Raw genomic sequence first — 57671 nt, 5'->3', positions numbered from 1 at the left:
GTAGAGGCCAAAAGTTATGGGGTTCATGCGGTGAACACCGGCAGGAATGGAAATAAGGGAACGGATACCCGGGATAACACGCCCAATGAGGATAGAGGCTTTACCGTACTTGTCGAACCAGATAAGTGCACCATCGACGTCCTCCACTTTGACCAGCCACATCTTATCTGCGATACGGCGTAGGCGGTCAGCTCCGATTGCCGCCCCCAGGTAGTAGAGGAAGTAGGCTCCTGCCAGTGAACCGATGGTAGCCCAGATAAAAGCTGCAAAGATATTCATGGACCCCTGGGATGCAGTGAAACCGGCCAGCGGCAGAATCACCTCAGAGGGAATGGGCGGGAAGACGTTTTCAAGGAAGACGGCCAGGCCAACACCGGGTGAGCCGATGGCTTCCATGATAGAGATAACCCAGTCGATGATGTTCTGGAGCACAGGGGCCCTTTCTGATGGGGAACAGGTAGGGGCCGGGCCCCTGTGGACGTAATGCTCCTTATTCTCTCGTAATTTGCTGTATTTTCCTATGCGTTAGCTTGTAGGGAACTGAAGGCCCTCCCCCGAAAAGATCGCACGACCCCCTGAAAGACCTCCACAAAGAGCCAGATCCCTGGCAGAACCCCTAATCCCCGGTCATAATTTTTCACATCCGCTCACCCCGTCACAAACCGAAATCTTGGTCACACTTGTTTAACCATGTGTGTCTCAACCAGCATAGATACTGAAAACTTTTCATTCCCCATTTCTAAGGAGTACCTTCGGTGGCTGAGCATACCTTTGGTTTCCGCACCCGCGCCCTGCATGCCGGGGGCACCCCTGACGCTGAGCACGGCGCTCGCGCTGTCCCTATCTACCAGTCAACGTCCTTTGTTTTCAAAGATGCCGACGATGCCGCCAACCTTTTTGCCTTGCAAAAATACGGCAACATCTACTCCCGCCTGGGGAACCCCACGGTTGCGGCTCTTGAAGAACGCATTGCCTCCCTAGAGGGCGGTATTGGTGCTGTTGCTACCGCCTCGGGTATGGCCGCGGAGTTCATCACCTTTGCTGCTCTGTGTCAGGCGGGGGACCATATCGTGGCTTCCTCTAACCTTTACGGTGGGACGATTACCCAGCTCGATGTTTCCCTGCGCCGCTTCGGTATTGACACCACCTTTGTCGATGGCACCGACCCAGCCGACTTTGAGGCCGCTATCCGTCCGGAAACCAAGGCTCTTTACACCGAAATTGTGGCGAACCCGTCCGGCCAGATTGCTGACCTAGAGGGTCTAGCTGAGGTCGCCCACCGCAACGACATTCCCTTGGTCGTGGATGCAACCCTTTCTACCCCCTACCTAATTCGCCCCATTGAGCACGGGGCCGATATTGTCATTCACTCGGTCACCAAGTTCCTGGGTGGGCACGGCACTACCCTCGGCGGCGTAGTCGTGGAGTCAGGCCGCTTTAACTGGGGTAACGGCAAGTTCCCCACCATGACCGAGCCGGTGCCCTCCTATAACAACATTTCCTGGTGGGGCAACTTTGGTGAGTACGGGTTCTTGACCAAGCTCCGCTCAGAACAACTCCGCGACTTTGGCCCTTCGCTGTCTGCCCAGGCGGCCTTCAACCTCTTGCAGGGAGTGGAGACCCTACCTCAGCGTATGGATGCTCACCTGGCCAACGCTAAGGAGGTCGTGGCCTGGCTGGCCGAAGATGCCCGAATCTCCTACGTGAACTACGCGGAACTGCCCGAGCACCCTCACTATGAGCGCGCGCAAAAACTACTGCCCCTGGGCGTTGGCTCGGTCTTCTCCTTTGGGGTTGCCCCCACCGCGCAGGCTGGTGGCCGCGATGTGGGTGCCGAGTTCATCAAGAACCTGCAACTGGCTAGCCACCTGGCGAACATCGGTGATGCGCGCACCCTGGTACTGCATCCGGCATCAACCACCCACCAGCAGCTCACCGCCGAACAGCTTGCCGCCGGTGGTGTGGGCGAGGACCTAATCCGTATTTCGGTGGGCCTTGAAGACGCGGTCGATATCATCTGGGACCTTGATCAGGCACTCACGATTGCTTCGGGCCGTGACCACGCCGGTGAGGTGGTAGGTACCGCCAGCGCCGATGAGCTGGTAGCCCGCCGTCAGGCTGCAGAAGCAGAAGCTGAGGCCCAGAAGGCCGCCCTGGAAGCCGATGCCGCCGCCCACGCCGCAGAACGAGCAGAACGCGAAGCCGCGTCCTGCGCCCTACCCCAGCAGACCAAGGAGGCCTAGCCATGACCGAGAATCGAACCTGGGAAGGCCCCAGCGCCCCCGAACGCCTTAAAATTCTGCACGATACCCGTTCCATTGCGATTGTGGGTATGAGCGACAAGATTTCTCGCTCTTCTTACTTTGTGGCTACCTATTTGCAGTCGTCTAGCTCCTACACCCTCTACTTTGTGAACCCCATTCTGGCGGCCAAGGGTAAGGAGGTGCTGGGGCAGAAGGTATACGCTTCACTGGCTGACCTGCCCGAAGCTCCGGATCTGGTGGAGATTTTCCGCCGTAACGAGGACCTGCCCGGTGTAGTGCAGGAAGCCATCGACGCGGGTGCAAAGACCGTGTGGATGCAGCTGGGCTCCTGGAATGAGGAAGCCGCCCGCCTGGGTGAGGCCGCTGGCTTGAACGTGGTCATGGACCGTTGCGTCAAGATTGAGCATGCCCGCTTCCACGGCGGCCTGCATTTAGCCGGTTTTGTGACCGGCGTGATTTCCTCTAAACGGCAGGTGCTGGCCTAGACAAAGCTGGGGTTGGGCATGCTGAGACTTTCAAAACACACTTCAAAATCTCCCTCTATGAATCAATCTTTAAAAACAGCGGGGATAGAAATTATGTTCTTAGACAAGTTTTCCGTCAGCGCTCGACTGAGAGCAACCTAATCAGGCACTATAGTATATATGAAATCACTCAAGCATCAGATAACCAGAGAGGCTAACACCTCTATCAAAAAACCTCCTCTAATTTCCGCCGTAGATCTGTTCTGCGGAGCTGGAGGACTATCTTGGGGGCTCAAAGAGGCTGGCATTGAGGTCGTAGCAGGTGTTGACCTTGATGACAACTGTGCTTATCCATTTGAACAGAATATCGGCGGTAAATTCATCAAGGCAGATATCGCTAACATCAAGTCAAAAGACTTTGAAGACTTATGGGTTCCCGGTAGTAAAAGACTTTTAGCAGGGTGCGCTCCCTGTCAGCCCTTTTCATCTCATAGGCGTGGCCAAGATACTAGACATGAAAAAAACTGGCCGCTACTCAATGAGTTTAGTAGGTTGATAAAGGAAGTTCGGCCAGACTATGTAACTATGGAAAATGTTACAGGGCTTAGTAGGCAACCTGTATTTAAAATTTTTACAGAAGAGCTCATTAAGCTGGGATATAATATTGATTATAAAATTTTGTATGGCCCTGAATTTGGCCTTCCTCAAGCGCGGCGCAGATTAGTTCTTGTTGGAGCGTTAAGTCAAAATATTTTTGTACCTACAGGAACGTATTCTAATAGTAATTTTCGCACTGTTAGGGATGCTATAGGAGATTTACCAAAAATAAACCATGGGGAAGCATCAAATACTGACCCGTTACATGTTGCAAGAAAATTTACTGAAATAAATTTGAAGCGTATCCAGGCTTCTGTGCCAGGTGGGACATGGCTGGACTGGCCAGAAGATTTAAGGGCTAACTGTCATAAAAAAACTAGCGGTATGACTTTTAAATCATTTTATGGTCGGATGAGCTGGGATCTCCCATCACCTACAATTACAACTCAGTCATATAATTATGGAACAGGAAGATTCGGTCATCCCGAGCAAGACCGTAGTATCACGCTAAGAGAAGCAGCGATATTGCAAGGGTTCCCGCGTAATTATAAGTTCCATAATCCTGAAAAACGTATGAGTATTGAAAGGGTTGGAAAACTAATTGGGAATGCTGTGCCTCCTCCTTTTGGAAAAGCTGTAGGGAAAATTTTTCTAGATTCTGTTAAGAAAATCTAATACATTAGGGTTAATCATGTCAGAATATAATAAATATAGGTTTAGTGTTAGTCTTGCAGTCATCGAATCGCTAGGAGTAAATCTATACAGTAATGCGGCATCTGTCCTTTCGGAGCTTGTGGCAAATGCTTGGGATGCTGATGCTAATAATGTATACGTCAAATGGGAAGACCCAGGGCAAGCTGGACAGGTATCGATATTTGATGACGGTTGCGGGATGAATTCTGATGAAATAAATAATCGATTTTTACAGGTGGCATACCAGAAACGAGAAGATGTTGGTGATGTTTCTCCTATTTATGGAAGGCCTTATATGGGGCGTAAAGGGATTGGTAAACTTTCAGTATTTTCAATCGCAAACAATATCAAAGTCTTTTCATTAAAGAACGGTGAAAAGAATGGTTTCGAAATTAATGTTCCGGATTTAATGCAAGCTGTACGTTCTAATTCTAACTACTACCCCCTGCCTATTGCGGAAATAGAATTTCCAGAAGAATTGAAGAGTAGTGGGACGAAAATTATACTTTCTGATTTGAAATTGAAGCGAGTGGATATTACAAAAAAGGCGTTGAAAAAGCGGCTTGCCAGACGTTTTGACGTGCTAAATTTTGATGAATCCGATGAAGCAAAATTTTCAATATATGTGGATGGGGATAAAATAACCTATGAAGATAGGGATGACCTCCAAAAAGTAGAGTATATTTGGCACATTGGGCAGCGAACTATCCCTGATGGGGAAATACCTAAGACGGTTAAGAAGGAGTTCTTTTTTGATCAAAATATTATTGACTCAGAAAAAGATTGGAAAATTAATGGATGGATTGGAGCGTCTAAAAAGCCGGATGATTTAAAGCGTGAATCTGAACAAGAAGCATTGCGAAATATAATTGTTTTATCTCGCAGGAGACCGATTCAAGAAAAGATATTAGATGATCTTGGTTTTAATAAAATATTCTCGAGCTATGTAACTGGTCAAATTAATGCTGATTTTTTGGATGATACGAAGCTAGATGATATAGCTACTAGTGATAGACAAAGGCTTATGGAAGATGACCCCCGGGTAAGGGGAATCATTAAAAAATTGCGTGAAATCCTAAATCATGCTTCAGAAGAGTGGGCAAATCAGCGAAAGCAGGATAGGTATGAGGATCAAATTAATGAAATGCCCGTACTTAAAGATTGGGTAGATGGTCGGCCGAAATACCAACAGAAATCCGCTCAAAAAATGCTAAAGAATATCGCGTATCTTAACCTTGATAATAAGAGTAAAGGCCAACTATATAAGTCCTCTATTTTAGCATTTGAGCGAACTGCTATTAAGCAGGATATAAAAGAATTAGAAAAATTGGGTGATGCCATTGAATCTGAAAACCTGGTCGATATTTTTAATCGAAGTGAGACGTACAGGGATTCGCTTTATCTCCAAATAATTGAGAGTCGCTTGGAGACAATTGATTCAATTAAAAAAGATATCTCGGAAAATGTCTTAGAGAAGGTGCTTCAACAGAAGATATTTGATAATCTGTGGCTCTTAGATCCTAGCTGGGAGGGGGCAAGCGGAGAATCTTCAATCGAGCATCAACTTTCTAGTCTTTACAATGAACTATTTGACAGTACTGGGGAGCAGTCTGATATAAAACATAAAGGTAGAATAGATATTAAATACCGTTCTTCGGCTGGTAAACATGTAATAGTTGAGCTTAAAAGGTTCAATAGAGAAATATCAATTGAAGATTTAAAGTCTCAGGGCGGTAAATACTATGAAGCAGTCCGCGATGTTTTAAATAAATCTGAAAGATTTGGAGAACAAATCGAAGTTGTTTTTATCCTAGGGAAATCTCCTAAAGTAAGCCCTATAGGTAAAGAATCTGAAATTCCAGTTCCTGATTATATAGAAAAGCAGCTTGAGGCCATAAATGGTAGGGTTTTGTACTACAACCAGATTTATGATAATGCATTTAATAGTTATAAATCATTCTATGATAAGCGAAGGCAAGCTCTTTCTGTTGATTCAGTGATTGATGAGATAGACAAATTTTTCTTATTGGACGCTGAAGCTGAGTAAGTATTAAATCAATAGAGTGTCTTGAGTTTTCTTGTATCTTAATTTTTTTCCCGAAAGTAATTATTGGTTATATATGGAGAATATTGAAATTTAATGCTTTCTATTTTTCTATTTATACATATGAAGGTCTCAATGGTAAGTTCGGCAACCTTGAAGCGACCTCTCTCAAGGAATTTATCGATACCGTTGTCGAATGGATTCAGCAGTGAGCGACTCTATCTACATCCGGCTAGCTGGTCCCCTGCAGTCTTGGGCGGGGGCCGCCGTTACCGGCAACATCGTGCGGACGGAAGAAGTACCTTCCCCTCGCAGCCTGCGAGGTTTGCTGGCGGGTGCCCTGGGCTATAAACGTGATGAAGTCCCTGAATGGCTGGAACATATCCATTTCACAGTGCGGCAGGATCGCCGTGCGACTTTTGTTGATGACTTCCACACGATTAACCAGCGTACCGGTGAAGAAAAGTTCCGCCGCCGTCTGCTTCTAGCGCAGGGCATGAAGGCCGGTAACGCGAAAAACCTCGTGTTCACCCCTGACGCTCAGGGGGGTACATCCATTGTCAACCGCACCTACCTGGCTGATACTGAGTTCATCGTGAGGATTACTGCGGAAGGGCGCACAGAGGAAATTGACCGGGCTTTACGGAGCCCCCGGTTTTCAACCTACATGGGGCGTAAAGCGTTCCCTGCTGTCTTCCCTTTCTACCTGGGTGTAGGGAATTCTGAGCTGATCTACCAGATCCCGGCGATTTCCTCCCACGGTAACCAGGAAAAAGTACGGGTAACTATTCCTGAGTTCGTGCAGAACCAGCTCATGGCTCCTTACCTGAAGGAAGTGCCTACGGTTTCTGATCGAGAGGCTTGGCTTGATGCTGTAGGGGAGGCCCTCAAGCATCGGAAAACGGTAACTGCCTAACCCCGCAGCATAAAGACGGTGTGCATCAGTTGATGCGCACCGTCTTTGTGCTGTCTAAGCCAAACAAATCATGCTTATCTACTTATGCTGCCTGTGCCCTCATGGGCGGGAGACCCGAGGCCCCACATACCTCTTGACTAAGAGTAGGGCATACCCGCCCACCACGTAGCTGACGAAGATTCCCGCCGAATTCTGAGCCACCTGCACCCAGCCGTACTTAGTCACGTTAATAAAGAAGTAGGGGAAAGGTGAGTCGGGGGAGTGCGGCACGCTCAGCCCAAGAACCAACCCGTTCAGTACTCCAAAGACTGAGTAGGCGAGGGGAACCAGCGTCCACACCAACGGGTCAAACCACCTGTACTTCTTGCGGCTATCCCAAAAGAGGGTGTCCGCCAAAAAGCCAAGCGGCACAATATAGTGCACCAGAAAATTGCGGACATTCCAATACTGCTCAGCTGTTACCAGGGGAGAGAGCATGAAATGGTAGATGGTGAAGGTAATAAGAATGGCCATGGTTACCCCACCCTTGGCCCGCTCAATTCCCTGCCTGCCGGCAAGTTTCCCTTCCTTCGCCTCTTTATATACAAGGTAAAAGACGAACACCGTGACCAGCAGATTGGACAAGATTGTGTAGTAGAGGAGCATGCCCGGGCCGTCCCGTAGGATTTGCAGGGCAAGGCCTAGTAGCCCCAGAAAACCCAGGGCCAGTCGATATATCAGTGTTGTGGACACGCTTGTCTTTCTTGCCGTAGTTCGTGATTGTAGGGGGCATTCTATCGATACGGTTGTGAGCCCTACCCTGAGAGGAGTCCCGGTGCCGTGATGATTTTCTTCAATTTTTTAGATTCTGCGCAACACCGTTTCACTATGTGTCACAGATAAAGCACGCAAGTCGTGGTTCTCACACATCTCAGATAATATGCATCCGACATGCGAAAATATTGCTTATCGGGGGAACTCTTGGTGCTCACAGAAGGCTTTTCGGGGAGAAAAAAATCAAGTTTTTATAACGATATGGTATACATCGTTACCAAATCGTTATAAAATTATTCGGGTCCAATCAGCTTCCGAGGGAAGCATGGGAGCTCCGCTTAAGAAAGGCGGGCCGCCCAGCATGTAGCAGCAACCCGGCTGCGAAGATCTCCAGAAGAGACGAAAGGTACAAGATTGCGTCGTTCACTCTCCGTAGGTGCGGTAGGTGTCATCATGTCAGGTGCTGTTTTTGCAGCAGCTAACGCAACCAACAATGAAGCCCCGCAGACCACCGTAGACAACGGTGCAGTAGTTACCACCCCCCAGCTCAAGGCATTCGACCTTGCCGGCGAGACCAAAATTGGGCAGTGGGGTGTTCCCGAATACGTTGTGGCTCCCGAAAAGCCGGTTGAATCCACTCCCGCACTTGAAGAAGCACCCGTTATTGACGAGCAGGCTCCTACAGAGGCAGCACCTCTTGCAGAGGCTCCCGCTCTTGAAGAAGCAGCCGTCACTGTGCAGTCAGAAACTGTAGAGGTTCTTGAGGACGCGCCCGCACCTGTAGAAGAAACACCTGTACCGACAGCAGAAGAGCCTGCCCCCGTTCAGTCGGCCGCACCTGTTGAGGTCGCAGCTCCCGTTCAGGAGTCCGCACCTGCCCCCACCCTTGCTGTGGCTACTAACCAGGCAAAACGTGATGCCGTTGTTGCGGCGGCTCTGGCAGCCGCATCTGTCAACGCGCAGACCGACTGCACCGCGCTGGCCACCAACTCCCTGAGGGCCGCTGGCATTAACTTCCACGGTTGGCCCATGGATTACATGTCACTGGGTACCGTGACCTCCAACCCCCAGCCCGGTGACCTGGTTATCTACGCCTCCAATGGTTTTGGCCAGCAACACATCGCTGTTTACATTGGTAACGGCCAGGCTGTTCACGGCGGCTGGAACGGTATGGGCACCAGCGTCTTCTCTGTGAACCTGCCCAACGCATCAGCACCCATTTTCGTGTCCCCCGCAGGTTACAACAGCTAATACTTACCGGCTACCGAGCCAATAAATAAGTCCTGATAAACCCCACCCTTCTAGGGTGGAGTTTATGCCTTGTGGGTGATGATGTGACTGCCTCCCCTAGAAGTGCGTAATAAAGGCGTAACAATAATTCTTTGACTTGTTGCCAGCGGGTATAGGCTCAATGGGCGTAAGATCAAGCTCCTCGAAAGGAAAACCAACCCATGAAGGCCCTCACCCGCCGTAGCGCTCTGTCACTGACCGGTGCATCTTTGGTGACGCTTGCCCTGTCTGCCTGCGGCTCATCCTCTCAGGCCAGCTCAACTGATGCAGGAGATAAACTCCAGGCCATCAAAGATTCCGGGACTCTCCGTGTCGGCCTAGAAGGTACCTACGCGCCCTGGAACTACCACAATGAATCCGGCCAGCTGGTCGGTATGGAAAAGGATCTTGCCGACCTCATCGCCGCCGATCTGGGTGTCAAAGCAGAATACATCGAAACCCAGTGGGATTCGCTGATCGCCGGTGTGGACTCCAACCGCTACGACCTTGTCATCAATAATGTCTCCCCCACGGAAGAACGCAAGCAGAAGTACGATTTTTCTACCCCCTACCTTGCTTCTGAGGGCAGGGTCGCTGTTCTGGAGAGTTCTTCCCTACAGAAGATTGAGGATCTCAAGGGCGCGACTGCCGCATCGAGTGAAACCTCCAACTTCCGCACCCTACTAGAGGCTGCAGGCGCAAAGATGACCATTGTGACCGGCTTCGACGAGGCCATTGAGCAGGTACTCACCGGCCGTGTTGATGCCGTAGGCAACGATGCCGTCACCTTCGCCTACTACAAGGAACAGCACCCCGATGCCCCTATTCGCCTGCTTGACGGGTTGCTGGGGGAGGCATCCCAGCCGGCTATCCTCATGCCCAAGGGCGCGCTCAGCCTCCAGAAAGCCATCAACGACTCCATCACCAAGAACCTGGAAAATGGCAACCTTAAGGCTATCTACCAGAAGTATGTAGGTCTTGATCTCAGTCCTTCGGCTAAAGCCTAACCGGCCCCGCCCGGAGAAAGATCTCTAGGACATCATGGACCGCTACCTAGAACTGTGGGCAGAATCTCTGCCCTCCCTCTTGCTGGCTACCGTGCAGGTAACAGTACCTCTTACCCTGGTTGCTTTTGTGCTTGCGCTGGTGCTAGGTCTGCTGGCGACAGCCGCCCGCAACCTGAGCCGGTATAACCCCCTCAACTGGTTGGCTACCGCCTTTGTCTGGTTCTTCCGGGGTACACCACTTTTGGTGCAGTTGTTCCTGGTCTTCTACGGGCTACCCAGGCTGGGCATCACTCTTGATCCCTGGCCTGCTGCGATTATTGCCTTGAGCCTGAATACCGGGGCCTATGTGGCTGAGACTTTCCGCTCGGCTTACGCTTCTATACCGCGTGGCCAGTTTGAGGCCGCCCGTACCCTGAATCTGACCCGCAAGCAGACCCTGCGCCACGTGGTGATACCTCAGGCTACCCGCATCGCCCTGCCGCCCCTGGGAAACGACCTGATTGATCTGGTTAAGGGAACCTCACTGGTGTCGGTCATTTCTATGGTTGACCTCTTTCAGTCCGGTAAGCAGGTCGCTGCCCGTACTTTTGAGCCCCTGGCTATGTACCTTGAAGTTGCCCTTATCTACCTGGTGATTTTTACCGTCCTGTCGATTGCCCAGCAGGCCCTCGAAAAGCGCACCAGCCGCTACCTAAGGAGCTCCCATGCTTAGTGTGCAGAACCTGACCAAGAGCTTTGGTGAGCAAACTGTCTTGAACGGGGTTTCCCTAGAGCTCACCAGTGGTGAGACCACGGTGATTCTGGGCCCCTCAGGCTCCGGTAAATCAACACTTTTGCGTTGTTTCAACCTGCTAGAGGTACCGGAGGCTGGTGTACTGGATCTTGCGGGGGATTCGGTTGATTTTTCCAGCAAATTGACCGATGAGCAGGTGCGGAGCATCCGCAAACACTCGGCTATGGTCTTTCAGAGTTTCAACCTTTTCCCGCACCTGACCGCTGTTCAGAACGTGGCTCTTGCCCCGGTCCTGAATGGGAAGGTAGGCAAGGGCGCTGCCCATCAGTATGCCCTGGAGCTCTTGGACAAGGTGGGGCTGGGAGACAAGGCTAGTTCTTACCCAGATAGTCTTTCCGGTGGTCAGCAGCAGCGGGTGGCTATTGCCCGCGCCCTGGCGGTGTCCCCGGACTACCTACTCTTTGACGAACCTACCAGTGCCCTTGACCCGGAGCTAGAAGCCGAGGTCATCCGGGTTCTGATTGATCTAGCGCGAGAGAAGCGCTCCCTGGTGGTGGTCACTCACAACATGGCTTTCGCCCGCCGGGTTGCGGACCGCATCATCTTTTTGGACGGAGGGAAGGTGCTCTATAACGGTGCGCCCGAGCCTTTCTTCCAATCCACCAATGAGCGTATCGCCCGCTTCTTGCAAATCTTTGAGATGACGGACTACCGCATCTAGCTATTTTCGTCACCTAGCGCCCTATTGGGTCTGACCCTGGCTGGTTATGCGAACCTGCACAGGCCGATATGGCTAGCCGCTGGGTGAGTGCGCTTGGGTTAGAGTAGCTTGCTAATGCGTCAGCAGGGCCTTGAGTAGGGCCACTACTAGACCGAGGCTGGCGAAGAGGATTCCACCAAGTAAGGTCCGGAAGCTGGCTGCTTGCTGCTGGTAGCGCGCTACTACAAACCCCATGGAGGCCAGCCGTAAGAGTAGCACTGTGACCGCTAGGAACCAGGCTGTGGGGGGAGCGAGAAAACCCCAGGAACCTAGGGCAATAAAGAGAGCCGGTAGTAGTGTCGAGCTCATGATGGGCACTGCGTTGCGTAAGGCTTTTATGATGTCTTGACCTGTGAGTGCCTTGCCGTGCAAGAGGCGGTGCTCCTGGCTTTCTGCTAGAAAGTGAGCCAGGTAGGTGGTGAGCCCGGTTGCTAGCAGAACGGTGAGTGTGTGGCCCTGAGCAATCTGACCGGGTTTGGTGAGGATGAGTGCCCCTAGGGCTAGGATGTTGCCGTAAGTATAGGCCGAAACACGGTGGGCTACGTCTTGGGGTTTTAGTTTGCCCAGCTGGTCTAGCTGTGATTTTTTCTGCATAGTTTAATACTAAGGTGATTTTCTGGCGGTACAGTTGGCTGCTGTTCCCCAGACCTAGCGAGCGGCCCATATCGGTGAGGGGGCAAAATGTTTGATCTAGTGCTGGGGCTTGTCCCTGCCAGGGATGAGCTTGAGGAGCTTTACTCTTCGGTGGGCTGGTCCGCCTACACTGAAAAGCCTGAGAATCTGGTGGCCATGTGCAGAGGGTCGCACTATCTGGCCTGCGCGCGTGACTTTTCTGGCCGGTTGATTGGCTTGGTGAGAACGGTCGGGGACGGCGTGACGATTACCTACATCCAGGATCTATTGGTGCACCCGGACGCCCAGGGGCAGGGCGTGGGTAGCTCTCTTCTCGATGCCGCCCTGGAGGCCGTTGGTGGGGTGCGTCAGGTTTATATTTCTACAGATGCCCATGAGGGTAACAAGCATGTTATTGACCTCTACCTTTCCCGTGGTTTTAGGCCCGTGGGTGACTATAACTGCCTGACTCTGGCCTCCTTTAAGTAAAAACCGCTAGATTTCTTGGCTTTCATCAGGGGCTTGGCGCCTAAGAGTCAGGGTATTGAGCTGCATTTTGCAGCCACAAAGGAGACCTGCGACACATAATGCATACAAAGCCGCCGGGGTGCTGTAGAGTCAGAGACGTGCCCACCGGTTGGTGTAGTAAGAATTTAGAATTTTGTTTTTAGTTTTGCGTTTCATCTCCTTGGGAAAAGAGAGGGCACACCTTAAGCGTTCGAGGTTTGGACGCATTTTCCAGAAGGAATAAAACACATGGCTACTGGCACTGTAAAATGGTTTAACGCTGAAAAAGGCTACGGATTCATCCAGCCCGACGACGGCTCAGCAGATCTTTTCGCTCACTTCTCAGCGATTAACTCAAACGGCTACCGCTCACTCGAAGAAGGCGACTCAGTTGCTTACGATCCCGAGCAGAGCGATCGCGGCATGCAGGCCGCGAACATCAACGTTCTCAGCTAAGCATTGCGCTAACTGATAAAGGGTTCGGCCCCCGTCCACTATGGACGGGGGCCGAACCCTTTATATCCCCAAAGTTTTTACGGCTTCCGGTAGCTGTTCAATGGTGGGATATCTTCACCCGGTATTTAGCTGTGGATAATCCCGTTAAGTGCTGGATTTAAGGTCTTGAGTTGGTAGGATGAATCAGAGTGAGTGATTCTTAAGATTTACTCACTACCGTAATATGACTATTCGCTGCAGATGAAAAGCCTGGTTCCAGCCAGGGGAGTTTGCAGGCTAAAGAAAGGTAGCACCTTTAATGTCTATCAAGATTGATTATGCGGCCATGGAAGCCGAAGCGGCCAACCTGCAGTCTGCAGCAACGGATTTTGAAGTATCGCTGTCCAACCTGCTTAACCGCATCAACAACCTGACTTCACCCGAGGGTGGCTTCTCCACTGAGGTATCCAGTGGTGCTTTCGGGACTAACTACCAGGACTTCAATACCAAGGCTCACCAGCTCATTCCTGCCCTGCAGGCTTTCCAGCAGGATCTCAAGAGCACTATTGAGCGCTTCAAGGCAGCTGACGGCGCCTAATATCTTAGCGGGATATAACCCCATATCAGCGCCTATATAAGATGTTTGCCAAGTTGGCGGAGATAAGGATGAACTTATCTTCGCCAACTTTGTCTGTAGTTTTACTTTTCTTCGCGCTTCGAGGGCACCTCACCTATGAATAGTTTTTTGCTTGTGCCTGCCCCCTTGTACAAGCGGGCTCTTGCCTACTTTGTTGATCTTTTGATTGTGGCAGCTCCTGCTGGGTACGCAATGTGCTTTGCTATCAGTTTTTTGTTTGAACCGTCCCCATTAGTGGGCTGGTTAACCTGTTCAGCTCTAGCGCTTATTGTTCTTGCCTACACCTTGATCCTTGCCGCGCAGAACGCATCTTCCGGGCAGACTGCGGGTAAGCGCTTGATAGGTATCAGAACCCTTCGCGCTGAGTCACTTAGGCCGGGCGATTTCTCGGATGCTTATGCACGTGGTTTCTCTTTCTTGCTTGGGTTACTGGGGCTTGGTATCAGGCCCTTCCTGATGGCTTATAGGTTTAAGACCCAAGTTGAATCTGAGTCTTGGCCCCATAAAGCTGGTAATACTAGGGTTCTTGATGTGAGAGCTGGTAAAGACCCTCTGAATGTGGAGAAACGTTTTTTCCCTCTTTACCCTGAAGAGTGGTCTGGCAATACTGCAACACCTGTGGACCAGGTATTTCCACCTCGAGCTACGGGCCAGTCAGCAACCGCCGACATTTCCTCCGGGCAATCTGATTCTGGTGTGGCACGGGTGACTGTTTCAGACCACCTAGAAGTGGCTCGTAAAAGACGTCGGTCTGAGGGTTTTAGATCAGCTGGCCAGGGGCTTATAACCATTGGAGCAAGCTGTTTAACGGTTGCGGCGCTAGTCTTCGCTGCCAATGAACTTAACCCAGAGATGCCTAAACCCCAAGATCAACGAGAGGTCTTGGCGGCATCTCTGACGCAGAAGCTTCCTGTGGCTGGCTATAGCGGGCAGGGTTTTCCCGGTTATAAAGAAAAACCTGATTGGAGCGAGTCAGTAAGTCCCGATGCCAAAGTGTTCTCCACCGTGGCGAACGTTTTCTCTTTTGAAAGCCGTAGACTGACGGTCTTCTCGGTGGATACAGGTGAGCAAGTAGCTAACTTCCCACTTGACCAGGCTGTTGAGGTGTCTGCCCAGACAAGTTTTAGCGGCACCCCTGGAATTTACTGGTCAATCGGTGATACTGCTTTTGGTTGGAGCTCAGGTACGGGGGCAGATAAGCCTTTTAGCGCCAAAATTCCCGCTGGGGCACAGCCATATGCTGCGGGGAATGAGCTTCTCTTTGCGGCTGAGGACGAAAAGAACGGACAATACAAGGCCTGGCGTTTTAGCCCCGATGGCTTTCAAGAGATAAAGATTCCTTCGGGCTTCGTTCCGGGGTCTTTTTCCGGGCAAAATATGGTCAGCTATAGTCTGGGTGGAGAAATTAAGGTAACAGACAGTCAAGGCCAAGAAATTTCGGCCTATCCTCTTGCATCCCCCAAGGACTCTTTGCCTTTCGACAGTATCGTTTCTGTTGGACACCAAAGGATTGTGGCGACTTGGTCTCCTTACCCCGATAGTGTTGCTCCAACTACGCCGGTTACAGTGGCTTTTTACGATACCGAGTCGGGGAACCTCCTCTCCTATATTGAAACAACTCAGGAGCGTATCTCTGCATACCCAGATTTGTTATGGGGCCCCGATGGGCATTCCGCTCTTTATGCCGGCTACCTATTCGATGTCGAAAAAGGTAGAGCAGATGCTGATCTCATCGCGCAGGGTATTGAGCCGATCACCGTTATCGGTCAAGGTGCTCTGGGCAGCAGTAATCTAGGTAATGTTTACATGGAGCCTGACGAGGTACAGTCAATTTCAGGTATCACACCCTTGTTGGCTAACCAGGACATTGCCATAATCAGAACTCACAACAATAAGCTTGAAAAATACACCAAATAAAACACGCACTTGTAGAGGACAACATGAGAGCACAGAGGCCGAAGCAGCTGATATTTAACACTGGGACAGCTACGCTGGCACTTCTCCTGGCTTCAGGGATGCCAGCATCGAATGCTACGTCTCTTCCGGAGGCAACACCGTCTACTCTTTCGCATTCAGACTCACCGGCTGACCCCGCACCTGTCGCACCTACACTGAGTAAAACTGAGGTTGTCACACCGAGGGAGGTAGCTGAACCAGTTTTTGCAACTGACCCTGCAAAACAGGATGCTTCTGTTGCCAATGATTCTCCGGGAGGTACTACCGAGACACCTGTGCCCTCAACGACGGTAGATAACCAACCTGCGAGCCCATCTGAAACTACCCCCTCGCCGAGTGCGAGCCCATCTGAAACTACCCCATCGCCGAGTGCGAGCCCTACTGAAGCTCCCGCAGATCCTATTCACTTATTAGTTAAGGCTGATACATCCGAGCTTAAGCCTGGTGAGATTTATAAGGGGTCAGTAGAAGGCATCCCTGAAGGAACACACGTTAAAGCATCTCTAACTCCTGCCAAAGAACTTGAGACAGACCCCGTACAGTGCTCTGTTAGTGGGAAACCCCCTGCACAAGCTTTTGAGTGTCATGTTCCGGAGGACCAAAGGACCGGTAAGTACACCTTAGAAATTAGGCTTTTTGATGAGAAGGACCAACCGGTTCTTGCTGACGGTACCGAGATCCTTGATACCTCACAGAGTGTAGTCATTGCCGATGGCACAAGAGAATATAACCCTATGATTGTAGCCCGGTATCCGATTACTGCAGCTGGGTATGTCATGCCTATTGCGGGTGGCGGGTATGAGCCCAATTCTGAAGTTCAGGTGAGCGCTCTTGATGAAAACAACAACCCCATCCCGGGTATTACTTTTGCGACCTGGGCTGCAGAAAGCACACCTTCAGCCGGTGACCTTGATAATGCAGCAGGTACTCTCAAAGTCACTACCGATGCCGATGGCTTCTTCAGCGCCTACCTCATTACTAGCCCATACATGTCGAGCGCTAGCGTAAACCTTGTTGCGCAGGATGAGAAGACTCAGGTTTCAGCATCAGACCGGCTCGGTATTTTGGGTGAATCTGTGGCTAGGTTGGGTACCTCTGTAGGCAGTATTGTTGCTGGGGAAGATGTCACTGTTGAGATTTCAGGTGACCAGTTTGCTCCATCGTATAAGGATTACCCCGTGACCCTGCAACTTGTTCGTGGTGGGGAAGTCATTACACGTCAAGATATTGAACTGTCACGTCCCACCGGCGATAGTCTATGGAGCTCATTCCAGAAAGTGACTCTGGAGCAGACTGCTTCTCTTGAGGCAGGGGAGTACTCGATTCAGGCTATTGTGCCTACCCAAGATAATATTCCGGTAGATTTTCAGGGACGGTTGTTGGCCTCGAAGGCATTCAGCGTGGTGCCTGCTAAGACTGAGCCCCCAGTTATCACTGACCCAACTCTTCCCGCAGAACCGGTCCCGGGTGACCCCGCAGAACCGGTCCCGGGTGACCCCGTAGAACCTGATTTGCCTGCCGAACCTGATCCGGCAGAAACGGCAGAGCCCACAAGGGAAGCTGAAGAGAAACCGCTTCCTGACCCTTCGGAGGATGCAGAAACTGTTCCTGCCCCCAGCATCGTACCCGCTGAAGCGCAGGTGAGACCTGTTATCGAACAGGAGAAAGAACCTGAGCCTACGGAGACTCCTATCGACCAGAACCCCACGTGGATTCAGACCAGCTCAATTAAAGCTGAAGACCCACGCGTTGCACAGGAACCGAATAAGCAACTCAAATCAAGTGTCCTAAACGCTCAGGGAACCAAGAATGTTGAAGGTCGGATTAATCCTCGGTCAGGTGTAGCTGCCCCAGAGGGGACTAATGCCGCGGAGGGTGCAACTGCGGTGGTGAACCTGAACAAGTCGGCCCCTAAGTGGCCTGTGCTACTGCTCATTCTTGTAGCACTCGGCGTTGGGGCTTTCACTGGCGTATCCATCGCAAAAACTGCTAAAGCAACTGATAGTAAGAGATAATGACATCGATCCGTCTCTCCATGGAAAACGCTCAATCCGCAGTCTCACACCTGGTCGTTGACGCGGATCCTCAGTCACCTATTAGTTCAGTCGCGTCAGCCATTGAAACGACGGTGGGTGAGCCTGTTCCCCTCTTGGCCGAGAAGAGGGGAACATGGGGCGAACTTGAACTTACTGAGGGCGTAGTGCTAGGTGCTAAAGCCTTTGAAAGTAGCTCCCTAGAGGAGTCCCTTAAGGTTTCACCCTTCTTCTTGATTGAGCAGGTGAGTGGCCCTGGCGCGGGCACTATTCGCTCCTTGGCACCTGGGAAATACACTTTGGGCGCTGATCCCTGTTGCTCTATCGTTTTAGAAGGCGCTGGTCTTCCTCAAACAGCTGCTTTGCTCAGCTTCAATGAAGCCGGTCAGTGCACTGTTGAAAATACTACTGAGGAATCGGCTCTGCAACTTGAGGGGCAACTTGTCACAGAACCTCAAGAGTGGCTTCAGGGCCATTCCCTGCGGGTTGGTGGGTATGTTTTTGAGCTTCTTACGGAGGCTCCTTTGGTCGCTTCGGTAACACCCTCGGAGAGATTTGGGTTGCTGGATTTTAACCGGCCTCCCAGGCTGATGCCGAAAGATCGTGCAAAGGAGTTCAAATATCCGAGTGAACCCGAGATGGGTTCGCGTGGTGCCCTGCCGATTATTGCTATGTTGGCTCCCCTGTTGCTTGCTATAGTCATGGCTACTGTCATGAAGCGACCTTACTTCCTTATTTTTGGGTTTATGTCACCTGTGATGATGCTGGTGAGTTACCTGAGTAACCGTAAGAACGGTAAGGTGACCCACCGAGAAAAGAAAGCAAAATACCGTAAGGTGAGAGCGCAGATTGACGGGGATCTTCACCAGGCCGTCGTGGATTTTGCGAATGAGCAGCGTTTGTATAGTCCGGATCCTGCAACAGCCGGGCTCATTGCGAGTCTGCCCAGCCCTAGACTGTGGGAGCGTCGAAGAAGCGACCCCGACCATCTGAATATTCGCCTGGGTGTATCTGAAGTTGAGTCCGATGTGAGTATCTACCGGCCTGAAGAGGTCGATCACCGTCGTAATCAGCTGATGAAAGCTCAGGAGGTCCCGGTAACGGTTTCGCTTAAACAGTTTGGGGTTATCGGATTTTGCGGTGAGAAGACCGTGGTTCACCGAAACGTTGCCTGGGCGATTGCGCAATTAGCTGTATCTCAGAGCCCACGAGATCTTGGAGTTGTCGTGCTTACTGATGGGGCTTCTGCTCGGGAGTGGGAGTGGGTGCGGTGGCTTCCTCACGCAGCAAGTTCTAAGGGTTCTATCGCTACTATCGGTAATGACACCCGTACAGTGGGACAGCGCCTTAATGAGCTGTCCCAGATGATTGAGCAACGGCAGGAACAGGGAACTGAGAAGGACACCGATATCTTTCGCTCTATTGTCGTGGTCTTCGACGGTGCCCGGAAGCTCCGTCAATGGCCGGGTGCTTCACGAGTGCTGGCCGAAGGCCCCTCTGTGGGCATTTATTCTTTATGTATCGACAGCGAAGAACGATTCCTACCTGAAGAGTCACGGGCTGTTGTAACTGAGGCGGGTGGGGACTGGACCCTCAAACGGGACCGCGAGAACTCTCTCGGGCATATTACCCCTGATCTGCCTGAATGGGATTGGTTTGAAGGTATTGCCCGCCCGATGGCTCCTCTGCGAGATGCTACAGATGAGGACGATTCCGCGATTCCTACCAGTGCTCGTTTCTTGGATACCGTCATGATGCAGGACCCTGAGCCGGAACTCGTTATGCAACGGTGGGCACTTTCGCCTCGTTCCACGTCCGCTGTTATCGGTGAGTCCTTTGATGGGGCTTTTGAGATTGATATGAGGAAAGACGGCCCTCACGCTCTCATCGCGGGTACAACGGGCTCTGGTAAGTCGGAGCTCTTGCAGACCCTGATTGCATCGCTGGCTTTGCGTAACCGACCCGATGAGCTGTCTTTTGTGCTGATTGATTATAAGGGCGGTGCGGCGTTCAAGGATTTCGTTAATCTGCCACACACGGTTGGTATTGTTACTGACTTGGATAATCACCTGGTGCAGAGAGCTATGGACTCCTTGGCAGCCGAACTGCGCCGCCGTGAGCATCTGCTGGCTACCGTGGGCGCTAAAGATATTGAGGATTTTACCTCTGCCCGTGAGCGCGGTGAGACAGAGCTCTTGATGCCTCGCCTTGTCTTGGTGATTGATGAGTTTGCTGCTCTAAAAGCTGAGCTCCCTGACTTTGTGGCGGGTATCGTCAATATTGCTCAGCGTGGTCGCTCGTTGGGTATTCACCTGGTGATGGCGACCCAGCGCCCACAGGGTGCTATTACAGCCGATATTCTGGCTAACACTAACTTGCGTATTGCCTTGCGTATGGCTGATTCGGTGGAGAGCAAGGACGTCATTGGTACTGCTGATGCGGCTGAGATTTCTACCTCTACTCCCGGGCGTGCCTATGTGAAGTCCGGGTCAAGCCCCCTCTTGCCCTTCCAGTCTTCGCGTATTGGTGGTGCTCGGGTTGAGAGCACTGTGCAGGATATTCCTGACCCGGTGGTGCATGTGGTTCCTTGGCCTCAGGTAGGGTATGCCCTCCCGGTTCCTCCTAAACAGAAGCAGACCGAATCTGCTGTGACTGACTTGCAGGTGCTGGTTGGGGCGATGGAGCAGGCGGCTGAACAGCTCAAGATCCCTGCGCAGCCTAGCCCCTGGCTACCGTCTATGGGTGATGACGTGGTTCTTACCGATATTGTGGCCCAGGTGCCTTCTGATGCAGGGAGCGACATCCCTAAAATTCCTTTCGCCCTTCAAGATTTCCCTGCAGACCAGAGCCAGAGGCCTCTCTGCCTGGACTTCGAGGATTTTTCGCACCTGTTTATTGTTGGCTCACCGCGTACCGGTCGAACCCAGGCGCTACGAACTATTGCCGGTGCAATAGGTCAGAACAGCTCTCCTCGTGATATTCACCTGTACGGTGTTGATTTTGGCAACGGTGGTTTGCGCGGTATTTTGCAGCTTCCTCACTGCAATACGGTGATTTCTCGAACGCAAGGGACTCTGCTGACACGTTTTATTAATCGGATGGAAACCGAGATTAACCGCCGTCGTACGGTTCTTTCTCAAGCGGGTTTCACCTCTGTCGCCGAACAGCGTAGGAACTCTCCCGAGGACCAGAAGCTTGCGCATATTGTCATTTTGTTTGACCAGTGGGAGGGGTTCCTGAACGGTATTGGTGATAACTGCCAGAGTAGCGTGGGCCAGTCTGTCCTGGCTATTTTGCGCGAGGGCGCTTCGGCCGGGGTTCACCTGATTATTACCGGTGATCGTTCCCTGCTCTCAAGCCGCACAAACACTTTGGTTGAGCATAAGTTGATGCTTCGACTGGCTGACCGTACGGACTACACTATGGCGGGCTTGTCCCCTCGTGAGCTGCCCGAGAAAATAGGCCCGGGGCGGGCTTTTGCTTCTGGTACTTCGCGGGAAACCCAGATCGCTCTGCTCAATGCAGACACCTCATCGCAAGCCCAGGTCAAGGCGCTGGGTGCTATTGGTGAGCACGCTACTCAGCGTCATAGCGATATTCCGGAGTCGCAGCTTCCGCTGGCTCTGCGGGATCTGGCCGCTAAGGTGACCTACAGTAGCATGGTTGCGGCCGGTGCGCCGGCGCTCCCGTGGAAACCTCTGCTAGGTATCGGTGGCGACGAGGTACTTCCGGTTCCCGTTGATTTGGTTGAAATACCCACATTTGTGATTGGTGGTGCGAGCAGGAGCGGTAAATCCACCGGGCTTAGGGCACTGGCCCAATCGTCCTTGGACGCTGGTGTGCAGGTTGTCCTGTTGACGCCTCTCCGCTCTCCTGTAGGTGACCTTGCGGGGCATGAGAATGTTGTGGCTCATTATGCAGGTGCCGATATTACAGCCGAATCCGTGCGTGAAGTGTTGAAGATGCGAGACATCCTACTGGTGATTGACGATGCTTCTGCTATCTCTGACTTCACGGTTATTGATGAGCTGAAGAAGATTGGTTCTGCGATAAACAGCCAGGGGGTCCGTGCGGTGGTGGCTGACGGCCTTGATGAGCTGGACCGTGTAGGTGCTATGTCGTGGATGAATGAGCTGGTTAAGCGCCGCCACGGGGCCGTTCTTAATCCCGCCTCTATTTTTAGTGGTAAACCCGTAGGGCTGTCCTTAACCCAGGAAATTTTGGCGCAACCTCGCCCCGTTGGGCGGGCCTTAGTCAATCTTGGTGATGGCCGGATAACAAGTGTGCAGATCGCGTGTGAAGGATAAGCAGGAATGAAGAAAATAGCTCTTGTATGTATGTCTAGTATGGTAGTTCCTCTCTTTCTTGTTGGCTGTTCTTCTGAGGCCTCGCAGGAGGCATCTGCCGCAGATATTGAGCAGGCCGCTGTTGCCGCTGTGAGAGCAACCTACCAGCAGGAGTCCCAGGTGGACTGTGGGGGTAAGACCTTGTCGGTAGAGGCTGGGGCGAGCGTAGATTGCGCGATTACTTTAGCGGGTGAGCCGGTTAGCCGTTCAGCATTGGTGCAGGTTGCCTCTCTTACGGATGAAGGCTACACCGTTGATGTGGCTATTACCCCTGAAATCGAGGAGCCTTTGAGCGATATTTCTGCCGATGAGGTGCGGTCACAGGTGCTGCAGTCTTTGACAAACGAGGCTCAGGTTGAGCCGGCTGTAAATTGTTTGCAGGGGCTGGAACGTGTTGTGGGGGCGAGTGTGACCTGCTCGGCCCGGTTTACCGGTGAAGACCAGACGCGGTCCGCTCAGGTAACGGTGAAGAGCGTTACTGCCGCTGGTAGAGCAGAGCTGGGGACGACTCTTAGCCCCAGCATTAAGGAGAAAGCGCTTTCCGATTCACGTGATTCTGTAGCTGCAGTTGTTGCCTCAGCTTTGGAGGGGCAACTGGGAGCAAAACCTGATGTTTCGTGCGGTGATGGCTATATTGAGGTTAGGGGCGGCTCTGCTCTTACCTGTAGCGTTACCTCAGCTTCGGGTCAGGTTCTGGGGGATGCCCAGGTTAAGCTCCGTGATGTTTCTGGTGGTGCCTACGGTGTAGATGTCGCCTTAGAGCAGGCTAGCTCGTAGGGGAAGTGTGGAAGGAAAGCTGATTTTCTGATGGCAGACATTAGATTAAGTTATGAGCTATTGCAGGACCTCATCGATACCTTTAGGGAGGTCAAGGATTCTTTCACTACATATACCTCCTTTTTGATTGGTCTCCGCTGACTGGTGGGGGATCCTTGCCCTGAACCCCCTAGCGACTCCAGGGGATGTTGTGTGAGAGACAGCCTATACCCCGTCAGTGGTGGGAGAACCTTCCAGATAACTTTAAAGAAGCTTCGATTACTTACGCGCCTGGCCTGGTGAGCAATTTGAATGGGGTTCCCTATTAAGGAGCGTGACAAGGCGAGCCGCAAGTTGATTGATGATTTGTTGGCTGACTCCGATATTTCTCAGGAGCATTAGGATGACTTGCAGGAGATCAAAAAGACTGCTGCCACAGACAAAGAGTCCGGTGCGCAGAAGTATATCCTCTTCCTGAATATTTCCCATATGGAGGATAAGGGCGGTACAACGGAGAACGACTTTTTGACTGCAATCTCGGTGGGGGATACGGCTACGGCCACCACGGTTATGATACCCGGTAGGTATGGATAAATAACGTGGGTTCTAGTATCAACAGCTTGGTCGTTAACGCTCGAGACATGTATGTGACTCAGGAGCGTATGAAGAAGGGGGATAAGGAACTGGTTGCTGTTATCGCCTATCCTTGGCTAGGACACCCCCGGATCCTGGGGCTTCTATGAGATTAGTAGGGCCAAAGCAAGAGGCTGTCGACACGGCTAAGGCTGGGCTTTGGCCTATCGAGCGGCGGCAAAATTTCTGGTTCGTTCACTCACCTGATGACCTCTTAGCCCCAGCGGGTGTCTAAGACCTTTGATAGATAAGCCCTCTGGTGGGGGATGGCCGGCAAGCCCCACACAGGTCGCCCTCACCACCAAGGCTAAGAGCACAAAATCTGACTCTCCTCCTCACAAGCCCTAGAGCAGGGCACTCCACAAGCGGCAAAGATTCTCTGTCACCTTATGGCGCAATGGCCGGTAAATCCATTCGTCATAGCGTAACTTCTTACACACAGCGATATACTCGTGGGCCACCTGCTCCAACTCCTTGACCATATCCGAGCTAACAATGAAAGTTGAGACCTCAAAGTTCAAGGCAAAAGAGCGCGGGTCCATATTTGACGACCCAATGAAAGTGATCTCCTGGTCCACGATCATGAACTTGGAGTGCAGAACGGTTGGCCCAGGGTACTGCTGAATATTAACACCGGCCCGTAGCAGTTCCTCATAGTAGGAACGCTGGCCCATAATGGGCAGAAACTGGTCTCCCTTTTCGCAGACAATCAGGGTTACCTCGATACCGGAGAGCGCCATATTGGTGAGCGCCTGCAAAAGCGTTGACTCGGGCACAAAGTAGGGGGAGCAGATAATGATTCGCTCCTCCGCGTTGTAAATCAGGTGGTTAATCAGGCGCAGATTATTTTCGGTCTCATAGCCCGGCCCTGAGGGCACTATCTGCGCCAGGGGCGGTTGGGCGTCCAGGCCCGCATTATCCTGGGCCTCGATATCCGCATCAATCTCGTTGAGCAGTAGCTCCTTAGTTTCTGCGTACCAGTCAGAAACAAAAACAGCATTAAGCTCGTGCACAACGGGGCCGGTGCAGAAGAAGCACAGGTCTTTCCATTCCAGCCCCTTCTGCAGGTTCTTCTTGAGGTTATAGGTGCGGTCGATAGCGTTTTGGGAGCCGGAGAAAGCAAGCTGCCCATCAATCACCACAATCTTTCGGTGATTACGTAGGTCAGGGCGCTGCCACTGCCCCTTCCAGGGTTTCAAGGGCAACATCAGATGCCAAGGGACCCCCGCCTGAGTAAGCCGCTCTTGAAGCTCCCGCCAGCGCGGGTACTTGCGGGAACCAATATGATCAATGAGGATGTGGACGGCGACCCCCCGCTGGTGGGCCCTAATCAGCGCCTCCCAGAGAGGCTCAGTCGTGGCATCTAACCCGGCGATATAAAACTCTAGGTGAACGTAGGTCCGGGCTCTATCAATATGTTCAGCTAACTCCTGGATGGATTCATTGTTGTGGTGGCGTAGCTCAAAACTGTTGCCCCCAATCAGGGGAAGGGCCCCCAGCTTGTAGTTGAGCTTGGCAGCCACCCGAGCCGGCTCCGAAAGAGTAGCATGACCCAGGACCGCCTGATCGCCCTCAATAGCGTCCTTAATGATCCTGTTCATGGTGCGTTGCCGGCTCAGACGATGCTTAGGGACCAGGTTAGAACCAAAAATGAGGAAGGCAAGTAGCCCCACATAGGGTATGTAGAAAATAGCCATCAGCCAGCCCAGCGCGACCACCGGCTTACGGTTATAGGGCAACCAAAAGATGACGGTTAGGCGGATGATGAGATCAAAAACTACTAAGGACACCGAAAGCCAGTCCGGCAGGTTGGTGATATTGAGGAAGGGCAGACCAAGATTCACCCTCCCAGTCTACCGGCTAAGATACGGTGGCCAGCGGAATCACAGGCCGGAACCCTTGGGGTAGGCTCCGAGCGGGCCCTGCACTAGACTAAGGGGAGTGAACACCTCTGCGCAGGAAACAAGGCCAGCTCCCTCCGCCCGCCAAAGGCGGCGCCAACGCACCCACGCCGCCATACATGGAGCGGCTCTTGACCTGGTCGCTGATAAAGGCTTCAAAGCAGCCACCACCGACGAAATCGCCCAGAAAGCTGGCGTCAGCCCCCGCACCCTCTTCAACTATTTCGCGGCCAAGGAGGACGCCGTCCTGGGGCTACACCCACCGGTTCTGACCGACCAGATACTAGAACAGGACCAGACCAGGAGGGAACTCTACATTTTTGAGCGGATCGCTCACCTACTGGTTGACATACTGGTGACTTCCATAGACGGCCCCAGCTACCCCCAGCTGAGGCTACTCCTAGATACCTACCCGGAACTCCGCTTCCGCATGCGCACCCACCACCTAGCCTGCGAGAACGTTCTGGCTGACTTCCTGCGCTCAGTGGACTGGCAGGCTTTCTCCCAGCAGGGCCGCAAGGGCCCCTTCATCTACCGGCCCTGTGGTTCACCCACCCCGCTCAGGGAGCACAACGTTCAAGCTGCCCTCTGCATTACCTCCGCTCTGCTGCGCTACATTGACCTCACCCAAGGCATACCGGACGGCCCCCAACGAGATACCCTCATCAGAGAAGCCGTATCAACCTTCCGCCACCTACTGCGCGAAGACACACCAACAGACCCGCCCTCACAGGGCACCCCCTAACCCCGGATCAAAGGAGAACCTCATGAAAATACTTGCCCCCACTTCCATTCGCCTCAAGGAAGAGCTCCTAGGCCTGACCGCCCAGGACCAGCTCATCAGCTACGACCCCGCCGCAAATATCTCCCCCGAGAACCACGACGCCGACGTACTGATCGCCTGGGGCAACACCAACGACCAGCTCAAAGACGCGGCAACCAACCTCCACAAGGTAGAGCTGGTTCAGGCGCTCCTGGCTGGCCCCGACCAGGCCCGCGCCGCAGGTTTCCGCCCCGAAGCTGTCATTGCCTCCGGTAGCGGCCTGCACTCAAAAACCGTTGCTGAGCATACCCTAGCGCTGGCCCTCAACTTTGTGCGTTTCCTGCCCACCCTGGCTGAGCATCAGGCTCAGAAGCATTGGGCCGGTGAGCTGGGTGGCCCCCAGGAGCTACACCCTGCCCACCAGGTCACCACCTTACTCGGCGCCAACGTCACCATCTGGGGCTTTGGCTCCATCGGCACCGCAACCGCCCGTCTCTTCCAGGCCTTCGGTGCCAATGTCACCGGTGTAGCCCGTAGCGCAGGGGAACGCGAGGGCTTCCCGGTTCTTGCTACTGAAGACATCGACAGGGTTCTACCCAGCACCGACATCCTGGTCATGATTCTGCCGAACTCGGAAGAAACCCAGAAGGCTTTGGATGCCGCCCGCCTAGCTCAGCTGCCGGAACGTGCCTATGTGATCAATGTGGGCCGTGGCCCCACCCTGGACCAGGGCGCTCTCATTCAGGCCCTTAAAACCGGTTCTATTGCCGGTGCGGCCCTGGATGTTGTGGAAGAGGAGCCTCTTGATCCTGCCGATCCGCTCTGGGATGCCAAGAACCTGGTTATTACTCCTCACTCCGCTGGTGGTCGCCCCGTGGAACCGGAGCCTTTGATCGCTCAGAACCTGCAAGCTCTGCGCGACCAGCGAGCAGGCAAGACCGCTAACTGGCGCAACAAGATGAACTAGTTACCTGCCCTTCTCGCCCTCAGCGCCAGGCCTCCCAGCCCCTTTCGCCTGCTAAGGCTCACACCGCCTGCGGGCTGAGCCTTGCTCTCCAAAGCTCATAGAATAAGGCCGCTCCACCCGTCATGGGTGGAGCGGCCTTATCTCTGAACGTGTCTAAAGATCCGTTCTAGCTAACGACCGGCCCTGTTTCTTCCAGTAGCTTGGCGCGAAGCTCCCGGCGCTGGGCCTGAGCATCGGGATCAGGTAGGGGAACAGCAGCCAGCAGACGCTGAGTATAGGCCTGTTTGGGGTGGCGCAGGATCTGCTCACGCGTCCCCTGCTCTACAATCTCCCCTCGGCGCATGACCGCAATACGGTCGGCCAGAGCGTCAATAACAGCCAGGTCGTGGGTCACAAAGAGGCAGGCGAAGCCCATCTCCTGCTGAAGCTCCTGGAAGAGTTCCAGCACACGAGCCTGCACAGACACATCCAAGGCACTGGTCGGCTCATCGGCGATCAGGAGCTTAGGCTTGAGGGACAGCGCACGGGCAATACCCACACGCTGTTTCTGCCCGCCCGAGAGCTCATGCGGGTAACGGTTACGGTAAGAGCGGGGCAACTCAACCCGGTCGAGTAGCTCCTCAATCCGCTTCTGTAGAGCATCGCCCTTGGCCTCACCGGCCAGCATCATAGGCTCCCCAATAGATTCACCAATGGGCAGTCGGGGGTTCAAGGAAGAAGAAGGATCCTGGAAGACCATGCCAACATCCTTACGCACCTGGGCCAGGTCCTTACGGCTGGGTTTGCGCATATCAACACCACAAACGTTCAGCTCACCCTCGGCAACCTGCAAGAACCCCACGGTAGCGCGGCCAATGGTGGACTTACCGGAGCCGGACTCACCCACCAGACCCAGCACCTCACCGGCCCGGATCTGAAGGTTAGCGTCGGTAACCGCTCGGAAGGGACCAACCCGGCCCTGCTTGGGGTATTCCAGGGCAACGTTCTTAAGCTCCAGGATAACCTCACCATCTGCCTTGGGCGGGGGGAGTACCTGGTTGATGACAGCCGTTGGCGGGCGCTGGCCTTCAGCGGCATCGTCAATGGCTGCGTTCACATCAATCTCATCACCGCCCAGGTGGAGCACCGAGCCTAGCAGAGCCTTGGTGTACTCGTGCTGGGGGTTATTGAAGATATCGTGGATTTCACCGGTCTCCACAATCTCCCCTCGGCGCATAACCGCTACCCGGTCAGCCAGGTCAGCAACAACACCCATGTCGTGAGTAATCAGAATAATTGCTGAGTTGAGCTTCTTCTGCAAGTTACGCATGAGCTGAAGAATCTCAGCCTGCACGGTCACATCCAGTGCCGTAGTGGGCTCATCGGCAATCAGGAGCTTGGGGTTGGTGGACAGTGACTGGGCGATCATAGCGCGCTGGCGCTGCCCACCGGACATCTGGTGCGGGTAGGAATTAAAGGCCTTGACCGGGTCAGGCATCTCCACCAGCTCAAGCATTTTAAGAGCTTCGTCTTTAGCCTGAGCGGGTGAGATGTCCTTGTGAATGCGGAGGGTCTCAATAATCTGATCCCCCACGGTCATGACCGGGTTCATAGCGGTCATAGGTTCCTGGAAGATGACCGCGACCTCTTCACCGCGCACGCTGAGCAAGTCGGTATTAGAGAGCCCAATCAGTTCACGGCCGTTGAGCTTAACGGATCCAGTGACCCGGGCGTTCTTGGGGAGCAGGCCGATCATACCCATAGAGGAGACGGACTTACCGGAGCCTGATTCACCCACAATAGCGAGTACCTCACCGGCATGAACCTCGTAGCTGAGGTTAATGGCGGCGGGAACCCACTTGCGTTCGACACCGAAGTCGACGCTGAGGTCACGAACTTCAAGCACCGGGCTAGCGGTCTGCTGAGTTACTGGAGTATTCACTAGTTTTCCCAACTCTTAGGTTTGGTTAAGGAGTTTTATCTTGTAGAGCGGTTTTTATCTGAGAGAATCTAAAGACTATGAAGTCTCAGTATTTGCAGAACCCCCCGGTACGTTTTCGGACCAAGACAGCTGCCCTCTACACCTGGTGTGCGGGCCTTGTTGCTCTTAGCGTCCTGCTGGCTTTGGCCTACAGTGGCGGCCCCTTAGCCCTTCTCAAGCAGGGGTGGGGTGCACTGCTGATAGCCTACGCCATCTGGTACCTGCTGGGCCGCTCGGATGTCCTTGTTGACCAAGACGCAATTACCGTGCGCAACCCTTTTGTGAACCATACCGTTAACTACGCGGCCCTGATTGATATCTCAACCAGGTACCACCTGACCCTGGTGACAGCCACTAAGCGCTATCAGGCCTTCGGGGTGCCCGCCAGCGGTATGCTTGCCTCCCTCACGGCTCACCGTCAGGACTTACGCAATCTTCCCGCGATCACCTACGCTGTCGGCTCTGCTGTGCGGACTTCGGATTTACCGAACTCAGCGGCAGGCGCCCTGGCCCTGATGATTCGGGGCTACTGGCAGGAGCAGGTAGAAGACGGTGCCCTTGACGGTGTTGAGCCGGTTCAGATATCCGCCCTTGATCTGCGGGGGATCCTCACCTGCGGCGCCCTGGTCTTCTTGACTGTGGTAGGGCTCTTCCTTTAGCTAGGAGGGGTCTGCTTTTCTCTATAGGTTTATGGGCGGCGGTGGCTGCTTGTTCAGCCACCGCCACGGTTCTCAAAGCTACCGGGGCTGGCTACTGAGCCTCAGATTTTACCAGCACCGGGCGTACCGGAACCGGGAGCGTCGGGGCCGACGGTCTCCGAGGGGCCTGAGCCCTGCTGGGTGAGCTCAGCATCCAGGCTGGTCCGTGCTAGGCCTGCCTCAGCCGGGGCTGTCTGACCGCTTACCCCCACACCGTTCTCCGCTGAGTGGGCGGTACGCTCGGTGGCTTTCTTGGGGTTGAACTTCTTCTGGCGAGGATCAAAGGCATCTCGCAGACCATCACCCACAAAGTTGATAGCCAGTGAGATTACCAGGATGAAAAGCCCGGGGAACCAGAAGAGCCAGGGGCGGGTTGAGAAAGCTGACTGGTTATATGAGATTAGCGAGCCCAAGGACCAGTCCGGTGCCTTAATGCCGAAGCCCAGGTAGGAGAGGGCGGTTTCGGTCAGGATGGCCGTACTCATCATCAGGGACACATTCACGGTTACTACACCAATAGCGTTGGGCAGAATGTGCTTAAAGATGATCCGCAAATCAGAGGCACCCGCTAGACGGGCGGCATCAACGAATTCGCGTTCACGCAGGGAGAGGAACTCGGCGCGCACCAGACGGGCCAGGGAGGACCAGAAGAGCAAGCCCACCACTACACCGAACATGATGGTATTCCAAATACCGTTAAAGTAGCTACCGGCTAGCTTACCCAGTACGGCGGTCAGCAGGATCAGGGGGATGATGATCACCATGTCGGTAAAACGCATGATCAGGGTTTCAACCCAGCCCCGGTAGTAACCTGCCAGGCCCCCAAAGAGTACCCCCAGGAAGGCCGCGATGGCGGTAATGATGGTAACCACTAAGAAGGTATTTTGAACACCGCGCATGGTCATGGCAAAGAGGTCGCGGCCGGTAGCGTCCTGGCCGAACCAGTGCTGGGAATTCGGGGCGGCCCCGTTGACGGATGGGTTCATTTCGGTGTAATTGTAGCCCCACCAGCCGGGCACCGGGCCCACCCCAATGGAGGTGACAGCCAGTAACAGGATCAGCCCCAGGAGAACCAGGGAGATAACGGCACCGGTGTTCTGGCGGAAGCGCTTGCGGACAATCTGCCCCTGGGTTTTACCCACCGACTCCTGGGCCCGGATGTCCACGTTGGTCTCTAGGGCCCGCATAGCGGTGGTTTCGGTGGTGGGCTCTGCGACCGAGCTCTTGTTGGTGGTTTCGTTGGTGCTCATTATGCTTTCACCCTCACGCGCGGATCAAGTGCTGAGTAGAGAAGGTCAGCAACCAGGTTAAAGGTCAGTGCCATGATGCCTGTCAGCAAGAAGACACCCATGACGGGGTTGGGGTCCGTTTGGGCCAGCGCGTCCAAGAAGAGGGTACCCATACCCTTGAAAGCGAAGATGCGTTCGGTGATAGCTGCACCACCGATAATCGCCCCAATATCCATAGCGATAATGGTTGCCAGGGGGATCAGCGCGTTGCGGAAGGCGTGCTTCATGACCACGGAACGTTCGGAGACACCCTTGGCGCGAGCCGTGCGGATGTAGTCCTGGTTCATGATCTCCAACATAGAGGCACGTGAGTACCTGGAGTACGATGCCAAGGAAATCAGCGTCAGGGCGATAGTGGGCAGGAGGATATGGGTCATGGTGTCAATCCCATGGATCCAGAAGTCACCCTGCAAGTTAGGGGTGGAGGCGTTAGCCGTTGGGATAGGGCGACCCTTGATACGGCCGCTGTTGAGGTAGCTGGGCCAGGCCTGCATGAAGCGGTCTGCAATAATCAGCAGCGCCATAGCTAGGCCGGTGAGCATACCCACACGGGCCCCCTGGCCCTTGTCGTAGCCACCCCAGCCCAGGCCCAGAATGACACCCAGGGCCATAAAGGCTGCCGTGACGATGACGACCATCAGCAAGGTAGCTTGCGCCAGCAGACCTTGAATGGGGAAGTAGGCCACAAGACCGACTACCACCATGCTCAGGCCAGCTCCCAGGGCACGGCGGTTGCGCAGGCCGGAGACCAAAACGGTGAAGGTCAGGGCGGCAACCAGGCCCAGGGGAAGAATGAAGGGGATCCCCAGGAAGGGGGTCAGGAACCAGTGGGTGGCAGACACAAAGATGATGGCCCCAGCGGTTAGGGTGAAGCCCACCAGACCCATGAGGTAGCGGGTCTTTTGCTTGCCGAAGGAGGCCGCATACCAGAAGAGGCCGGCTAGGGCCGAGATCAGCAGGGTGGTGGGAATAGTTACCACGGGGTTTCGCAGGAAGTCGTTAAAACCAATGGCCAGGAATTCCTTGAGCAGAACTGCGATCCAGAAGGAGGGCAGGGAGAAGAAGAGAAAGCTGGCGAAAGTAACGGTGTAATCCAGCCCGGAGTACTGGCGCAGAGCCGAGACAATACCCAGGCAGACACCGATCAGGATAGCCAGAATTGTTGCGGCAAGCACCAGGGTCAGGGTCTGGTAGACGGCGTTAGAGAGCAACTGGGTGACCGGGGTACCAGCCAGGTTCTGCCCGAAGTCACACTTACCGGCAAAGCAACCCAGCACACCACCTAGCCACTTGAAGTAACGCAGAGGGGCTGGGGTGTCCAGGTCGAGGGCCGCAATGCGCTGGGCAATCAGGGCCTCTTTATTGGGGGAGGTGGAGACTCGTAGCTCTTCAAGGGGATCACCGGCAATAGCTACGAGGTTATAGATCAGAAAGGAGGCACCAAAGAGAATGAAAACCGCGGTAATCAAGCGCCTCACGGAGTACATGAGCATGATAGGTTCCTGGTGGGTTGGGGAGTTAGAGGTGCTGGGGTTGCCAGCCTAACTCAATAGCCAGAAGGCGCGGACGCTGCTTGAGCGTCCGCGCCGGGGAACAAGCTACAGGGCTAAGAAGTTCAGCCACTGTGGCGTGAGCTGAGCATTTGCTAGCTACTAGTTAGCAATATCCCATTCTTCAATGTTCCAGGTCAGGGGCTGCTGACCAGGCTTAGGCTTGACCCCGGTCAGGAAGTCGCTGTAGGAGGTAACAGCGATGGACTGGAAGAGGGGCAGACCGTAGCCGTCCTTGAAGGTTTCGGCATCGGCAGACATCTTGAGCTCGTTGATCTTAGCTTCATCGGTGGTCTTCATGATCTGATCAGCAGAAGCGTCCACGCTGGCGTTGGAGTATTGAGTGAAATTGGACGAAGAGCCGGTCTTGAAGATTTGCCCCAGAGCCACGTTATCGACACCGGATGAGACCCAGCCGAAGATGGAGGCCTCGTAGTCACCACCGGAAAGCAGGGTGCCCCACTGCTCGCTACCGGCGTCCTCTACCTTGAAGCCAGCCTTCTCCGCGGATTCCTTAATCATCTGGAAGGAGTTCACACGGTTGGAGTTCTTGGAGTTGTAGAGAATGCGGATGGTGGGGGTCTTACCGTCCAGCAGTTCCTTGGCCTTGGCGATATTGGCGTCCATATCATCCAGGGGGTACATGTCGGAGTTGTTGCTCTCCACAGTCTTCTTGTAGTTATCGGCATCCGAAACTAGGTAGAGCTGGGAGTTGAGAACCTCTGCCTTATCGTCCATGGGCTTAATGAGCTTGTTGACGATGTCCTGGCGGGGAACGGTCAGCAAGAAGGCCTTGCGCACGTTCTCATCGGCGAAGGGGGAGCCTTCCTTCATGTTCAGGTCCAGGTGATCGTAGGACTGGTCGGGCTGGGTCTTGGTGACAGCGTTCTCCAGGCTCTCTAGCTGGCTGACGGTGTCGATGGAGGCCTGGGGGGCAACAGCGTTGACGTCGCCGTTCTGCAGGGCCTGTACCTGGCCAGCGGCATCGGGCAGAACCTTGAGGATGACCTCGTTGATGGCGGGCTTGGTCTCGCCCTGGTATTCGGGGTTGGCGGTCAGGGTAACTGACTGGTTCTCCTGAACTCCGGTCACCAGGTAGGGGCCGTTGCCCACGGTCAGGGCCTTGTTGCTGGGCATGGTAGTGGTGTTGAAGCCAGTATTCCAGGCATCAGCGATCTTGCGGAGGTTTTCGTTCTCCTCTCCGGGGGTAGCGGTTTCCAGGGTCTGAACCAGGGTTTCTTCGTCCATGCCAGCCAGTTCAGCTACCACGTGAGCGGGAGTACCGTAACCATTGCCAGCTACGTCATAAGCGATCTCCCAGTCAGCAAAGGCCTGGGGGTAGTTGAAGGTAATGGATCGGCCGTCTTCGCTGAGGGTGGGCTTGCCGGCCGGGGCAAGGCCAGTGGTATCGCCTGCCCAATCGAAATAAGTGACTGCGTCTTCGCCCTCGCCGTTGAAGTACCCTGATTGAACAGCCCAAGCTAGGAGTAAATCGCCTTTGTCGATTTCGTTACCGTCGGACCACTTCTGGCCCTCGTTGACAGTGTACTCGACCTTGATGCCGTCGCCGTCATCCTTCTTCTCGTAGCTGCCGAACCAGTCATTATGATGGATATCAAATTTGTCCGTGATGGTGTAGAAGCCACGGCTGGTCATTTGTGTGATGATGCTATTGGTATCGGTGTTGCCTGATGCAGTGCCAGTGTTGAGGGACGAGAACACGTTAGTAATCGCAATGGATACAGACTTATCACCCGATGAACCTGAACCACCACCGGCGGTGTTTGATGATCCGGCGCAGGCCGAAAGGGCGAGTGCGGCAACGGCTGATAGGCCGAGCGCTGATGAGATACGGGTTGTACGCATTGGCGTCTCCTCGTGTGAAGGGGAAAAATTCGGTGGCTTGTGGCCCACACTTAGTCCGGCCTGAGCCGGTCTAGCACCAACCAGAGGGATGGGGTGTGGTGAGTCACAAAACCTGTACTCTATATATTAGGCTACTTCTTAGGGCACCCGCCACCTGAACCCTCCTTTGGCTGAAAAACTTTCATAAAAAGTCAAAAAAGTTTTGACAGCCCCCTGAAAACTAGAGGAAGAACCAATCATCTTTATGCAGGGCTCTACATGAAAATAAATTATTGGTAAGCTGTGGCGGCTGGCTTCTGACCCCCTCAGCATGCTGATATGTTGGCGCTGAGCTAGGCTCTCCCGGCGGGCCTAATCACCTAGCGAGCGGACCATCTGAATATGCTCGATCCCAGCTTCGAGGTAGGGGGAACCTACCTCTTTAAAGCCGGCTGGCCCGTAGTAACCATCTTTGAGGTAGGCCTGGGCGCTGATTACAACTCGTTCGGCCTCCGTATTCTCTTCTAGCCAGGTGAGGGCCTGAGCGAGGAGCTTTTTGCCCAGACCGGTGCCGCGGACGCGGGGGTGGACAGCAACCCGGCCAAGTGTCCAAGCAGTAGGGTCTGCGGGGTGGCTGCCATCGGAGTAGGTAGACAGGTCAAGCATACGCAGGTAGGCCAGTACTTCGCCTTCTTCTGTTGCCTGGTAGAGATGGAAGGCGTGACGGTCGGCGCGGTCGATCTCGTTTTCTTCGGTAATCTTTTGGCCGACCACAAAGACCAGCCCGCGGAGCAGGTAAATCTCGTTGAGCTCATCAAGAGTCAGCTCATAAAAGGGTTTCACGGTAAACATGCCCCTATTCTAAAACCCGTCCAGGGTGGGGCTATCACCGGTGGGTAACTGCGCCGGTAGCTTGTCTATTGAGTGGGGTCTGCCGGTGGGTGCTGATGGGCGGGGCTGGTCAGTGAGGGCGCCTTGGGGTTTTTAGCCCTATCAAGGGCAGAACCAGCCGAAAAAACTTCCGCCAGCTCGGGGGGGGGGGCACCAGCTGCGGGAAGCTAGGGCAAGCAAATCTGACACCCACCACAGAAAAGCCCCGCCCCTCTTAGAGAGGGGCGGGGCTTTCTAACAGCCAGTGGAGGACTACTTGGTAGTGACCTTCAGCAGTTCGCTACCGGGCTGAACGCTGCCGGTAGTTCCTTCAACCTCGGCAAAGCGGTTGGTGTTGGTGACCAGAATGGGAGTCACCAGTGAGTAACCGGCGTTCTGAATGACCTGCGGGTCAAAGGTCATCAGGATGTCGCCGGGAGCAACACGCTGGCCCTTTTCGACCTTGACATCGAAGCCTTCACCGTTGAGGTTAACGGTGTCGATACCAAGGTGAATGAGGAGCTCAATGCCGTTATCCAGCTTGAGGCCAACAGCATGGCCAGAAGGCATGGTAACGGATACCTTACCTGCGGCAGGAGCTATGACGGTGTTACCGCTGGGGATAATAGCGGCACCCTTACCCAGCTTCTCTGCGGCGAAGATAGGATCCGGGGTCTCGGACAGAGCCACAGCCTGACCTTCCAGGGGAGAAGCCAGGGTCAGGACGGTACCAGCGGCAGGAGCCTGAGCCTCTGCTTGGTCGTTGGACCAGGGGGTAGCAGCTGAGGCGCCGGTTGCAGCACCAGCAACGGCAGCTGCACCTGCGCTAGCGCCGGCAGTAGCAGGAGCGGCGGCTGAAGCCCGCTGCTCAGCCTTTTCCTCAGCGGAGGTTTCGCCGGCCTTGGGCTTGGACTCGTAACCGAAGACCAGTACGCCTGCCATAGCACCAAAGAAGGCAATAGCCAGACCGATAGCGTACAGGTGGGTGGGCTGCATAGCGGGCAGCGAGATCAGTGAGGTGAAAGCAAAAGCGTAGGACTTAACACCCAGCGCCGAGATGGTTGCGCCACCGATGATAGCGGGAACCAGGATGAGGGGGAAGACACGCTTGTAGCGCAGAACAACACCGTAGAGGGAAGGCTCAGAGATACCACCGAGCAGACCGGATACAGCGGCACCGGTCGCGGTCTGACGCAGTTCCCTATTGTGCTTGGCGCGGATAGCAACACCGGTAACCAGGCCGAAAACAGCGAAGTTGTAAGCACCCATGGGGGACTGGATGAAGTCGGTACCGGTGGTCTGCAGGTTATTAATCATGATGGCGTTCAGAGGCCAGTGCAGACCCAGGGGCACCATGAAGAGGTAGAGACCAGCAATCAGGCCACCAACCAACCAGGGAGCAATCTCGTTGACGTTACCGATGATATCGGAGATAGCAAGAGCGAACTTAATGCCGATGGGGCCAATCAGGAAGGCGGTCAGGGGGACCAGAACCATAACAGAAATCATGGGCACGAAGACCATGTGCAGCATGGTGGGGATAATCTTCTTGAGGAAGCGCTCTAGGGGTGCCAGCAGGGCTGCGGCGAAGAGCGGCGGGAAGATCTGGCCGGTGTAGTTCATAACGTAAAGGGGGAGGTCCAGGCCCAGGAAGGGGACGTTGACAACGCCATCAACGGCGATGTTGTTAAAGCCCTGGAAGGTGCCGGTCATGAGGGCGGCGGGGATAGCTGCACCAACCCACATGTTAGCGCCCAGGCGCTTAGCGGCGGTGGCGCCAATCATGATGGGCATGAACTGCAGAACCGACAGCGAGGCTGCCATGAGGATGAACCAGAAGGGGAAGGTTGCGCGCCATTCGTCTAGCATAGCGGCGGCGGCATCGGGGTCAGCCAGGCGGGGACCGTTAACAATATCAATGTTAACCATCTTGCCGGTGAGGTCAGTGTACTGGCCGAAGTAGCCGAACTGCTGGAGGAAGACGATCAGGGTCAAGATCATGGAGGTGCCCAGCAGAGCCCACAGGATGGGGCGGAAGGAGTCTGAGAGCACATCGAAGACGCGGGTCAGAACGCCGGCCTTCTTCTGGTTGGGGTCAGCCTCGCCCTTGCCCTCGCCAACGGTGCCCATGCCGGGGAGCTTGAGCATCTCGTTGTAGACAGACTCGACCTTATCGCCGAGCACGACCTGGGTCTGGCCGGACTGCTCAATGATGGAAAGAACACCGGGGATGTTCTCAATCTTGGTGCGGTCAATAGCGCTATTGGACTTGGGAGTCACGCGCAAGCGGGTAGCGCAGTGGGTAAAGTGCGAGATGTTCTCGGGGCCGCCCAGGCCTTCAAGAATTTTCTCACCCATTTGTGAATTATTCACGAGTGAACCTTACTGGTATGTGTGCGGTTTGCCCTGGCCCTTTAAGACAAAAAGACCCGAGTTGCCTATCTATACGGTCTTCCCCCAGAGGGCAGACTCATGCACTTAAAACCAATCCGGTGCCTAGACCGGACCTCATCTAAGAGCTGATAGCAACTCAGGTCTTGCCTGCTGAACCAGTAACAATCCTGATGATTGACTAAAATTGCGGGGACGAACCCCGTTACCCCTTCACCCTACTATTCCTTGCGGTAAGACGCAAGCGCCCCTGTTAGGAGCCTTCTTTTGAGATGGCCTGGCTTGCTTCGATGACCTCACGGTGGTGAGTTCTGAGCCATCTGTTGTGCAGTTGCAGATTGACTTCGATGAGCAGGCACCCCATGATTGCAGCACCTAGCGTGACCAGCAGGTAAGAGCCAGAGGGAAGGGTGAACTGGTGGTACCAGAGAGAGGGCGGCAGAACCAGAACCAGGGCAAGGCCCAGGTACATGCCCGCAACAATGAGGAGCCTGACCCCGCGAAGTGGCCTGGTGACGGTGGTGATGTTGTAGACACCCATGAGGACCAGGGCAATAAAGGTCGCGGTCTGAACCTCCGAGGTTGCTATACCCGCATGACTGTGCCCGTAGCCAATCACCAAGACCAGCACAGCAGTGATGACCAGGGCGCTGGGGATAGCGTAGTGCAGGGCCCTACTCAAGAAACCGCTGACATAGCGGCGCTTATTGGGCAGCATGGTCAAGAAGAAGGCCGGGCCACCTACAATCAGTAGGTCAGCGGTGGAGTACTGGCGAGGCAGGAAGGGGAACTGCCAGCAGAGGATGCCCAAAATCAGACCCAGGAAAATTGCAAAGGCCGTCTTGGTGAGGAAGAGGTTGGTCACCCGCTCGATGTTGGCGATAATCTTACGGCCTTCAGCAAGCACACTGGGGAGCCTATCAAAACGACCATCCAGCAGAACCAGACGGGAGACGGCCTTGGTTGCTGGTGCGGCGTTACCCATAGCAATGCCCAGATCAGCGTGTTTGAGGGCAAGAGCATCGTTAATACCGTCACCGGTCATAGCAACTACTCGACCCGCTTGGCGTAGACCCAGCACCATATTCTTCTTCTGCTCCGGGGAAACCCGGCCAAAGACACTGTGGGTCAGGGCAGCCTCAACCAGTTCGGGGCCTTGCTCAGGCAGGGTGGAGGCATCTACTGCGCCAGCTGAGGTATCCATGCCTGCGGCCTGGGCGGCGGCGGCCACCGTGCGGGGGTTATCACCGGAAAACACTTTCAGGTCGATACCCTGCTCCCGGAAGTAGGCTAGGGTGGCGGGTGCCTCGGAACGAACTTGTTCCCGGAAAATCACAAAGAACTGGGGGTCTAGACCCTGCGGAACCTGCTGGGCCACACGGCCCGAAGAATCACGGGTCAGGGCGGGAGCATGACCGAGAACCATCACCCGCAGGCCGGAGGCCGCAAGCTCACCTGCTCGGAGCGCGGGCGCTGAACCGGGAGAGAGTAAGACCTCGGGGGCACCCAGAATCCAGGCGCCACTACTGGCGAACTCCACCCCGCTAAAGCGCAGAGCCGACGAAAACGGCAGGAGCGCCTGAGCCTCTTCAAGGCCCTGCCCCTTGGTTAGCTGTGCAAAGGGTTCTTTCAGGGCGGCGGCGGTAGGGTTGGCGTTATCATCGGCACCGAACCAGGCTAAAGCGCCCTGCCAGCCGGGATTTTTACCCACGTCGTGGCCTTGGGCAAGCCGGAGCTCTTGTTGGCCCTCTGAACGGGCCAAGACTGTTCCATCGAGCAGACGGGCCGACTCAAAGCGCACCCCACCCTCGGTCAGGGTGCCGGTCTTATCGAAGCAAACCGTATCAACACGGGCTAGCACTTCAACCGCAGGCTGTTCCTGAATCAGCACCTCAGATTTGGCGAGCTTGACCGAAGCAACCGCAAAAGAGATGGTGGTCATCAGAGCCAGACCCTGAGGAATCATGGAAGCAACCGAGGAAACAGAGGTAATCAGGGCATCACGCCAGCTTCCGGTCTCCAAGGCCACCTGCCAGCCACCGGCCGCCTGCATCTGCCCGTTGAGGACCACCGCAATAATCGGTACCAGAGCCCAGGTAATCCAGGTAACTACCCGCTCCATACCCGCGCGCAGTTCGGAATGAATGGTGGTGAACTGGCGGGCCTCAGCGGTAATTTTTGCGGCACGAGATTTAGCACCCACCGCAGAGAGCCTTACCCTGCCGGAGCCGCCAATAACAGAGGAAGCAGAAAGTACCTGATCACCGGGCTTCTTACCCACCGGGTCGTTCTCACCGGTCAGCAGAGACTCATCCACATCAAGGCCGTCACTGGTCAGGACCACAGCATCGGCGGGAACCTGGTCACCACGTTTGAGCAGAACAACATCGTCCAGCACCAGCTCATCGAGCGGAACCCGAACGAGCTTGCCATCACGCAGGGCGCTCACCGGGTCACGCCGTAAGAGAGCGATTTTATCGAGCTGGCGTTTAGCGGAGAATTCCTGCGTAAAGCCAATGACAACGTTGGCGATAGCTGCCAAGAGAAAGAGCGTATCGAGCCAGCTTCCCAGCATAATTACCGCAAGACCGCATAGCCCAAGAACCAGGTTAAACATGGTAAACAGATGGGATCGGACGATGGCCGCTGTCGTTCGAGAGGTCGCGGTGTTCTGGGTATTGACGAACCCTGCCTGCTGACGCTCAGCCACCTCTTGCTCACTCAGGCCCTGCGAGGCCAGGACGCTATCGGGCTGGGTGCTCACAGCGACACGGTGGCGGGTACTTGCGGCACCAGACATGCAAAGGGCTCCTCGGATAGGTGATGGGCGTCCTTTCTAGTTTAGTTCAGCAAGTGCCCGCAGGACTCAGCCCAGGGTATGAAGTCTTGATCTCTGCACACCTTCATTCTGTACTCGGCTCCAGCTAGGGCGGGGCCCAGCCATATACAAAAGAGAGTTGAATTTTGTTGGTGGTCGGCTCTGGCTAGGGTTGGGTCCAGCAAAACCCCGGCGGGTCCACAAGATGATGGACCAAGCAGAAAAACTGGTGCCCGGTCTCTGGAGCTAGCGGACGCCTGCACTCACCAGCCTTTGCCCTAGGGTGATGGGCTGCTGCATGAGCTCACTCCACTGCGTCCTGACGATTTTCTAGCCCCAAGAACTCTTTTCAAGCCCCAAGAACTCTAAGCAGAATCTCCGCTGATCCAAGGAGGAAAAACAAACATCCGCCCCCTTGCTCCACAGAGGAGTCGGGGCGGATGCCTGATTCATCACAGCGGGAATCCCGAGGTGATGCTAAGAAGCGAAATAGCCGGGCAGCGTGCCTTCGTGGGCTTGACGTAGCTCATCGAGGTCAAGAGCTACCTGGCCCTGAATATCCAGGGTCTTGGAGACAGCATCCACGACACCGATACGGGCGAAGGGGTAGGAGCGGGCAGTGCACATGTCCTTGAAACGTACCTCTTCGGAGCGGGGTACCGAAACCAGTACACGGCCCAGGGACTCTGAGAAGAGCAGGGTGAAGATGTCCACGCCGTCACGCTCCGCCAGTTCACCCAGACCCACACGGGCACCGACGCCAAAGCGCAGGCAACCCTCTACCAGGGCGGCGGCCAGGCCACCGGAGGAAAGGTCGTGGGCGGCATCAATCATGCCGTCCCGGCTCATGTTCACCAGCATGTCACCGAGCAGGCGCTCAGCGGCCAGATCTACCTGGGGAGGCAGGCCGCCCAGGTGCCCCTTGTACCGGGCCCACTCGGAGCCATCCAGCTCATCGCGGGTAGTGCCCAGCAGGTAGAGGGCCTGGCCGTCATGCTCAGCAGACCAACCGGAGGGGGTCCGGCGGCTGACATCGTCCATGACACCCATCATGGCTACCACGGGGGTGGGGTTAATGGCCTTACCACCGGTCTGGTTGTAGAGGGAGACGTTACCGCCGGTCACGGGAACCCCCAGTTCCATACAGCCGTCCGCCAGGCCGCGCACAGCCTCGGCGAACTGCCACATGATGTCCGGGTCCTCGGGAGAACCAAAGTTCAGGCAGTCAGAAACAGCTACGGGGCGCGCACCCACGGTAGCCACGTTGCGGTAGGCCTCAGCCAGGGAAGCCCGAGCACCGGTGTAGGGGTCCAGCTTGGTGAAGCGGGGGTTGGCGTCGGTTGCTAGGGCCACACCCAGGCCGGTCTCTTCGTCCACACGGATGATGCCACCGTCATCGGGCATAGCCAGGGCGGTATTGCCCTGAACATAGCGGTCGTACTGGTTGGTGATGTAGCTCTTGGAGCACATGTTCGGGGAGGCCATGAAGTTCTTGATAGCCTCACCCAGCGCTTGACCGGTGGGGCGTTCATCATCTGCTGCCGAACCGGTGAAATGGTCAGCTTGCAGGGCGTCCTGCCAGTCGGGGCGACCGTAGGGGCGCTCGTAGGTGGGGCCTTCGTGGGCAACCGTCTTGGGGTCAACGTCCACAATGATTTCGCCCTGCCACTCAATTGTGAGGCGGCCAGAACCGGTGACCTCACCCAGAATGGAGTATTCCACATCCCACTTGTGCATAATCTCTTCAAAACGGGCCAGGTTCTTGGGGGTTACCACCGCCATCATGCGCTCCTGGGACTCCGACATGAGAATCTCGCCGGGGGTGAGGGTGGGGTCACGCAAGAGGACCTTGGTCAAATCAACGTGCATACCACCGTCCCCGTTGGAGGCTAGCTCGCTGGTGGCACAGGAGATGCCAGCAGCACCCAGGTCCTGAATGCCCTCAACCACCGATCCCTTGAAGAGCTCTAGGCAGCACTCAATGAGGACCTTCTCGGCAAAGGGGTCGCCCACCTGAACGGCGGGGCGCTTGGAGGGCTTGGTGTCATCAAAAGACTCAGAAGCTAGCACGGAGGCACCGCCAATACCGTCACCACCGGTGCGGGCACCAAAGAGGATGACCTTATTGCCAACACCGGAGGCATTCGCCAGGCGGATGTCTTCGTGGTGCATAATGCCTACAGCCAGGGCATTGACCAGCGGGTTTGCCTGGTAACACTCGTCAAATTCCACTTCGCCGCCAATATTAGGCAGGCCCAGGGAGTTGCCGTAGCCGCCCACACCGGAGACTACGCCGGGTAGGACGCGGGCGGTGTCGGGGTGGTCAATTGCCCCAAAACGCAGGGGGTCCATGACCGCTACGGGGCGCGCCCCCATGGAGATAATGTCACGCACGATACCGCCCACACCGGTTGCCGCCCCCTGATAGGGCTCAACGTAGGAGGGGTGGTTGTGGGACTCAATTTTGAAAGTGACAGCCCAGCCCTTGCCAATGTCGGTCACACCGGCGTTCTCGCCGATACCGACCAGCATGTCCTTCTTCATCTCTTCGGTCACCTTGGCGCCGAACTGCTTGAGGTGGACCTTAGAAGACTTGTAGGAACAGTGCTCAGACCACATGACCGAGTACATGGCTAGCTCGGCGGCGGTGGGGCGGCGGCCCAGGATCTTCTTAATGTCCTCGAACTCGTTTTCTTTCAAGCCCAGTTCGGCCCAGGGGAGTTCGGTGTCGGGGGTGGCGGCAGCGTGCTCGACGGTGTCGAGGTTAAACTTCTTGTCGTTCAATGGTGTGAATCCTTCGGTGGGGCCGGCTAGGCCTTGACCAGCTTCTTAAGAACAGAGGTGAAAACGCCCAGGCCATCAGCGCCCTGACGCAGGCCCACGGGGCCAAAACCAGAGGATGAGGGCCCAAAACCGGGTTCAACGGCGTGTTCGGGGTGAGGCATCAGGCCAACCACATTGCCTGCCTCATTACAGATACCTGCAATATCGTTGCGTGAGCCGTTGGGGTTATGGCCCACATAGCGGAAGACCACCCGGCCCTCAGCTTCAAGAGCGTCCAGGGTCTTGGTATCGGCTACATACTGGCCGTCCTGGTTCTTGAGAGGCACCACAATCTCCTGGCCCTGCTCAAAATCGCAGGTCCAGGCGGTCTGGCTGTTCTCGATGCGTAGAATCTGGTCACGGCAGATGAACTTACGGTGATCGTTCTTAATCATGGAGCCGGGGAGCAGGTGCGTCTCGGTCAGAATCTGGAAACCGTTGCAGATGCCCAGAACCGGCAGGGGGGAGGAGCCGGATGTACCCGCTGCGCTCGCCGCTTCAACGACCTGAGCCATCACCGGAGCCTTGGCGGCAATAGCCCCGGCGCGGAGGTAGTCACCGTATGAAAAACCGCCGGGAACAATGACTGCATCTACCTGGTGTAGGTTTGCGTCATTGTGCCACAGCGGTAGGGGGGTGCCACCGGCTAGACGTACGGCGCGGGCTGCGTCGCGGTCATCGAGGGTGCCGGGGAAGGTCACCACACCAACTCGGATACCCGCTAGAGCGGTATCGGGGCTGGCGGTGGAGAAATCGCCAACCAGGGGAACGTCGTGTGCTGCGAGAGATTCTGCCACCGTTTAGTCCTCCAGCGCCTGGACGTTGATGACGTCTTCGATGACCGGGTTAGACAGCAGTTCTTCTGCTGCCTGGCGGGCCTGGGCGAGGAGCTCATCGGTCAGGGGGCCATCAACGGTCAGCTCGAAACGCTTGCCCTGACGGACATCGGTGAAATTGGAGAGGCCGATGCGGGGAAGCTCATGGGCAATGGCCTTGCCCTGGGGGTCGAGGATCTCGGGCTTGAGCATAACGTCAACAACAATACGGGCCATGAAGGGGCACTCCTTGGGTGCTGGAATCTAATTAAAGCCAGCTCTCATTTTACACGGGGGTGGAGTGTCGCGGGGCACATTGGGGTACCTGTAGATGGGTTTCAGGAGCCGAAAAATAGCCCCTGGGTCTGGAGGTAGGATGTCTTAGGCTGTAGGGTATTGAGTGAACCTGTGTCTTGAGACACACGTTTATTTTTGAGAAAAACCAGGCACCTACCCTCAGGAGCTACCCTTGAGACGCACACTCGGTCGTTTTCTGACCATACCCACCCTTTCTGTCATGGCCCTGGCCGGCACACTCCCAGCCCAGGCGCTCCCCGCTCCCCTCCCAGGGCCCACCGGAGCCCCGGGCAGCTACACCGAACAGAACCTAGCAGACACCCTCTTCGGGGATGCCTCAAATTACCGCATCCCAGCCCTAGCCGACCTCGGTGATGGCGTTGTCCTAGCTGCCTGGGACGGCCGCCCCAATAACGCGAGCGATGCACCTAACCCTAACTCTATTCTCATGCGCCGTTCCACCGACTACGGTGCTAGCTGGTCAGAGATCAGTTACATCGCCCAGGGACAGCTACCCACCGCCGGGACCAAAAAATACGGGTACTCAGATCCCTCATTTGTCGTGGACCGGGAAGCTGGCAAGGTCTTTGCTTTCTTCGTCTACTCCCAGGATCAGGGTTTCCACCACAGCGAGTACGGCAACGATATAGCCAATGACCGCAATGTCATTGGCGCTGTTGTCACCGAATCTAGCGACGGGGGTATCACCTGGAGTAAGCCCCGGGATATTACCCCCATTGCCAAGCCCGGAACCAGCAAGGCTAACCCCCTGCCCGGGGATGTCAAAAGCACCTTTGCTAGCTCGGGCGAGGGAATCCAGCTTAAATACGGCCCACACAAGGGCAGGCTGATACAGCAGTTTGCAGGTAAGGTCAAGCAAGCTGATGGTTCAGAGGCTATCCAGGCCTACTCTCTCTATTCAGATGACCACGGTCAAACCTGGCAGCGCGGTAACTTTGTGGGAACCGGTATGGATGAGAACAAAGTGGTCGAGCTTTCAGATGGCCGGGTCATGATGAACTCACGCGATAGTTCCAACTCCCACCTCCGTAAGGTGGCTATCAGCTCCGATGGCGGTCAGACCTGGGGGCCTGTAAGCCTAGATGCCGAGCTGCCGGACCCCACAAATAACGCCTCAATTATCCGCATGTATCCCAATGCCCCCCAGGGAAGCAAGGACGCCCAGAAGCTCATCTTCACTAACTCCTATAACGGGGCTAACAGCCAACGTAAGAACCTCACCGCCAGGGTTTCCTGCGATGACGGTCAAACCTGGCCGGGCATCCGCCAGTTCCAGCCAGGATTTGGGGCCTATTCCTCCGCCACCGCTCTCTCTAACGGCAACTACGGGGTTCTCTACGAGGCCAGCTACAAAACCGATATCCGCTACGGCACCTTTAACCAAGACTGGCTAAACGTGGTGTGTGCACCGCTAAGTGCTGAGCCTGTGACGGTGGAAGCGGGCCAGAGCGTGAACCTTCCGGTGACGATCACCAACCAGGAGGACAGGGCAATTAGTGGCAGGCTGACCTTAGCTGACACCGCTGATCTGACCGGTAACCAGAGTGACCAGATCACCCTTGCCCCCGGTGAAAGTCAGACCGTCACCTTAACTCTGACCGCCGCAGCTGCCGCCCGTTCAGGCTCCATTGACGCCGTCTTTACCGGCGAGGACGGCCGCCAATCCCGCTACAGTCTGGGGGTTAGCGTCAGCGGCAATAAGAGCCTGGGTGTGGAGATTTCTCAGGCCTCGGCTCAGACTCGGGATACCGTAGCAAACCCCTACTCTGTGGGAGAACAAGTGACCTATAACTTCTCGGTCACTAACACCTCACCGGAAACTGTTGACGTGGTACCGGTCGGGGGGAATCTGGATACCGGGTTCCTGCCACCGGCACCCCATGAAGCCAAACGGAAGAACTGCCGTTATCTGAAACTTGCGGCAGGTGCCGGTTACAGCTGTGGCACCGGTAAGCACACGGTTACTCAAGAAGACCTCGATCGCGGCTACTTTGTGCCGGAGTTAAAATTTAGTGTCAGGGCCACAGCAGATCCCAGTCGAAGCCAGGAAGTAACCCACACCGGTGCCCCGGTACGCCTGGGCAAAACAGAAGTAGTTCCCACCCTAGCTATTTCAGGCCAGATGACTTCACAGCCTCAGCAGTACTATGCCCAGGGCGATGTCATTGCCTACAGTTTCCAGGTCAAAAACGAATCCGTTCTTACTCTTACTGCCCTGCCCACATCCAGTAATTTTGAGCAAGGCTTCTCCCTCCCGGCCAAACCTAACTGCCGTTGGATCGGGCTCAAACCTGCAGGCACTTATACCTGCTCTACAGCGCGTCACACCCTTACCGCCCAGGACTTGGAGCGTGGCTACTTCCAGCCAGAGGCTACTTTCACCGCAGTCAGCTCCCTAGACGGTAGCGAGAAGACCTTTAGCTTTACCGGCGAACGAATTGCCGTGCCTGCTGCCCCTGAGCCGGAAACCCCCGGTAACCAGGACCCTATCTTCCGTGATGTTAAGGCAGATAACATGTTCTACACCGAGATTCAGTGGGTTGCCCAGCACGGTATCGCTCGCGGCTGGCCTGATGGCACCTACCGCCCGCTAGCCGATATCGAACGCGCTGCTATGGCGGCCTATCTCTTCCGGCTGACAGGCCCCCAGGACTACCAAGCCCCGGAAGTTTCACCTTTCAAGGATGTGCCCACGAGCCACCCCTTCTACCGTGAGATCGCCTGGATGTACCAAGCCGGTATCGCACGCGGTTGGGAGGACGGTACTTTCCGGCCCCAGCAAAGTGTCAACCGTGATGCAATGGCCGCCTTCTTCTACCGTCTATCGGGGGCCCAGGGCTACCAGGCACCGGCTACCTCGCCCTTTACCGATATCAGCACCGATGACATTTTCTACACAGAGATCTCTTGGCTAGCTGAACAGAAGATCAGCACAGGTTGGCCCGATGGCAGCTACCGCCCCGTCCAGCCCATTAAGCGTGATGCTATGGCCGCTTTTGTCTACCGCTTTGACCGGTCTCTTACAGACCAGAAGTAGTCGGACATTATGCGCTAGAGATAGCTCTTTGTAGGGCCTGCGACAAGTAGAAATAGGGTTCCTCACCCGGCCGGGTGAGGAACCCTACCTGCTTAAAAATCTATTAGAATTGACTATCATGCAGGCAGAAAACCGTCACCGAAGACTCACCCGAGGGGTGCTCTCTGCCTGCTTTGCCCTCTTCATGGGCCTGTGCTTTCACCTGGCAGGCGGTGGGCAGGTGCCGCCTACACCTACAAGGCTCCTGGTACCTTTAGCACTGGCTATCCTGGTCTGCACGCTCCTTGCTGGAACACGCAAGAGTCTGGTGCGTCTTACCGCCGGTGTGGCTCCAAGCCAATTTGCTTTCCACACCTTTTTATCTGCGGCTGAATATGCGCCCTACCATCCGGCTCATGTGATCCCCAGCCAAGCTATAGGACACGCAACCCATCATGGGGTTGCCCTGAGCCAGGCGGTTTCCGCAGAGGCACCGGCTCATATGCACATGGTTACGCCGGGCTACCTGGGTATCTTCCCGGCAGAAACTCAGATGTTCCTGGCGCACGCGCTTGCCACGGTCATTACCGTAGCGGTCTTTTACCGCTATGAGCTGGTCCTAGAGAAACTTGGCACCTGCCTCACCTACCTGTGGGCAAGGCTCCTTAGCTCCCTGGGTCTGCTTGTGCCCTTGGGCTACCCTCGTACTTCTGCACTGTGCTCGGTGCACCAGCCAAAAGCACTCCCCGCTATTACGCTGACCCCTCACCTTCTGCGGGGGCCACCTCTATTCTCTTTCGCCTCACCCCTCTAAAAACACACATCAGGCGGTGCTGTATGCACCGCCTGTCAGAGAGAGCCTGCCCTTTTAACAAGGCAGGCCAGACGAAAGAGATTTACTGTGAACACCACTTCTGCGGGCACCGCTGTGCCCTCAGCGGCTTCGCCGCGCCCATCTACCAGCACCTGGCTCTATGCCCTCTTGAGGAGAATTCACTTCTACGCGGGAATCCTGGTCGCCCCCTTTATCTTTATCGCGGCGGCCAGCGGTGCGCTCTACGCCCTTGCACCGCAAGCCGAAAAAATGATCTACAGCCATGTACTCACCGCCCCGGAAAGCACCACCCGGCTGAGCCTTGATGAGCAGGTGGCCGCCGCTAACGCCTACCAGGGTTCAGACAAACCTGTAGCTGTTCGCCCTGCGGTGGCTCCCGGTACCACTACCCGCATCATGTACGCCGATGAGAGCCTGCCAGAATCCACCTACCGAGCAGTTTTCATTGACCCCGCCAAGGGCCAGGTCCTGGGGGATTACCCGGTTTATGGCAGTAGCGGATCCCTGCCCTTCCGTACCTGGGTCAGTAATCTGCACAAGGACCTGCAGCTGGGGGAGCCCGGGCGAATCTATAGTGAGCTAGCCGCCTCCTGGCTCTGGGTTCTGGCTCTAGGTGGCCTGGTGCTCTGGGCCCAGCGCGCCCGGCGCATGAAAAACAAGCGCCAAGCGATCCTGCCGAGTTCAAAAGGCCGCGGATACCTGCGGACTCTTTCACGGCACAGCGCCCTGGGCTTCTGGCTTGTTCTGGCTATGCTTTTTCTTTCAGCAACCGGTCTGACCTGGTCAACCTATGCAGGTGAGAACGTCAGCCAGGTTCGTCAGGCCCTGAGCTGGACCACACCGAGTATTTCCAAGGAGCTGCAACCCGGTAGCTCAAGCGCAAGAGGTGGGGAGCACGCCGACCACAGCTCACAGACCGCTCAAACTCAGGCCGACTCAGGAGCAGCTACCGCTGTTTCCTACGATAAAATCCTAAGTACAGCCCGGGGCATCAATATCGACTCAGCCTCTGTGGAGATTCGTCCGGCCCCCGATGATCACACCGCCTGGGTGGTGCGCGAGCTGAAACGTTCCTACCCTACCCAAGCTGATTCAGTAGCCATTAATGGTGGCACATTGGAGGTAACTGACCGAACTGACTTTGAGGATTTCCCCCTGCCAGCCAAACTAACCAGCTGGGGCATTGCCTTACATATGGGCCTTTTTCTGGGGATCGCTAACCAGCTGGCGCTTTTTCTTGTGGCCTTGGCGCTCATGCTCATGTGCGCCTGGGGCTATATCATGTGGTGGCAGCGCCGCCCCAAGGGGGAGCGAGGCTTGGGGCCGGCACCGTCCCGTTCATCGCTACGGCAGGTCCCCCTATGGGCTTGGGGGCTCACTGCTGTCTTTACGGTAGCTCTTGGCCTCTTCATCCCCCTGCTGGGTCTGAGTCTGCTGGTCTTCTTGCTCCTAGATGCACTTTTGGCTGTGCTAGCTGGGAAAAGGGGAGCTGAGAAGGCAGGTTAGGGGCTGAGCTGAGAAGGGGCTCACGCCCCGAGAAGCTGGTTAAACCCAGGGGCCTTACCCGCCACCTCTGGTGGGTAAGGCCCCTGATAGGTACTGAAGAATCGGGGCTAAGCCACCTTTTCTGCTGAGCAGGCCAACTCAGTGAAGTAGGGGTCTATCTTCGCCAGTAGCTTGTGACGCAGTACCTGTGAGCGCTGAGCAAAGTCTTTCTGTAACTTGACGTAGCTGGCCTTACCCTTGGGGGTCTCAATAGCGATAGGCTCATAGCCCCATTCACGCAGGTCATAGGGTGAAGCCTTCATATCAACTTCCCTAATATCCCGGGCGAGCTCAAAACAATCCATGAGGAAGTTTGAGTCCACCAAGGGCAGGAGCTTATAGGCCCACTTGTAGATGTCCATATTGGCGTGAAGGCATGACGGCTGTTCCAGATTCCGCTGAGCCTCACGGGTGGGCTGGAGCTCGTTGAGCTCAGTGGCCTGAGGCATGAAGAAGCGGAAAGCATCAAAGTGCGAGCACTTAATCTTGTGGCTTTCTACGACCTGGTCTGTACCTTGCGCCCCTAAACGCAGATTCAGGTAGTCATGGCGGATATCGTTTTCCACTGACTTATAGGCCATAGCCCATTCGTGGAGGCCGAAGCAGCTGAATTCGCCGGGCTTTTCGGCGGTGTTGGAGATAATGGTGCGCGTGAAATCAAGAGCTGACCTACGTTCTTGGGCGAAGAGCTGGTGGTCAACCGTAACTGCCGTCCCCGAATCAGCATGCCTGCGGGCTTCCATGAGAGGCATGCCGGCCCGCATCAACTCTGAGGCTGTGACTGGCCGGTAGTACTTCCACCTCAAACGCTCTGGGGCATCGAGAAGGATAGTGCCTGCCCCAGGGTGCCAGCGCATAAACTGACCGGGTTTGAGGGTGTAGTAGGTGAAGAGGAAATCTTCAACCGGGTGGACGTGACCGCGTTCTCGGCGGTCGGTAAAAGGAAGAGCGTAGGTGCCTGCGCGCTCCTCATGAGCGGCGGCTTGGGCGCGCCACTCACGCGAACTGAGAATTTGTAAAGGCATGCCACCAGTTTAGGTGACAAATTTGGACTTACAACCTCTCTTTTGTGTTTTTGGGATGCGTTTGGGGTAGTGGGCGCGTGTTTTTGACTGAGAGATGCTGTGCTATTGAGTGGAGCCGGAGAGACATTACCCGCCAGTAACTAGGGTAAACGTTTTATAAGGAATGTGTTGCCCTTTCCTATGTGCAACTTCTGGCAGAAGATTTTTGAGCCCTAAATAATTTGAAAAAATTTTCTGCCTGAGAAGGTCTTTTGTAACAAAGTAAACCGGCTTCTCTCTTTGTTTGAAGTCTATCTACTCATGAGTAATATAGATACATTTAACCTTGTCAGAGGCGATAATGGTTGTTTATATGGGATTATTGGATAAAGATTTTGTAGATATGTTTAAAATTTGTTGAAAAAACAAACGGTTTGTTGCAAATAGGGCCTTAAGTGCCTTCTAACAAGGTCGGATACTCGGCCGGACCCATCCGTAACAAAAGCTAGCTCAGCCTTGCTCTTGGAAGAGCCCCGGCTTGACCAGCGGGGACACTGCTCAGGCCGGGGCTCCAAGACAAGGGGCCGCAAGAAATTAGCGGCCGGTGCCACCGTAGACGGTAGCTTCACCTTCAGCATCCAAACCAAAGGCGCTGTGCACAGCACTCACAGCCTCATCCAGCTTCTCCAGCTCGGTGATAACCGAGATACGAATCTCGGAGGTAGAAATCATCTGGACGTTAACCCCGGCCTTGCTCAGGGCCTCAAAGAACTTGAAAGAGACACCCGAGTTAGCCTTCATGCCGGCACCCACCAAGGAGAGCTTGCCAACGGCCTCATCGTACTCCACCGCCTCAAAGCCCAGCTCAGCCTTGCGGGCCTCCAGCAGTTCAAGAGCCTGGCGGCCCTGCGCCTGATCCAGGGTAAAGGTAATGTCAGTGACGTTTGGGCGGTCAGTGGGTACATTCTGAACAATCATGTCCAGGTTAATCTGCTCTTCGTTCAAGAAACCAAAGAGCTGGGCCGCTGAACCGGGAACATCCGGCACACCCACTACGGTGATCTTAGCCTGCGAACGGTCGTGGGCAACGCCGGAAATGAGGGGCTGTTCCAAAGGAATCTCCTTAGTAGTGTGTTCAAAGCCGTCCGGGGCATCGGGAATGACGATAGTACCTTCAAGATCAGAGAAGGACGAACGGACGTGAAGTTTCAGGTTAAAGCGGCGGGCGTACTCGACCGAGCGCAGGTGCAAAATCTTGGCACCGTTAGCGGCAAGTTCTAGCATCTCTTCGCTGGTGACGGTATCGAGCTTATGGGCTGTGGGGACGATTCGGGGGTCGGCGGTAAAGACACCGTCCACATCGGAGTAGATTTCGCAGACATCGGCCTTGAGCGCTGCTGCTAGTGCTACGGCGGTAGTGTCCGAACCGCCACGGCCCAGGGTTGTGATGTCGCGGCTGTCGCGGTTCATACCCTGGAAGCCCGCAACAATGGCGATATTGCCCAGGTCAATAGACTCCTGGATCCGCTGGGGGTTAACCTCAACCAGGCGGGCGGCACCATGAACGCCGTCGGTAATCATGCCAGCCTGGGAGCCGGTAAAGGACTGCGCCTTAGCACCCAGATCATTAATAGCCATTGCCAGCACCGCCATAGAGATACGCTCACCGGCGGTCAGGAGCATATCCATCTCGCGGGAGGGGCCGGCACCGGGGGAAACTTCGGCGGCAAGGTCGAGGAGCTCATCGGTGGTATCACCCATCGCGGAGACAACTACAACAACGTCATTGCCTGCCTTGTGTGTATCCACAATCCGGCGGGCAACACGTTTGACGCCTTGGGCATCAGCGACAGAGGATCCACCGAATTTTTGGACAATCAGACTCATTTGAATTATCTCCAGTACAGGTGCGTGATGTGATAGGGGTTTTTGATCCAGCTAGAACAATCTTACGTGCCCACAGCACCCAGGGTGAAACTCCTACCCATCGTGAAGCCGTATGACATAAAGCCCGTAATGATTCGCTTAGACCCAGGGGTTAACGTAGGTTTTACCGGGAATCGGAGGAACCTTGGGCGCTACTGTACGTAGGGGAGTTTTCTTGAGCTCTTCGAGCTTGGATTGGTAGGCCTCCTGGCGTTCTTCAGTCAGGCCCTCATCAGGCTGGCCGGCTTCAGCCTCAAAGGCAGCTGCTGCTAGACGTTCGGCGCGCTCTTCTGGCGAGAGGTCACCGGGGATAGCCGCAACCTCCTGGCTGAGCAGAACCTCGTTCAAATCCCCCTGCTGGGCTTGGACCGGTGCTTCTGCGCCGGGCTGAGCGGGCGCATGGGCTGGCTCCTGAGCCTGCTCCGGTGCGCTGGTCTTCTCTGCATCAAGGTCTTCAAACATTGATCCCGACCAGCGGGCACGGGGAGCCTTAGTTTGCGGGGTAGCTTGTGCCTGCTGGGCTTCAGCCTCAAGAGCGGCCTGGAAGTCCTCGGCAGGGTTGGCGGTCTCAGCCCGGTTGCCCTCACTGATAATGCGGCGCCCCTCCAAAGCACGACCCAGAGTAATCTCATCGGCGTACTCAAGGTCGCCACCCACCGGCAGGCCGGAGGCCAACCGCGAAACCCTAATGCCGATAGGCACCAGCAGGCGGGATAGGTAGGTTGCCGTGGCCTCACCCTCAAGATTGGGGTCCATAGCCAGAATCAGCTCGCTAATACGCTCATCGGAAAGGCGGGCCACCAGCTCACGGATTCGCAACTGCTCAGGGCCAATACCGGCCATAGGGTTAATAGAACCGCCTAGCACATGGTAGCGGCCGGTAAAGGAGCGGGTGCGTTCCACCGCGACCACGTCCTTGGACTCCTCTACAACGCAGAGGATCGCGGGGTCACGCTGTTCGTCCCGGCAGATAGCGCACAGCTTGGTTTCCGAGACGTTCCCGCAGATTTGACAGAAGCTCACGGTCTTCTTAACTCGGGCGATGGCATCGGTCAGTTTAGCCATCTCACTGGCATCGGAGTTCAAGATGTAGAAGGCAATGCGCTGGGCCGATTTAGGGCCCACTCCGGGTAGCCGGCCAAGCTCATCAATTAGGTTCTGGACGGCACTTTCGTACACAAAAACTCCTTGCTAGCCCTGGTGCAGGGGCTGTTCGTCAATAACTTTTCCACCCAGTATTTTTTCAACAGCCTTCTGCCCAATGAGGACGGCAGATTCGAGGGCGGCATCGTCGTCGCTGGGGGTGAAGTCTTCTGCTTCTTCTACCGGGGCTTGCTGCTGGGACTGAGTAAGGGCCTGCTTACCTGCGGCTATTTGTGCTGCGTGACGTTCCCGGAAAGACAGCTTGCGTTCTTGTGTCTGATGCTGGCCTTGCTCGGCAGGAGCGGGTGTCTGCTCTTGGTGCTGGACCGTTGCCTGGGCTGTTGCCTGTGGAGCCAGCGGTGCTACTGCCTGTCTCGCAGGGGCAAAGCCAGTGGAGGGCTCGTCCGGGTCTTCCGGTTCCTGCTCGGGGGTGGGCGCAACCTCAGGGTCTTCCTGCCTTTGGGGCGCTACCGCAAAGGCGTTGCGTTCATGTGCGCCCTGGGAGGGGTGCTGAGCCTTAGCGATTTCTACGGGATCAGCATCACCTTCGATGACGCGCAGGTGGGGGCTGTGGGGGGTTTCCGCAGAGCCTGCGGCTTCTTCTTGGGCGGGAACCTGCTGGTCTTCGCTGGGAATTGCCGCCACGTTCCACGAGGTGACCGGGGCGCTCCAATCATCGGGACTCCATGAGGGGGGCTGGTCTGAGAGCGGCTGGCCGTGGGCCTCCCAGGCCTGGTCGCCACCGCGGGGTCCCTGAGCTAGCTCAACCGGTGGTGGGGAAGCTAGCCCCTGGTTCTGCCCCTGGGCAGGAAGACCGGGGCGCTCTGTATTTTCTGGTGGCAGCGGCATTGGTTGTGAGGTCGGATCCTGTGACGGCTCCGGGGAGGGCTGATGAGGAACCGGGCCGCTGGGCGTGGGCTCGGTGGGTGTGGGCTTGGTGGGTGTGGGCTTGGTGGGTGGTGCTGACCCTCCGCCCGGACGCTTGATTTCACCACGCAACTGAACCTGTAAGCCCAGCACGTTGAGAAGTGCCTGCTGGAGCTGAGGTAGGTAGTCCTTGACGGACTTAAGCACGCGTAGCTCAGCTAGCAGGAAGAGGGAACCGTTTTCAAAACGCACCGGCTGGCATTGGGCAAACTGGGCACGGGCCAGAGAGGAGGGCACCTGGCTAAGAATATCGGACCAGGAATTGAGTACCAGGTTGACCGTGTTTTCACCGGTGGTTGCCGCTGCTAGGGGAGCCTTGGTGGGGGCCGGCGTAGCGGGGGCCGGTGCGCTCGCTTGGGCTGCAGGCTGGGCCTGTGCCGGAACCCCGACCGGGGGCTGTGCCGGGGCCCTCAGGGGAGGGGCAGCTAGTGGCTTACCAGCTAGGGGAGCGCCGGCAAAGGGCGCACTTGCTAGGGGTTTAGGTGCCTGCTCGGTAGCAGAAGAGCTCTGGGTAGCCGGAGCGCTCGCGGACGGGCCGGAACCCTGCTCTTGCGCTGTGGGGCCTGAGGCAGCGGGCATCGGGTGCTTTAACGACGGCCCTGTTTGAGTACCCTGCCTACCCGGTGCCCCCTGGGTGGGTGTAGCCTGCGGGCCAGAAGCTATTTTGCCTTCCAAGCGTTCCAGGCGGGCCGCTAGAGCACCAAGGCTCTGCTCGCCCGAGGTGAGCAGGATACGGGCGCAGAGCAGTTCTAAGTGGAGTTGGGGGTTCATCGCCCCGCCCATCTCGTTCAGGGCCTCGTTGGTAAGGTCTGCGGCGCGCGAAAGTTCGGCAGAGCCAAGCTTCTTGGCCTGCGCTCTCATGCGTTCTAGCTGGTCAGCTGCAAGGCCGCGCAGAATGGAACCGGCGGTGTCGGGAACAGCTTTGACAATAATCAGGTCGCGGAAGCGCTCAAGTAGGTCCTCCACAAAACGGCGGGGGTCCTGACCGGTCTGAATTACCCGATCCACCGATGCAAAAACCTGGGCGGCCTCACCGCCAGCGAAAGCGTCTACAACCTCATCAAGTAGCTCACCGTGGGTAAAGCCAAGGAGGGCAACGGCCAAATCGTAGGTAATGCCCTGCTCACTAGAGGCACCGGCCATGAGCTGGTCCAGAATGGAGAGCGAGTCGCGCACCGAGCCACCACCAGCACGCACTACGAGCGGGATGACCCCCTCAGCTACCTGCACGCCCTCTTCTGAGCAGAGCTTATTCAGGTATTGGCCCAGAATTTGGGGTGGTACCAGCCGGAAAGGGTAGTGGTGGGTGCGGGAGCGGATAGTGCCTAGCACCTTGTTAGGTTCGGTGGTCGCAAAAATAAACTTAATGTGAGCCGGTGGCTCTTCCACAATCTTTAGGAGGGCATTAAAGCCCTCCCTGGTCACCATGTGGGCTTCATCGATAATAAAAATCTTGTAGCGGTCACGCACCGGGGCGAAAGTGGCTCTCTCGCGCAGGTCTCGGGCGTGGTCTACACCGCCGTGGCTGGCCGCGTCCATCTCGATCACATCGAGTGACCCGCCACCGTCACGGGAAAGATCGCGGCACGATTGACATTCCCCGCAGGGAGTGGGTGTTGGCCCCTGTGCGCAGTTGAGGCAGCGGGCAAGAATACGGGCTGAGGTAGTCTTACCGCACCCGCGCGGCCCCGAGAACAGGTAGGCGTGATTGACCCGGTTCTTTTCGAGGGCAGTCATGAGAGGTAGGGTCACATGCTCTTGCCCGATGACGTCGGCAAAGGACTCCGGGCGGTAACGGCGGTAGAGGGCAGTGCTCACATTAAACCTTCATTCGAGTGCTAACAGCTGAGCCCAACCGTGCAGGTCCGGGCAGATACAGAACCAGCGGGGGAACTGTTTTTAACAGTCTAGTAGGGGTGGCTGACATTCTAAGAACTGTGTACGCTGAGCATAATGGGTTGACTGCCAGTTTTTGGGCATAAAAAGACCCCCTACGCACCCGTCAGAGCCCAGATACCCTTGCTGCCTTCCGGCCCTGGGGGAGTTCTCCAAGATAACGCCACGTAAGGGGCTTCATCTACTGTAGCGCACCTGCGGGGTAGATGGCAAAGCGCTCTCTGCTGGCCTTAGCCCCCCCGGTAAGAGGTGCCCGTGTTGCGTTAGTGGGTTGTGTGGGGTATGCTCGTATCTGTTCGCTTTCGTGAAGCTACGGTTCGCTGTAGCTAAAGCAAGACACCTGGAGGATTCGCCTAGCGGCCTATGGCGCACGCCTGGAACGCGTGTTGGGTTCACGCCCTCGGGGGTTCAAATCCCCCATCCTCCGCTAGCCGGTCTCATCGCCCACTTGATGAGACCGGCTTTTTATCTGCCCAAAACATGCACACCCAAAATGCTGACCCCGGCCTGCGCCGCTCATCCCCCCTCAAAGGTGACCATACTGACCACAATCTGGAGGAGCCTGAGCCTAGGGAAGAAGGCTTTTTCAAAGGGAGTACGCCCGGAGAAGAGACCCAGCGAAAATTCGCTGGTAAGAGAACGTCATGATGATGTCATAGTTGTTTTTCTGCCGTGAGCTTGGAAGCGACCGGCAAGGGGAGAAGGCCGCATATCTTCATAGGGCCTTAATGACCTTAAGTAAGTTTCGATATAGACCTCCAGCGGGGGATAGTAGCGCGACCGATACAATTCAAATTACCGAATACACATTCTCGTGACAGGACCCCCATGTTCCCCCTCACCCGCCGGGCTGAGCGCCACCACAAGCGGTGCCTCCTGCCCCTCGTCTTACTCTTTTCGCTCACCCCCGCACTGCCCGCGCAGGCCGAGCCCGCACGCCCCCACGAAACAGCCAG

At 55.5% G+C, this 57671-nt stretch carries 42 protein-coding genes, 1 tRNA gene and 1 other RNA gene (1 of these 44 running past the window's edge); 25 read left to right on the top strand and 19 right to left on the bottom strand.

The window, feature by feature from the left end; genetic code table 11:
* Positions 1 to 432, bottom strand: partial view of a DedA family protein gene (locus tag ACN08V_RS08535; RefSeq protein ID WP_419105250.1) — the 5' portion only. 198 nt of this gene lie to the left of the window's left edge; the window shows 432 of its 630 coding nt (coding positions 1–432); it begins with the start codon at positions 430 to 432; its stop codon lies beyond the left edge, outside the window.
* 323 nt (positions 433 to 755) lie between these two features.
* Here ACN08V_RS08535 and ACN08V_RS08530 point away from each other — a divergent pair, with 323 nt between their 5' ends.
* The 5 genes from ACN08V_RS08530 to cas5e all read left to right on the top strand — a co-directional run bounded on the left by ACN08V_RS08530 (position 756) and on the right by cas5e (position 6978).
* On the top strand, positions 756 to 2243 hold the full coding sequence (locus ACN08V_RS08530) for an O-acetylhomoserine aminocarboxypropyltransferase/cysteine synthase family protein (protein WP_419105249.1): 1488 nt from the start codon (positions 756 to 758) through the stop codon (positions 2241 to 2243).
* A 2-nt stretch (positions 2244 to 2245) separates the two neighbouring features.
* On the top strand, positions 2246 to 2749 hold the full coding sequence (locus ACN08V_RS08525; RefSeq protein WP_419105248.1) for a CoA-binding protein: 504 nt from the start codon (positions 2246 to 2248) through the stop codon (positions 2747 to 2749).
* Positions 2750 to 2908: 159 nt separating this feature from the next.
* Positions 2909 to 4000, top strand: a complete 1092-nt coding sequence (locus ACN08V_RS08520) for a DNA cytosine methyltransferase (protein ID WP_419105247.1) — start codon at positions 2909 to 2911, stop codon at positions 3998 to 4000.
* 16 nt (positions 4001 to 4016) lie between these two features.
* Positions 4017 to 6065 carry an ATP-binding protein gene (locus ACN08V_RS08515; protein WP_419105246.1) on the top strand — a complete coding sequence of 683 codons (2049 nt, stop codon included), beginning with the start codon at positions 4017 to 4019 and terminating at the stop codon, positions 6063 to 6065.
* Between the two features lie 205 nt (positions 6066 to 6270).
* On the top strand, positions 6271 to 6978 hold the full coding sequence (gene cas5e, locus ACN08V_RS08510) for a type I-E CRISPR-associated protein Cas5/CasD (RefSeq protein WP_419105245.1): 708 nt from the start codon (positions 6271 to 6273) through the stop codon (positions 6976 to 6978).
* Between the two features lie 99 nt (positions 6979 to 7077).
* Here the strand turns inward: cas5e and ACN08V_RS08505 are convergent, their stop codons facing one another.
* A complete protein-coding gene (locus ACN08V_RS08505) occupies positions 7078 to 7710 on the bottom strand; it encodes a Pr6Pr family membrane protein (RefSeq protein ID WP_419105244.1) in 633 nt (210 codons plus the stop codon).
* Positions 7711 to 8145: 435 nt separating this feature from the next.
* Here ACN08V_RS08505 and ACN08V_RS08500 point away from each other — a divergent pair, with 435 nt between their 5' ends.
* From ACN08V_RS08500 to ACN08V_RS08485, 4 genes are all read left to right on the top strand, one after another.
* A complete protein-coding gene (locus ACN08V_RS08500; protein WP_419105243.1) occupies positions 8146 to 8982 on the top strand; it encodes an NlpC/P60 family protein in 837 nt (278 codons plus the stop codon).
* Between the two features lie 200 nt (positions 8983 to 9182).
* A complete protein-coding gene (locus tag ACN08V_RS08495) occupies positions 9183 to 10007 on the top strand; it encodes a transporter substrate-binding domain-containing protein (RefSeq protein WP_419105242.1) in 825 nt (274 codons plus the stop codon).
* Positions 10008 to 10041: 34 nt separating this feature from the next.
* Positions 10042 to 10719: an amino acid ABC transporter permease gene (locus ACN08V_RS08490; RefSeq protein WP_419105241.1), complete on the top strand. Its 678-nt coding sequence runs from the start codon at positions 10042 to 10044 to the stop codon at positions 10717 to 10719.
* On the top strand, positions 10712 to 11461 hold the full coding sequence (locus tag ACN08V_RS08485; RefSeq protein ID WP_419105240.1) for an amino acid ABC transporter ATP-binding protein: 750 nt from the start codon (positions 10712 to 10714) through the stop codon (positions 11459 to 11461). Before ACN08V_RS08490 ends, ACN08V_RS08485 begins: the two co-directional genes overlap by 8 nt.
* A gap of 111 nt (positions 11462 to 11572) precedes the next feature.
* Here ACN08V_RS08485 and ACN08V_RS08480 read toward each other — a convergent pair whose 3' ends face one another.
* Positions 11573 to 12094: a hypothetical protein gene (locus ACN08V_RS08480; RefSeq protein ID WP_419105239.1), complete on the bottom strand. Its 522-nt coding sequence runs from the start codon at positions 12092 to 12094 to the stop codon at positions 11573 to 11575.
* A gap of 87 nt (positions 12095 to 12181) precedes the next feature.
* On the opposite strand from ACN08V_RS08480, the gene ACN08V_RS08475 reads away from it, so the two are divergent.
* From ACN08V_RS08475 to ACN08V_RS08435, 9 genes are all read left to right on the top strand, one after another.
* The gene (locus tag ACN08V_RS08475) at positions 12182 to 12601 is read left to right on the top strand and encodes a GNAT family N-acetyltransferase (protein WP_419100255.1); all 420 of its coding nucleotides are present in this window, start codon (positions 12182 to 12184) and stop codon (positions 12599 to 12601) included.
* 267 nt (positions 12602 to 12868) lie between these two features.
* Complete coding sequence (locus ACN08V_RS08470; RefSeq protein ID WP_419100254.1) at positions 12869 to 13075, top strand: cold-shock protein; 207 nt, start codon at positions 12869 to 12871, stop codon at positions 13073 to 13075.
* A 298-nt stretch (positions 13076 to 13373) separates the two neighbouring features.
* Positions 13374 to 13652 carry a WXG100 family type VII secretion target gene (locus tag ACN08V_RS08465; protein WP_419100253.1) on the top strand — a complete coding sequence of 93 codons (279 nt, stop codon included), beginning with the start codon at positions 13374 to 13376 and terminating at the stop codon, positions 13650 to 13652.
* Between the two features lie 135 nt (positions 13653 to 13787).
* Positions 13788 to 15608: an RDD family protein gene (locus ACN08V_RS08460; RefSeq protein WP_419105238.1), complete on the top strand. Its 1821-nt coding sequence runs from the start codon at positions 13788 to 13790 to the stop codon at positions 15606 to 15608.
* Positions 15609 to 16381: 773 nt separating this feature from the next.
* Positions 16382 to 17662, top strand: coding sequence for a hypothetical protein (locus ACN08V_RS08455; RefSeq protein WP_419105237.1), 1281 nt, complete (start codon positions 16382 to 16384; stop codon positions 17660 to 17662).
* On the top strand, positions 17662 to 21987 hold the full coding sequence (locus tag ACN08V_RS08450) for an FtsK/SpoIIIE domain-containing protein (protein WP_419105236.1): 4326 nt from the start codon (positions 17662 to 17664) through the stop codon (positions 21985 to 21987). The genes ACN08V_RS08455 and ACN08V_RS08450 overlap by 1 nt, the downstream gene beginning before the upstream one ends.
* 30 nt (positions 21988 to 22017) lie before the next feature.
* On the top strand, positions 22018 to 22803 hold the full coding sequence (locus ACN08V_RS08445; protein ID WP_419105235.1) for a hypothetical protein: 786 nt from the start codon (positions 22018 to 22020) through the stop codon (positions 22801 to 22803).
* Positions 22804 to 23190: 387 nt separating this feature from the next.
* A complete protein-coding gene (locus tag ACN08V_RS08440) occupies positions 23191 to 23376 on the top strand; it encodes a hypothetical protein (protein ID WP_419105234.1) in 186 nt (61 codons plus the stop codon).
* A 5-nt stretch (positions 23377 to 23381) separates the two neighbouring features.
* Positions 23382 to 23525: a hypothetical protein gene (locus ACN08V_RS08435; RefSeq protein ID WP_419105233.1), complete on the top strand. Its 144-nt coding sequence runs from the start codon at positions 23382 to 23384 to the stop codon at positions 23523 to 23525.
* Positions 23526 to 23759: 234 nt separating this feature from the next.
* On the opposite strand, the gene cls is transcribed toward ACN08V_RS08435, so the two are convergent.
* The gene (cls, locus tag ACN08V_RS08430; RefSeq protein ID WP_419105232.1) at positions 23760 to 25259 is read right to left on the bottom strand and encodes a cardiolipin synthase; all 1500 of its coding nucleotides are present in this window, start codon (positions 25257 to 25259) and stop codon (positions 23760 to 23762) included.
* 97 nt (positions 25260 to 25356) lie between these two features.
* On the opposite strand from cls, the gene ACN08V_RS08425 reads away from it, so the two are divergent.
* A complete protein-coding gene (locus ACN08V_RS08425; RefSeq protein WP_419105231.1) occupies positions 25357 to 26061 on the top strand; it encodes a TetR/AcrR family transcriptional regulator in 705 nt (234 codons plus the stop codon).
* A 22-nt stretch (positions 26062 to 26083) separates the two neighbouring features.
* Complete coding sequence (locus ACN08V_RS08420) at positions 26084 to 27046, top strand: NAD(P)-dependent oxidoreductase (RefSeq protein ID WP_419105230.1); 963 nt, start codon at positions 26084 to 26086, stop codon at positions 27044 to 27046.
* A gap of 166 nt (positions 27047 to 27212) precedes the next feature.
* Here ACN08V_RS08420 and ACN08V_RS08415 read toward each other — a convergent pair whose 3' ends face one another.
* A complete protein-coding gene (locus ACN08V_RS08415) occupies positions 27213 to 28967 on the bottom strand; it encodes an ABC transporter ATP-binding protein (RefSeq protein ID WP_419105229.1) in 1755 nt (584 codons plus the stop codon).
* 77 nt (positions 28968 to 29044) lie between these two features.
* Between ACN08V_RS08415 and ACN08V_RS08410 the strand changes: the two genes are divergently transcribed.
* Positions 29045 to 29665, top strand: coding sequence for a PH domain-containing protein (locus ACN08V_RS08410; protein ID WP_419105228.1), 621 nt, complete (start codon positions 29045 to 29047; stop codon positions 29663 to 29665).
* Positions 29666 to 29766: 101 nt separating this feature from the next.
* Here ACN08V_RS08410 and ACN08V_RS08405 read toward each other — a convergent pair whose 3' ends face one another.
* The 9 genes from ACN08V_RS08405 to purS form a co-directional block, all read right to left on the bottom strand.
* Positions 29767 to 30954, bottom strand: a complete 1188-nt coding sequence (locus tag ACN08V_RS08405; RefSeq protein ID WP_419105227.1) for an ABC transporter permease — start codon at positions 30952 to 30954, stop codon at positions 29767 to 29769.
* Positions 30954 to 32486, bottom strand: coding sequence for an ABC transporter permease (locus tag ACN08V_RS08400; protein ID WP_419105226.1), 1533 nt, complete (start codon positions 32484 to 32486; stop codon positions 30954 to 30956). Before ACN08V_RS08400 ends, ACN08V_RS08405 begins: the two co-directional genes overlap by 1 nt.
* A gap of 159 nt (positions 32487 to 32645) precedes the next feature.
* Positions 32646 to 34409 (bottom strand): ABC transporter family substrate-binding protein, encoded by a 1764-nt coding sequence (locus ACN08V_RS08395; RefSeq protein WP_419105225.1) that lies wholly within the window; start codon positions 34407 to 34409, stop codon positions 32646 to 32648.
* 351 nt (positions 34410 to 34760) lie between these two features.
* Positions 34761 to 35240 (bottom strand): GNAT family N-acetyltransferase, encoded by a 480-nt coding sequence (locus ACN08V_RS08390; protein ID WP_419100369.1) that lies wholly within the window; start codon positions 35238 to 35240, stop codon positions 34761 to 34763.
* Positions 35241 to 35531: 291 nt separating this feature from the next.
* A complete protein-coding gene (locus ACN08V_RS08385; protein ID WP_419105224.1) occupies positions 35532 to 37631 on the bottom strand; it encodes a glucose PTS transporter subunit IIA in 2100 nt (699 codons plus the stop codon).
* A gap of 271 nt (positions 37632 to 37902) precedes the next feature.
* Entirely contained in the window at positions 37903 to 40449 is a 2547-nt protein-coding gene (locus ACN08V_RS08380; RefSeq protein ID WP_419105223.1) for an HAD-IC family P-type ATPase, read from the bottom strand.
* 495 nt (positions 40450 to 40944) lie between these two features.
* Positions 40945 to 43251, bottom strand: coding sequence for a phosphoribosylformylglycinamidine synthase subunit PurL (gene purL / locus ACN08V_RS08375; protein WP_419105222.1), 2307 nt, complete (start codon positions 43249 to 43251; stop codon positions 40945 to 40947).
* Positions 43252 to 43277: 26 nt separating this feature from the next.
* Positions 43278 to 44087 (bottom strand): phosphoribosylformylglycinamidine synthase subunit PurQ, encoded by an 810-nt coding sequence (gene purQ, locus ACN08V_RS08370; protein ID WP_419100373.1) that lies wholly within the window; start codon positions 44085 to 44087, stop codon positions 43278 to 43280.
* A gap of 3 nt (positions 44088 to 44090) precedes the next feature.
* Positions 44091 to 44342 (bottom strand): phosphoribosylformylglycinamidine synthase subunit PurS, encoded by a 252-nt coding sequence (gene purS, locus ACN08V_RS08365; RefSeq protein ID WP_419100374.1) that lies wholly within the window; start codon positions 44340 to 44342, stop codon positions 44091 to 44093.
* Between the two features lie 232 nt (positions 44343 to 44574).
* Between purS and ACN08V_RS08360 the strand changes: the two genes are divergently transcribed.
* The 3 genes from ACN08V_RS08360 (at position 44575) to ACN08V_RS08350 (ending at position 49780) form a co-directional block, all read left to right on the top strand.
* Positions 44575 to 47460 (top strand): S-layer homology domain-containing protein, encoded by a 2886-nt coding sequence (locus ACN08V_RS08360; RefSeq protein ID WP_419105221.1) that lies wholly within the window; start codon positions 44575 to 44577, stop codon positions 47458 to 47460.
* Positions 47461 to 47578: 118 nt separating this feature from the next.
* Positions 47579 to 48253 (top strand): hypothetical protein, encoded by a 675-nt coding sequence (locus ACN08V_RS08355; protein ID WP_419105220.1) that lies wholly within the window; start codon positions 47579 to 47581, stop codon positions 48251 to 48253.
* An 87-nt stretch (positions 48254 to 48340) separates the two neighbouring features.
* A complete protein-coding gene (locus ACN08V_RS08350; RefSeq protein WP_419105219.1) occupies positions 48341 to 49780 on the top strand; it encodes a PepSY-associated TM helix domain-containing protein in 1440 nt (479 codons plus the stop codon).
* Positions 49781 to 49887: 107 nt separating this feature from the next.
* On the opposite strand, the gene ACN08V_RS08345 is transcribed toward ACN08V_RS08350, so the two are convergent.
* The 5 genes from ACN08V_RS08345 to ffs all read right to left on the bottom strand — a co-directional run bounded on the left by ACN08V_RS08345 (position 49888) and on the right by ffs (position 56895).
* Entirely contained in the window at positions 49888 to 50844 is a 957-nt protein-coding gene (locus ACN08V_RS08345; RefSeq protein WP_419100378.1) for a 3-methyladenine DNA glycosylase, read from the bottom strand.
* A 573-nt stretch (positions 50845 to 51417) separates the two neighbouring features.
* Positions 51418 to 52710: an aspartate kinase gene (locus ACN08V_RS08340; RefSeq protein WP_419100379.1), complete on the bottom strand. Its 1293-nt coding sequence runs from the start codon at positions 52708 to 52710 to the stop codon at positions 51418 to 51420.
* 138 nt (positions 52711 to 52848) lie between these two features.
* Positions 52849 to 53928 (bottom strand): recombination mediator RecR, encoded by a 1080-nt coding sequence (recR, locus tag ACN08V_RS08335; RefSeq protein WP_419105218.1) that lies wholly within the window; start codon positions 53926 to 53928, stop codon positions 52849 to 52851.
* A gap of 12 nt (positions 53929 to 53940) precedes the next feature.
* Positions 53941 to 56637 (bottom strand): DNA polymerase III subunit gamma and tau, encoded by a 2697-nt coding sequence (locus tag ACN08V_RS08330; protein ID WP_419105217.1) that lies wholly within the window; start codon positions 56635 to 56637, stop codon positions 53941 to 53943.
* A 161-nt stretch (positions 56638 to 56798) separates the two neighbouring features.
* An RNA gene (ffs, locus tag ACN08V_RS08325) (signal recognition particle sRNA small type) lies at positions 56799 to 56895 on the bottom strand.
* 162 nt (positions 56896 to 57057) lie between these two features.
* On the opposite strand from ffs, the gene ACN08V_RS08320 reads away from it, so the two are divergent.
* Positions 57058 to 57142, top strand: a tRNA-Ser gene (locus ACN08V_RS08320).
* Positions 57143 to 57671: the final 529 nt, after the last annotated feature.

Source organism: Rothia sp. P5766 (assembly GCF_048513555.1).
Taxonomy (GTDB): Bacteria; Actinomycetota; Actinomycetes; order Actinomycetales; family Micrococcaceae; genus Rothia.
Note: the sequence above shows the minus strand (reverse complement) of the source record. Positions and strands in the feature narration are given on the sequence as shown.

What these genes read in the sequence shown, in the direction of transcription:
- ACN08V_RS08420 (WP_419105230.1), top strand. Translation starts at nt 26,084, where the DNA reads ATGAAAATACTTGCCCCCACTTCCATTCGCCTCAAGGAAGAGCTCCTA.
- ACN08V_RS08355 (WP_419105220.1), top strand. Translation starts at nt 47,579, where the DNA reads ATGCAGGCAGAAAACCGTCACCGAAGACTCACCCGAGGGGTGCTCTCT.
- ACN08V_RS08450 (WP_419105236.1), top strand. Translation starts at nt 17,662, where the DNA reads ATGACATCGATCCGTCTCTCCATGGAAAACGCTCAATCCGCAGTCTCA.
- ACN08V_RS08485 (WP_419105240.1), top strand. Translation starts at nt 10,712, where the DNA reads ATGCTTAGTGTGCAGAACCTGACCAAGAGCTTTGGTGAGCAAACTGTC.
- ACN08V_RS08495 (WP_419105242.1), top strand. Translation starts at nt 9,183, where the DNA reads ATGAAGGCCCTCACCCGCCGTAGCGCTCTGTCACTGACCGGTGCATCT.
- ACN08V_RS08445 (WP_419105235.1), top strand. Translation starts at nt 22,018, where the DNA reads ATGTCTAGTATGGTAGTTCCTCTCTTTCTTGTTGGCTGTTCTTCTGAG.
- ACN08V_RS08390 (WP_419100369.1), bottom strand. Translation starts at nt 35,240, where the DNA reads ATGTTTACCGTGAAACCCTTTTATGAGCTGACTCTTGATGAGCTCAAC.
- ACN08V_RS08410 (WP_419105228.1), top strand. Translation starts at nt 29,045, where the DNA reads ATGAAGTCTCAGTATTTGCAGAACCCCCCGGTACGTTTTCGGACCAAG.
- ACN08V_RS08520 (WP_419105247.1), top strand. Translation starts at nt 2,909, where the DNA reads ATGAAATCACTCAAGCATCAGATAACCAGAGAGGCTAACACCTCTATC.
- ACN08V_RS08400 (WP_419105226.1), bottom strand. Translation starts at nt 32,486, where the DNA reads ATGCTCATGTACTCCGTGAGGCGCTTGATTACCGCGGTTTTCATTCTC.
- ACN08V_RS08525 (WP_419105248.1), top strand. Translation starts at nt 2,246, where the DNA reads ATGACCGAGAATCGAACCTGGGAAGGCCCCAGCGCCCCCGAACGCCTT.
- ACN08V_RS08340 (WP_419100379.1), bottom strand. Translation starts at nt 52,710, where the DNA reads ATGAGTCTGATTGTCCAAAAATTCGGTGGATCCTCTGTCGCTGATGCC.
- ACN08V_RS08405 (WP_419105227.1), bottom strand. Translation starts at nt 30,954, where the DNA reads ATGAGCACCAACGAAACCACCAACAAGAGCTCGGTCGCAGAGCCCACC.
- ACN08V_RS08480 (WP_419105239.1), bottom strand. Translation starts at nt 12,094, where the DNA reads ATGCAGAAAAAATCACAGCTAGACCAGCTGGGCAAACTAAAACCCCAA.
- ACN08V_RS08460 (WP_419105238.1), top strand. Translation starts at nt 13,788, where the DNA reads ATGAATAGTTTTTTGCTTGTGCCTGCCCCCTTGTACAAGCGGGCTCTT.
- ACN08V_RS08455 (WP_419105237.1), top strand. Translation starts at nt 16,382, where the DNA reads ATGATTGTAGCCCGGTATCCGATTACTGCAGCTGGGTATGTCATGCCT.
- ACN08V_RS08475 (WP_419100255.1), top strand. Translation starts at nt 12,182, where the DNA reads ATGTTTGATCTAGTGCTGGGGCTTGTCCCTGCCAGGGATGAGCTTGAG.
- ACN08V_RS08515 (WP_419105246.1), top strand. Translation starts at nt 4,017, where the DNA reads ATGTCAGAATATAATAAATATAGGTTTAGTGTTAGTCTTGCAGTCATC.
- ACN08V_RS08490 (WP_419105241.1), top strand. Translation starts at nt 10,042, where the DNA reads ATGGACCGCTACCTAGAACTGTGGGCAGAATCTCTGCCCTCCCTCTTG.
- ACN08V_RS08395 (WP_419105225.1), bottom strand. Translation starts at nt 34,409, where the DNA reads ATGCGTACAACCCGTATCTCATCAGCGCTCGGCCTATCAGCCGTTGCC.
- purS (WP_419100374.1), bottom strand. Translation starts at nt 44,342, where the DNA reads ATGGCCCGTATTGTTGTTGACGTTATGCTCAAGCCCGAGATCCTCGAC.
- ACN08V_RS08465 (WP_419100253.1), top strand. Translation starts at nt 13,374, where the DNA reads ATGTCTATCAAGATTGATTATGCGGCCATGGAAGCCGAAGCGGCCAAC.
- ACN08V_RS08380 (WP_419105223.1), bottom strand. Translation starts at nt 40,449, where the DNA reads ATGTCTGGTGCCGCAAGTACCCGCCACCGTGTCGCTGTGAGCACCCAG.
- ACN08V_RS08470 (WP_419100254.1), top strand. Translation starts at nt 12,869, where the DNA reads ATGGCTACTGGCACTGTAAAATGGTTTAACGCTGAAAAAGGCTACGGA.
- ACN08V_RS08345 (WP_419100378.1), bottom strand. Translation starts at nt 50,844, where the DNA reads ATGCCTTTACAAATTCTCAGTTCGCGTGAGTGGCGCGCCCAAGCCGCC.